The organism is Rhizobium jaguaris (assembly GCF_003627755.1).
GTDB lineage: Bacteria > Pseudomonadota > Alphaproteobacteria > Rhizobiales > Rhizobiaceae > Rhizobium > Rhizobium jaguaris.
Genome location: NZ_CP032694.1, coordinates 2,833,746 through 2,889,912 on the forward strand (window position 1 = coordinate 2,833,746; position 56,167 = coordinate 2,889,912).

The window sequence follows — 56,167 nt, forward strand, 5'->3', positions numbered from 1 at the left end:
CCGGCGACAATCGGGAACACGTCCTGGAAAACCGCCGCCGTGTCGCCGGCTGGTTCGGCCTGCCGGTGGAACGGCTCGCGACAGTGCATCAGGTCCATTCGCCCGACGTGATAGCCGTCGATGCGGACTATGACGGCACCCGCCCGCAAGCCGACGCCATGGTGACGGCGACGCCCGGGATAGCGCTTGGCGTGCTTGCCGCTGACTGTGGCCCGATCCTTTTCGCCGATCCTGACAACCGGGTGATAGGTGCCGCCCATGCCGGCTGGAAGGGCGCGCTGACCGGCGTCCTGGAAAACACAATCGATGCCATGATCACGCTCGGTGCGGGGCGGGAGAGGATTATCGCCTGCCTCGGCCCCTCGATCAGCCAGGCGAGCTATGAGGTCGGCCCTGAATTCGTCGACCGCTTCGTCGCCCAAGACCCTGACTACGCCAAGTACTTCATCCCGGCCAAGCGGACCGGCCACGCGATGTTCGACCTGCCTGGCCTGACCATAGACCGCTTGCGCAAGGCCGGCGTAACCGCCGAAAACCTTGATCTCTGCACCTATCCCGATCCCGACCGCTTCTTCTCCTATCGCCGCACCACGCACGCGAAGGAGCCGGATTACGGCCGGCAGATTTCCGCCATTGCCATCGAGGAGACGTTCTAAAATGGCCCTGCATTTCGAACGCAGCGAATTCAACGCCCGCCTGGCCCGCCTTCTCGCGAAAATGCAGGAGGAGAAGCTCGACGCCATGCTGCTCTTCGCCCAAGAGAGCATGTTCTGGCTGACCGGCTACGACACCTTCGGCTACTGCTTCTTCCAGACGCTGGTGGTCAAGGCTGACGGCACGATGGTGCTGCTCACCCGCTCGGCCGATCTTCGTCAGGCGCAGCTCACATCGGTCATCTCCGACATCCGCATCTGGGTCGACCGCCTCAACGCCGATCCGACGCTCGATCTCAAAGAATTGCTGGTGGAGCTCGATCTCCTCGGCGCCCGCATCGGCGTCGAATACGATACCCACGGCATGACTGGCCGCGTCGCGCGCTTGCTCGACAATCAGATAGCCACCTTCGGCCAGATCATCGACGCCTCCTACGTCGTCAGCCGTCTGCGCCTCGTCAAAAGCCCGGCCGAAATCGCCTATGTCGAGCGCGCCGCTGTTCTCGCCGACGATGCACTGGACGCCGCGCTTGCTTTGATCAAGCCCGGTGCCGACGAAGCCGATATCCTTGCCGCCATGCAGGGCGCGATCTTTTCCGGCGGTGGCGATTATCCCGCCAATGAATTCATCATCGGCTCCGGCGCGGAGGCCCTGCTCTGCCGATATAAAGCCGGCCGCCGCAAGCTGGATGCAAACGACCAGCTGACCCTCGAATGGGCCGGCGCCTATGTCCATTACCATGCCGCCATGATGCGCACGATCGTCATCGGCGATCCGACGCACCGCCAGCGCGAACTCTACAACGCTTGCCTCGAAACCATCGAGGCGATCGAAACCGTGCTGAAGCCCGGCCACACCTTCGGCGACGTCTTCGATATGCATGCCAAGATCATGGACGAGCGTGGCCTTGCGCGCCACCGGCTGAACGCCTGCGGCTATTCGCTCGGTGCCCGCTTCTCTCCCTCCTGGATGGAGCATCAGATGTTCCATGTCGGCAACGCGCAGGAGATCGAAGAGAACATGTCGCTCTTCGTGCACATGATCATCATGGACTCCGATACCGGCACCGCGATGACGCTCGGCCAGACCTACCTGACGACGTCTCAAGCACCGAAAGCTTTGTCGCGCCATCGGCTCGAATTTCTTAACCGTTAGCAGCGTAAAATAGCGATCCTGAACGGGAAGACCGTCGAAGGAAAGGATCGCGCAAATGGGACTGGTCAGGACAACGTTGATTTCCGTTGGCTGCTGCTTTGCGCTCGCCGCCTGCAACACGACAGACGCCCTGACACCCCCCGAAAGCATCGGCGATGCCGGCTCCAGCCCCGTCACGCAGCGCGATGTCGAGCGCATGGCCGCCGCGCCGCAACGCCAACAGAATTATGAAACCGCGCAGGACAGCTACAGCTACCAGCGGCAAAGTTATCAACAGCAGGGTTACCAGCCGCAGAGCTATGGCGGCGGCGGCTCGCTCGACGATCAGGCGGCCGCGCTGAGAAGCAGCGGTCGCAACCCCTACGCCTCCCGCCCGCTCGACGGTTCCAGGACTGCCTCCATTCCGTCGCAGGGTGCGCAAACCTCGGACGCTGACGAACAGCGCGAGGCCGACCGTCGCCTGGCAGACGATCCGCAGGCGCAACAGCAACAAGCGACCCAGGACCAGCAGAGCGATCAGCAGCAGCCGGAACAGCAGCAAGCCTCCCTTCCCCCTCCCGCTGCGGCGGATAGAAATAGCGTCCGATTCCTGCCGATCATCGGCGCGCCGGTTCAAGCCGTTACACCGCTGTCGCGTCAGCTCGGCGCCGAGGCCCGCGCGCTCGGCCTGACGATCAAGAGCTCCAGCGATTCCAGCGCCGGCTATATCCTGAAGGGTTATCTCTCCGCCTTCGAGGACGGACCGCAGATTTCCGTCACCTATGTGTGGGACGTTCTCGACAATAGCGGTGCCCGCCTGCACCGAATCCAGGGATCGGAAAGCGCGCCGCTGAAGCGCGGCGATCCATGGGCAGCCATCCCGCCCTCCGTCATGCAAAAAATCGCCACTGAAACCATGTCGGAATTCAATTCCTGGCGCGACTCTCGCCGTGGATAGCCACAAGCTTTTCAGAAATATGAAAGCTATCGCACTCTAGCCCCTTGCATTCGAGAGCAAGGCGGTTAAAAGCGCGGCTATCAGGTTGGTAACAGGCGGGCCACAATGAAGGTTTTCGCAGGCAATTCGAACCGGCATCTTGCCGAAGCGATCTGCAATTATCTCAACGTTCCCTTAGGCAAGGCCAGTGTCCGGCGTTTCGCGGACCAGGAAATCTTCGTTGAAATCCAAGAAAACGTGCGCGGCGAGGATGTGTTTGTCGTCCAGCCGACGTCGTTTCCGACCAATGATCATCTGATGGAATTGCTGATCATGATCGATGCGATGCGGCGCTCTTCGGCGCGGCGCATCACGGCAGTCCTTCCCTATTTCGGCTATGCCCGCCAGGATCGCCGCGCCTCCGGGCGCACGCCGATCTCGGCAAAGCTCGTGGCCAACCTCATCACCGAGTCAGGCGCCGACCGCGTGCTGACGCTTGATCTTCATGCCGGTCAGATTCAGGGCTTCTTTGATATCCCCACCGACAATCTCTACGCACTGCCGATCCTGACGCGCGATATCAAGGCGAATTACGATATCGACAACGTGATGGTCGTCTCCCCGGACGTCGGCGGTGTCGTGCGTGCCCGTGCGCTCGCCAAACGCCTCGACTGTCTGCTGGCGATCGTGGACAAACGCCGTGATCGTCCGGGCGAGTCCGAAGTGATGAACATCATCGGCGAAGTGGCCGGCAAAGATTGCATCCTGATCGACGATATCGTCGATTCCGGCGGCACGCTCTGCAATGCGGCCGATGCCCTGCTCGCGCGAGGCGCGGCAAGCGTCACCGCGTACATCACCCACGGCGTTCTCTCCGGCGGCGCCGTTACCCGCGTCGCCAATTCCCAGCTCAAGGAACTGGTGATCACCGATTCCATCCAGCCGACCACGGCTGTGCAATCGGCGCACAATATCCGTGTCATCAGCACTGCCAGCCTGATCGGCGAAGCCATCAACCGCACCAGTCAGGAAGAATCGGTATCGAGCCTGTTCGACTGAGGGCTAGAGCCCCGTGCGTTCATTTGAACGCACAAAGGTCGCTCTAGTTTTGTGAATCTAGAGCATCTTATCCGCTTTCAGGTGGTTCCAGCTGAAAGCAGGATGCTCTAGCCGGCTCCTCTCACGCAGGTTTCGCGTCGACCGGATGGCTTTGTCTCCAGGCAAGCAGTCCTATTCCGATGAGCCCGCTGACAAAGACGGCCGCACCAGCGCCCATAATCGATGGGCCGATGCCAAACCAAGCAAACAGGCTGGGCGACATCAGATAGGCCAGGAAAAGACCAAGGAAGATCGCACACATCAGCAACCGGTAGATCTGCGCCAGACGATGGGGTTCGCTGCGCGTCTGCATCAGATGCAGCATCGCAAGGTTCTCGAAGGGACCGTTGATTGCGGCGAGGCACGCGATGGTCATCAACCATAGGCGATCGTGCACCAGCGGCAGCAGGAAGACACCAGCGCCGAAAATCAGTTTTGCCGCGATGATCCAAACGACTGGTCTGCGCGGCTTCATGTTGCTGAGGATGAGGTTAGCCGTCACGTTGCCGACGCCATAGGCCGTCATCATCAGGCTGTAATCCGTCAATGGATCGGCACTGGTTTCGCGCAAGTGCAGGATCATCCCGAGCAAAATGCCCATCGCCCAAGCGATATTTCCCATCAGGTTCGTGAACAGACCATAGAGTATGGCGGCATGGCCGCGCGCCATTCGCCATCCACCCAGCACACCGTCGACCACCGCTGCCATCCCGGAGAATTCACGCCGGCGCCGCGCGGACGGGAACCTACCGATAGCTAACCAGACGGCCAGGGCGGAAAGCAGGAATGTCGCCGCCGTCACGGTGAAAAATTGCGATTTCGGCAGAAAACCGTTCACCAGCGCAATCATGCTCGGTCCGAGGATGCGAGCCATGCGCCTCGTCGCGTCGAACAATCCGTTGGTTGCGTGACGAAGATCGGGATCGACGGCAATTGTGGGGAGCGTAGCCTGCAAAGACGGATCGAAGGCAGCCGTGAGCAAAGCGATGCATCCGGCAAGCATCATCAATAGCGGCAGGCTCATAAGATGCATGAGGCCGGCGACGGACAGGATCAGCAGGAGAAGAGCGCGCAGGACGTCGACTGAGATCATCGTTGTGCTGTGTCGCCAGCGATCCGTCAGAATTCCACCGAACAGGCTGCCGAAGAGAAGTGCGCCCGACTGCAATGCGGAAACGTAACCCGCGCTGCTGCCGATGAAATCCGCCGCAATCCAGACGACGGCGACCATGTAGAACTCAGATCCGGTCGCCGCCAGCACCTGCCCGGCCCACAGGAGCGAAATCGACCGCTGGGCCAGCGGCTTTAAGACAAACATGTTGGCATTCTGAAATTCGGTCGACTTATTTGATGGCTTGTCCGTTGATCGTCACGGAGTTGTCGTCAGCGATGCTGACGTCCCAACGCGAGCGCCCGTCCGGATCGGTCTTGGCGAATCCCTTGGCCATCATCAGGCCGAAGGACAATTGATTGAGATCCTGTTCCGTCTTTGCAGCGTCTTGAACGGCCGCGATAGTCTTGTCGAGATCGCGGGCAAGCACCGTCATCTTCATGGATACACGGTCCGTTTCGTTCAACCAGCCACGCATGCTGCCGGAGGCTTCGATGTCGTAAAGGCCCGAAATCGCGCTGATTTTCGGAAAATTGATCGTCATCGTTCCGTCCGGGAACATCGCTTGCTGCACCTTGTCATCCATGGCTGCCGTGCCCGCGGGATTGTTGAAGTCGGCCTGCTGCAGAACATCCATCAGGGCGGTAAAATTCAGATTCGGGACCTGCATCTGCAATTCGGCGGCATCGGGAATGAAGGCGACATAATCTTGAGGTACCAGGCCGGAAGCGAGAGTCAGCTTTTCAGCGCTCATGCCAAAATCCGCATTCATCGCATTGGCCGGCCCGGCGACCTTGAACGAGTAGCCCATCTGCTGCAGCCCGCCGTTGCCGAGCGGGGTCGTTACGGAAATATCCCTGGCGGAAACAGACTCGTCGAGTGAACCGGCAAGCGGCATCGCGTTTCGCAGCAATGCCTTGAGCGCCGCGGTCTCGCTGTCGGAGAGGGTCTTCGTATCTTTATGGTCGGAGATAAAGCGCAGAATTTCATTCAGCGCCTTCAACGGCAGCTTAGTCGCGTTGGCCTTGAAATCGATCGTCCCGATCTTGAGCTCGCCAAGCGGCTCAGTATCGGAGGAAATCTTGTCATAGAAAGATTGCAGGCCACCGCCCATCTGCATGTCGAGCCTGTCCGGGTCGCCGTTGCTGGACGAGGAAAGCGTATAGCCGACACCATCGATCGTGATGTCGTTCTTTTGCACACCATTATCGGTGGTCTTGGTCGCGACAATGATGCCGCTGCCCTTCACGTCCATCGAGCGAACATAGTGAAGTGCGGGGTCGAAGACGCCCGCGAAACTGGAGGATGCCAGCGCATAGCGGAACTCGGCATCCGGACCACTGCCGGGCTTCGAACGCGCCGTTACGTCGATCGCATTGTTGCCCTCGATATTCCAGAGGCCGTTATCCTGCGGCGTCGCAAGAGCCATTAGTGGCTTGAGCCCGGTAATGTCGAAACCGGTGACGTTCAGCTTGTCGAAGAGTTTCTGCAGGTCATAGGTGACCTCGTAGTGACCGTTCGCCGGCGTCACTGCAACAAACCCGCTCTTGACGAGATCGTCGGGCAGGAAATGCGTCAGATTGCCGAGCAGGTCCTTGGCCCCCTGTTCGTTGACGTCGGCCGCCTGCGAGGCGCCAGCCAGACCGACGGCGAAAACCGCCGCAGCGGTAACTGCCTTGAAACGCATAATTCACTCCCCCAATGATGCTAGGAAAAACAATTTGAAAGCGGGAAAACCCTAAACGAGATTCTCAATTGAATGATGACGCCGCAATGCGCACCGGCTGCAAGCCCGGACGAAGCATCAAAGCCCCTTCATCACTTGCCCGTTCACCGTGACGGTCCGATTTTCATCCATCGTGACATCCCAGCGCAGACGACCATCGGGATCGGTCTTGGCAAAGCCCTTGGCGGCCATCAGGCTGAAAGAAACGCTGTTCAGTCGCTGGTCGGTCTTTGCCGCTTCCTGAATGGCCGCGATCGTCTTGTCGAAATCGCGGGCAAGGATCGTCGCCTGCAGTGAGTAGCTTACATGGTGCTTCGTGGAGCCCTTCAACGCGCCGGAAACCTCAATATCATAGACACCGGAAGCCGCGCTGATCCGAGGAAATTCGAGGGTCCCATAGCCGCTCGGAAACATGATGCGCTTCAATGCTTCGCCGGAGACTGGCCCAGCGCGCGACGTCACCGACTCCAGAGCCGTGTCGATGAGACCATCGAAATTGACGTTGGGAATTCCGAGTTGCACATCGAGCGTCTCCGGCAGGAAGGCCGCGTAGGCTTGCGGAATGAGGTCCGCGTCCGGTGTAAAATGCTCCGCCCGCAGGCCAAAATTGATGTTGGATGCCTTGGTCAGACCATCCATCTTGAAATTGTAGTCCAGCGTCCTGACGCCGACCTTGCCGTTTTCAGTCGCCACGAGCGCGTTGTTCAGCGTCACTGACTCATTCAGCGAACCAAACACGGGCAAGGCACGGTGCACCAGTTCCTCGAACTTCTCGCTGCCGCTCTCCGACAACTGTTTTGCCTTGACGTGCTGAACGAAGAAACGGACGAGTTCACGCAGCTCCTTCACCGGCAAGCTCGTCGCGGTCACTTTGACATCGACACTGTCGGCGCTCAGATTGACGGGTGGGAGACCGGGCGCTGCCGCCGTGACTTGTTCGTTAAGACTCTGCAGCGTGCCCTGCGATTGCAGGTCCACTTTACCGGCCTCAGTGCTGTCCGTCACCGCATGGGTGAAGGACGCGCTATCGATCGTGGCATCTATCTTGTGCCCGCTATTTTTGCCGTTGCCGATGCTGGAGAACTTGATGCCATTGTTCTTCATTTCCATCGACCGCATCATCTCGATCGTCGGATCGAAAATGCCGTCAAGGGAACTGGATGCAACCGAATAGGTGGCGTCAGACGCTGGGGAATGAACCGAAACGTCGAGGCTATTATCGCCCTTGAGACGCCATCTGCCTTGGTCGACCGGCTGCGCGAACAACGACAGCGGCTTCAGGCCGGTAACGGAAAGCGCGCCGGAATTGATCTTGTCGAAGAATTTCGCGAGATCGTAGGTGATCTCGTATTGATCGCCGGCGGGCTTGACGGCGACGAAACCGCTGCGGGCGAGATCGCGCGAAAGCGAATGCGTCAGGATATTGCGCAGTTCCCTGGCGCCCTGCTCATTGACTTCGGCCGCCTGCAAAACGCCAGTGAGACCGATGAAAAAAACTGCGGCGGCGGCGATAGCCTTGGGGCGCATACCCGATCTCTCCTTTGACGCTGACCGATTGGAGTCGACTGTTGAAGAGGCCGAGGGTATATGTCAAGCCATTGATAGAAATAGCATCGTCGGCTCTTCACCATGAGTTGCAATGTCATCACAGATGCGCTTTCCGGAGATGCTTGCACCGACGGCCTCTTTGTATTATACGCCACGCGTCCGCGTAGACACCCTTGGAGGCAACGCGGATGAGGCAGGGCTAGCCCTCCTCCAGTTCAATCGATCCCGGCATGCCGAATGATCGGATGAACTCTCCAAATAACCTCGAAAGGAATAGCCATGAGCCACGAAAACTACGAGCTCAAGGCCGAGGCGCGCGAACGGGTTGGTAAGGGGTCCGCCCGTGAACTTCGCCGCAACGGTTTGATTCCCGCTGTCATCTATGGTGACAAGCAGGCCCCCATTTCGATCGCTCTCAACACCAATGAGGTGACGAAGCGCATCCATGCCGGTGGTTTCCTCACCACGATCGCGACGATCGACGTCGAAGGCAAGAAGATCAAGGTTCTGCCGAAGGACTACCAGCTCGATCCGGTCCGCGACTTCACGGTCCACGTCGATTTCCTGCGCGTTTCCGGCAACACCCAGGTGACCGTTGAAATCCCGGTTCACTTCGTCAACCACGAAAAGTCCCCGGGCCTCAAGGCTGGCGGCGTGCTGAACATCGTTCGCCACGAAGTCGAAGTCCACTGCCCGGCCGATGCGATCCCGGAATTCTTCACTGTTGACCTCTCCGGTCACAAGGGCGGCGCCAGCATCCACATTTCGGAAATAACCCTGCCGAAGGGCGTGTCCCCGGTCATCGCCGACCGCGACTTCACGATCGCAACGATCGTTGCTCCGGCTGCCGGTCTTGCCGAAGAAGAAGAAGGCGGCGAAGAAGAAGCCAACGCTTAATCGGCATCTTCATCGCTACGCATTCAAACCCGCCTCCCCTCGGGGATGGCGGGTTTTTCATGCGCAGATTCTAATAAAAGTAGTAAAAGATCTAACTATTCCTGAAATCGATACACGATTTAAATCCATTAACCCCATGGTTTCAGCAACATTTAACACATTCATGAAAGTTTACGCCAAAGAGTTGTAGAGAACGGCCAACCCCAAGATCAGCCGGTCTGCGACTGGGGAGTAAAGCGGAACTATGAGCCATTCCGTCGAAAACAGGTTTTTCGCGATCGTCTGCGGCGCGCTGCTGATTTTCGTCGCGCCGCTCTTCGTATTGTTCCTTTTCCTTTCGTCCGAGCGTGCCGAAAAGGAAATCAAAGATCATATCTCGGTCTTGCTCGTCGCCAACGCTCAGGCTCTGGCCAAGCCGTTATGGGACCTCGACGAGGACAGCGTCACGCAGATCAGTGCAACGACTGTGGCAGAGGGCGCAATCGTCAAGGTCAATGTCCGCGACCTTTCAGGCCAGCTCGATGTTACGCAATCGACCATCCCGAGGTCCTACAAAGGTCTGCTGGAGTCCGTTGCCCGCCCGATCATCTACAACGGCGTGGACGGCGCGAAAAATCTCGGCACCATCACCGTCTATTACCCTGCGCTTGGCCTCTTCGACGGCCTGAAGAATGAGGAAATCGTCTTCATCTCGATTTTCATCTTCGCCGTGCTGACCGTCTTCGGGGCCGCCCTCATCGGCAACCGCATCTTCATCATCCAACCGCTGATGCGGCTGACCCACGCCGTCGAAGCAACCCGGCGGCTCGGCTCGCGCCATCACGTGGATTGGCAGTCGAACGACGAGATGGGCCGCCTCGCCAGCAGCTTCAACGACATGCAGAGCAAGCTGGAGCGAGAGGAAACTGAACTGAAGCTTGCCCACCGCCGCGCCACCGACACCTATAATCTGACGCCGGCCATGTTGTTCTCGCTCGACAAGGACGATTGCATCGCCGCCGTCAGCGATTATTGGCTGGCCGCCACGGGCTATGCTCGCTCCGACGTGGTTGGACGCAAATTCGCAAGCCTCGTCCTGCCGGAATCACGCGAGATTTACACCGAACGTAAGCGCAGCCGTCCAGACAGCGCCGCCCGTCTCGACGTCACAGTAAAATTCCTTTGTAGGGACGACCGGGTCATGGACGTGCTGATCCTCGAGACGACGGCGATCCAGGATGGTCAGTCGCTCTCGGTCATGACCGATGTCACCGACCTCAAGCAATCCGAGGACCGCAACCTGCGCCAGGCGATCACCGATCACCTTACCGGGCTGCTGAACCGTCAGGGATTCGAGACGGCGCTCGACGCCAAGATCAACGAGGCGGACCTGCGCAAGCGCGAGCTCGCCTGCCTGTTCGTCGACCTCGACCGCTTCAAGTGGATCAACGACAATATGGGCCATGCTGCCGGTGACGCGGCATTGCGCGAGCTGGTTTCGCGCATGCAGGCGCGATTGGTCCCGGGCGACATCGCCGCCCGCCTCGGCGGCGACGAATTCGCCATCCTTCTGCTTGCCGAAGACGCTGAGAAAAGGGCATTCGACATGGCGGCGCGTATCGCCGAGCTTTTCGAGACGCCTTTCGGCGGCGACGCCCGCCTTAGCGCCAGCATAGGCATCGCCATCTACCCCCGCCATGCCGCCAACGCCGCAGAGCTGCTCCTGAAATCCGACATAGCGATGTACGCAAAGAAGCGCGATGGCAAGAACGGCGCACAGATTTTCGATAATAGCATGCTGGACGATTCCCGCCGCCGTGCCGAGCTCGAGAGCTATATCGAAGGTGGCTTGAGCGACGACTGGTTCGAAGCGCACCTGCAGCCAATCGTCAATATCGATGATCGCTCCATCGCCGGCTTCGAAGCGCTCATGCGGCTGCACCATCCGCAGAAAGGCATCCTGCCGCCGGCAAGGATCATCGACGTTGCCGAGGAGACCGGCTCGATCGTGCGCATCGGCAACCGCGTCATGGAAAAGGCGATCTCCCACTTTGCCCGTCTCTCACGCCTCGACGGCATGCAGGACACCTATCTCGCCATCAATTTTTCGCCGCTGCAATTCGAGTCCGGATTGCCGGTGCGCATTGCCGCCCTGCTTTCCCGTCACGATATCCGCCCGGAGCGGATCGTAGTCGAAATCACTGAGGCCGTGCTGATGGACGACAATCCGGAAACGCGTACGGTCATCAACGAGATCTGCCGCTACGGCTGCCGCATCGCGCTCGACGACTTCGGCACCGGCTACTCGTCGCTGAGTTATATCAACCGCTTCCCGGTCGACATCATCAAGATCGACCAATCCTTCATCCGCGCGATCAACGACACCGCCTCCGATGTCAGCGCCAAGAGCCGCATGCTGGTCGAAAGCATCACGACGCTGTCGCACAAGATGAACTGCACCGTTATCGCGGAAGGCATCGAGACCGAGGAAGAATGCGCAACCTTGCGCACCATGGGTCTCGATTACGGCCAAGGCTACCTATTCCATCGGCCGCAGCATCCGAACGATCTCCTGAAGGCGCTCGCCGGACCGCGAGCTGATTACCTCAGCGCCGTGGCGCAGGCATCATAGCGAGATGGGGAAACACATGCGAAAACTGCTGCTCCCGGTATTTTTCAGCCTGTCTTCTCTTAGCCTCTTCTCCATAGCCCAAGCCGAAACCGTCAATTTTACAACCGAAGAATATCCGCCCTTCAACTATCGTGATGGCAAGACTCCCGTCGGCGCGACCGTCGAGCAGGTGGAGAAGATAATGGCCGATATCGGCGTCGACTATTCGATAGACGTGATGCCCTGGGTGCGAGCCTATAACCAGGCGCTGACGACGCCGATGACCTGTGTCTTTGCCACCGCCCATAGTGACGCGCGCGACAAGCTGTTCAAATGGGTCCAACCGCTGCTGGTCGATCGCAACATCCTGATCAAGCATACCGGGTCCAGTGTCACCGCCACGACACTCGATGAAGCCCGGAACTATGTGGTTGGCACATGGCGGAACGATTACACCGAAACCACGTTGCGGCAGGCCAACTTTACGCGAATCGATATCGGCAGCGACTTCGGGGCTACGCTAAAAAAGCTGCTGAGTGACCGCATTGATCTCATGCCGATCTCCGAAATCTATTTCGACAAGCTGAGGAGGGATCGCAACGCGGTGCAAGAGGTCGCCGTTCTCTCCGAACAACCGATGGGTATTGCCTGCCAGAAGGATTTCCCGGACGATCTCCTGAAGAGGATGCAAAGCGCGCTCGATCGCCTGATCGCCGACGGCACGCAGAAGCGGATATTCCTGAAGTACGGCCTACACCTTGCTAACTGATGAGATTGCCGCCTTGACTTTGCCGCCAATTCGCTGTGGTGAAGGGCATCGGCATTTTCCAAGGGGTGAAGCGCAATGCTTCTTATCGCGGGTCTCGGCAATCCCGGCGCCAAATATCAGGACAACCGCCACAATATCGGCTTCATGGCCGTGGACGCGATCCATCGTCGTCGCAGCTTTTCGCCCTGGTCGAAAAAATTCAGGGCCGAGATTGCGGAAGGCGAGCTCGGCGGCCAGAGAGTTCTGCTGATCAAGCCGCAGACCTTCATGAACCTTTCCGGCGAATCCGTCGGCGAGGCCATGCGGTTCTACAAGCTCGAGCCTTCCGATCTCGTCGTGATCTATGACGAACTGGATCTGCCGGCAGGCAAGGCGCGGCTGAAGACCGGCGGCGGCCATAACGGCCATAACGGCATCAAGTCGATCGACGCCCATTGCGGCCGGGAATATCGCCGGCTACGTCTCGGCATCGGTCATCCCGGCGTCAAGGAGCTCGTGCATAATCACGTGCTTGGCGACTTCGCCAAAGCTGACCAAAACTGGCTGGAGCCGCTGTTCGATGCACTCGCCGACAATGCCGACATGCTGGCGCGCGGCGAGGATTCGCAGCTCATGAACAAGATCTCGCTTGCCCTCGGCGGCAAGGCAGAAGAAGAGACCCAAAAGCCGGAAAAGAAAGCGGTAGCCAAATCGCACATCCATCAGGCTCGCAATCATAGCCAGCCGCGGATGCCCGAGAGTGGCCCTATGGCCGAAATGCTGAAGAGAATGTTCGGCAAGAAGGACGATTGAATGGCGCAAGCAGCAACAGACAGGGCCGCAGATTTTGTGATCCGCCCGGCCGCAGCCGGCGACTTGCCTACGCTGCTCGCGCTCTATCGCCACCTCAACCATGACGATCCCGATATGGATTCCAGGCTTGCAGAGGACCGCTTTGCGGCTATCTTGGCCCATCCCGGCATGACGATCTTCGTCGCCCTCGAAGGCGACCTCGCCATTTCCTCGGTCACCCTGGTCGTCATTCCCAACCTGACGCGGCGTGGCGCTTCTTATGCGCTGATCGAAAATGTCGTCACCCATGCCGATCGCCGCCAGCGCGGCCATGCGCGGGCGCTGATCGAGACCGCGGTCGCGACGGCTTGGGAGCAGAATTGCTATAAGGTAATGCTGCTGACAGGCTCCAAGGAGCCAGCGACGCTGCGCTTCTACGCCAATTGCGGTTTTTCACAGGACAAGACCGGTTTCCAAATCCGGCGCCCTGCCGCGGGCTGATATCCCTGCCCGAGCCTATTCTTCGGGTTCGGTGGTAAACATCAGCGGAAAGCCGGCGCTCTTTGCCAGATCGATGGCTTCCTGCGCTTTGGTCTCGGCAATATCCCTGGCGCAGACCATGACCACGCAGGTACCGAGCTTGTGTGCGGTCATCATGACACGGTAGCCGGTCTCCTCGCTCATACGAAAGACGGCCTTCAATACCATGATGACGAATTCACGCGGCGTGTAGTCGTCGTTGACGAGAATGATCTTGTAAAGCTTCGGCCGATCGAGCTTCGTCTTGGTCTTCGGTTTTAGGACAACATCATTGTCACTCATCGGAGTCACCGTTGATGACAGAGAAAAAAATTTGTGGCTGATCGCCAATTTATACTGCACCGCAACCGGTCATTCAAGGAAAACAACGTTTTCGAGCCAGCTGTCAGATCAATCGACCGTGACCGGTGGATAGCTCTGGCAAGTACCACAGCCCTTTCCGCACGTCGACAAAAGTCATGACGGCTATCATCGCCGGGATTGTCAGTGCATTCTCCTCTGCAGAAAAACGGCGCATCCTCCGCGCAAGGCTTGACCCGCAACGACCCTTCCCCCATACGCACAACAAAGTTTTTCAAGATATGGACAAGGTGCCATGGGTTTCAAATGCGGTATCGTCGGGTTGCCGAATGTCGGCAAGTCCACTCTGTTCAACGCGCTGACCAAGACGGCGGCGGCGCAGGCGGCGAATTATCCCTTCTGCACGATCGAGCCGAACACGGGTGAAGTCGCGGTTCCCGATCCGCGCATGCGCAAGCTTGCCGACGTCGCCAAATCGAAGGAACTGATCCCGACGCGCATTTCCTTCGTTGACATTGCCGGCCTGGTTCGCGGCGCCTCGAAGGGCGAAGGTCTGGGCAACCAGTTCCTTGCCAATATCCGCGAAGTCGACGCCATCGTTCATGTGCTGCGCTGTTTCGAGGACAGCGACATCACCCACGTCGAAGGCCGCATCAATCCGGTGGCCGACGCCGAGACGATCGAAACCGAGCTCATGCTCGCCGACCTCGAGAGCCTGGAGCGCCGCACCGAGCAGACGCGCAAACGCGCCACGGGCAAGGACAAGGAGTCCATGGCGATGCTGCCGATAATGGAAGCCTCGCTCCAGTTGCTGAACGAAGGCAAGCCGGTGCGCACCCTGCTGTCGAAGCTCGATGCCGAGGAAACCCGCATCCTCAAGGGCCTGAACCTTCTGACCTCGCATCCCGTCCTCTACGTCTGCAACGTCGCAGAGGCTGATGCCGCGACCGGCAACGACCACACAGCGGCCGTCGCTGCCATGGCCAAGGAGCAGAATTCCGAGGTGGTGACCATTTCCGCCGCCATCGAAGCGGAAGTGGCGCAGCTACCCGAAGAAGAAGCCACGGAATTCCTCTCCGCTCTCGGCCTCGACGAAGCCGGCCTCGACCGGCTGATCCGCGCCGGCTACAAGCTGCTGCATCTCATCACCTATTTCACCGTCGGCCCGAAGGAAACACGCGCCTGGACGATCGAACAGGGCACCAAGGCCCCGCAGGCAGCCGGCGTCATCCATTCCGACTTTGAACGCGGCTTCATCCGCGCCAACACCATCGCCTATGACGACTACATCGGCTACAACGGCGAAACAGGCGCCAAGGAAGCCGGCAAGGCGCGCGACGAAGGCAAGGAATACGTCGTCCAGGACGGCGACGTCATCCATTTCCGCTTCAACACCTGAGACATGATGGAATTGCCGGCCTCACCTGAGTGCCGGCAATCTTCCCTGGACGGACGCCGGCAGCAACCGAACGACAGTACGGCGCAGATGCGGCCAGCCGATGCCGATCACCAGCACGATCAGGCCGACGATCATCAGCACGATGAAGCTGACCTTGTCGAGGCCGGCATTGTTCTGCCGCAGAATGGCGCCGATCGCGACGCCGAGCGACACCAGTCCCGCGGTCACGAAAGCGCGTCTATCGATGATCAAGCCGATCAGCATCATGACCACCACAACAGCGACGATGGTCAGCGCCTGTGTGTAACCGCCGTGCTCAATGCCGGTAAGGAAAAAGGTATCGCTGTTGCCAGCCTCAAGCTGAAAGACCAGCAGGATCGCCGTGTAGAGCAGTGCCGGCGCCGTGGCGAGATGCAGCCAGAAGGCCACATCCGAGCGACGTGTCCTGCGGTTGGGATCGCTAAGATCGAAACGCATCGCCACGGCAAATGCCCCGAGAGCCCCTGCACACATGATGCCGAGCGACAGCAGCGGATAATCCAGCACGACATTCGATACGCCGGTGGCAACACCAATCAAGTAGAAGACGCCGGCGAGCAGCAAAGTGAACAGCGAGAAGAGCAGCATCGCCAGCGACAGCGGCACGCGGTAACGCCAATAATAGAGCGCAAGCAGCGGCGGGAACGGCAAGGCAGTGATGATCCAATGGGTCGTCAGGCTCGTGCCGGCTGTATCTTCGGTGCCGAGATGCATCATCGTCGCCCAAAAGATCCAATAGACCAGCGAGATCGTCAGGACGACAGCGGGAAGCGCCAGACGCTGACGGCGGACCAGGATTTCGGCCAGGACGATGATGGCCGGCAGCGGCCCGTAATAGCCGGTGAGCCCCCACAAGCCGACGAGCAGGACGACGATACCGATGGTGATCAGCACGTCATGAAAGCCGCGGATGAAACGCGGGGCTTCGCTATCCTCCAGCGGGTTTGCCGGATCGTCCTCGCGAGGCTGCGAAAGATCATTTCTGACGGCCCTCGCGTTGATGCCGATATTTCGCTCGGCCAGATAAGGCAAAAGCCGGATGGCCTGATCCGAGGAAATGATCCCCTCGCCGGCAGCGCCTTCCAACACAGTCTTGAGATCGCTCATGTCTATTCCTGCATGGTCTCGATGTTGGCAAGCCTCATCACATCGCCGGTCTACAAGCAAGGGCTGCCAAGCCTGGGCAGGCGGTGCCGCACCTCTTTGCCGCAGCGGCCATGAAAAGGCTTGCGCCGTTGCCGCTCGGCATGCGATTGCGCACGGACCGAATGAAGAGGCCGGTGACGGATATGGCAAAACTGACATATGAGGATTTTCAGCCGGGAAAAGTGTTTCCGCTCGGACCGAAACACGTGACGGCGGAAGAGATCATCGAGTTTGCACGCGAGTTTGATCCGCAGCCGATGCATCTCGACGAATCTGCCGGCCGCGCAAGTATTCTGGGTGGGCTCGCCGCCTCCGGCTGGCACACCTCGGCGATGTTCATGCGCATGATGACCGACAGCTATCTGCTCAACACGGAAGCCGAAGGCGCGCCGGGTATTGATTTCATGGACTGGAAAAAGCCGGTCCTGGCGGGAGATACGCTTTCCGGTCGGTCGATCGTGCTCGAATCCCGCGCCATGCGCTCCCGCCCCGGCATCGGCATCGTCAAGTTTCGCCACGAAGTGGAAAATCAGCGCGGCCAGCTCGTTTGTCTCGGCGAGAATTCGACCATGATCCGTATGCGCTTGCCCGTGGAGGCTTCCGCATGAAGATGATGGAACTTTACCCGATCGGCGAACGGGCCGAGATCGGCAGTCATACGTTCACAGCGGAAAACATCGTCCGCTTCGCCTCACGCTTCGATCCGCAGATTTTCCACATGGACGCGGAAGCGGCCAAGCATACGTTGTTCGGCGGACTTTGTGCGTCAGGTTGGCATACCTGCTCCGTCTGGATGCGTACCTTCGTCGACTATTGGAGCGGCGAAACCACCCGCCTTCGCGACGAAGGCAGAAAACCGCCGAATCTCGGCCCCTCGCCCGGTTTCCAGAAACTGCAGTGGCTGCGTCCGGTCTTTGCCGGTGACACCGTTACCTATGGTGTCACCTTGCTCGCTAGCCGCCCGCTTAATTCACGCCCGGGCTGGACGCTCAACACCATCCTCTGTGACGGAAGCAACCAGCACGGCACGCCGGTGTTGCGGTTCGAGAGCACCGTGCTGGAGTTTGAGTAAACACCTTCGCGAAGCAAGAAGGTTGCGAAACGTGGGAGCAAGCGTCGAGCCGGTCTCGCCCGCCCTGCGCGCAGGAATCTTTTCAATGCCCGGAAAATTCCACCAGGGTGTGAACCGGCACATTGAGCGCTTCCAGCTTCTTGCGGCCGCCCAAATCCGGAAGGTCGATGACAAAGCAGGCGGCAACGACCTCGGCGCCGATCTGGCGCAACAACTGGGTCGCGCCGACAGCGGTGCCACCGGTGGCGATGAGGTCGTCGACCAGGATCACCTTCTCGCCGGGGTTTACCGCGTCCCGGTGCATCTCCATCTCATCGACACCGTATTCGAGGCTGTAGGCGATGCGCACGATGTCGTGCGGCAGCTTGCCCTTCTTGCGGATCGGCACGAAACCGGACGACAACTGATGCGCCACGGCGCCGCCCAGAATAAAACCACGTGCTTCCATGCCGGCAACCTTGTCGATCTTGGTGCCGGCATAGGGTTGCACCAGCGCGTCGACCGCACGACGGAACGCTTTGGCATTGCCGAGCATCGTGGTGATGTCACGGAAGACGATGCCAGGCTTGGGATAGTCCGGAATGGAGCGGATGCTGGCGGCAAGCTCCGAAGCGATAGTGTGCATGTAAATATGTACTCTCAAGGCTATGATAAGGCCGACGCACCCTATCAAGACCCGTGCCCGATACCAACAAAAAAGGCGACCACAAAGGGCCGCCTCTTCATTGATTCACGCGGCGGAACGCTTAGTGAGCGCCAGCCTTGGCGTAGACCGACCGCTTGGTCAGATAGATCAACACCGAGAAAATCAGCAGAAATACCATGACCATGAAGCCAAGGTGCTTGCGGTCCTCAAGATGCGGCTCCGACGCCCACATCAGGAACGAGGCGACGTCCCTCGCATATTGATCGACCGTCTGCGGCGAACCGTCGTCATAGGTGACCTGGCCGTCCGAGAGCGGCTTTGGCATGGCGAAGGTCGCGGCCGAGGTGAAATACGGATTGTAGTGTGAGTTCTGCGGCACTTGGAAGCCAGCCGGAGGCTCTTCATAGCCCGTCAGCAGCGAGTAGATATAATCGGGGCCGCCTTCCTGATACTGCGTGAAGATGTCGAAGATAAACTGCGGGAAACCACGTTCGATTTCGCGCGCCTTGGCAAGCAGCGACATGTCTGGCGGTACGGCGCCATTGTTCGATGCCGCCGCCGCCTCGTCGTTCGGGAACGGCGATGGGAAATGGTCTGACGGAATCGCTTTGCGGGTGAACATCTCGCCCTGGGCGTTCGGGCCATCCTGCACTTCGTAATTCGCTGCGAAAGTCTTGATCTGCGCGTCGGTATAGCCGAGATCTGCCAACGTGCGGAAGGGAACAAGCTTCATCGAATGACAAGCGGAGCAGACTTCCGTGTAGACCTTGAGGCCGCGCTGGAGTTGCGCCTTGTCGTAAGAGCCGAAGGGACCGGAGAAGGTCCAGTGCTGCTCCCTCGGCTCCTTGAGCGGATAGTGTGGGGTCGCTGTCTCAGCGGCGGGCTTGGTCTCCTGAGCAACGGCGGCGACCGTGGCGAAGCCGCCGATAAGCGCGATCGACAGAAGGCCGGCAACAAGCTTTTTCATTGTTTTCTTCCTCTATCGCCGGTTACGCTTCAACCGGAGCGGCTGTCTTGCCGCCCTGCTTTTCAAGAACCGCCTCCGTAATCGAATTCGGAATGCGTCTTGGTGTTTCGACCAGGCCGAGGACCGGCATGGCGACTAGGAAGAACAGGAAGTAGAACAGCGTCGCAAACTGCGAGATCACGACGAAGTTGCCTTCCGCCGGCTGTGAGCCGAGCCAGCCGAGCAGGATGGCATCGGCAACGAACAGCCAGAAGAACAGCTTGTACCACGGACGATAGACCGCCGAGCGAATCTTGGAGGTGTCGAGCCAGGGCAGGAAGAACAGCACGATGATGGCGCCGAACATCGTCAAAACCCCGCCCAATTTGGAGTCGATGGGGCCGATGTTGAAGGTGATCGAACGCAGCATCGCGTAGAACGGCAGGAAGTACCATTCCGGAACGATGTGGGCCGGCGTCTTCAGCGGGTTGGCCGGAATGTAATTGTCGGCATGGCCGAGGAAGTTCGGCAGATAGAAGACGAAATAGGCGAAGACCAGCAGGAAGATGGAAACGCCGAACGCATCCTTCAGCGTTGCATAGGGTGTAAAGGCCACGGTATCGGTCTTCGACTTGACTTCAACGCCGGTCGGGTTTGTCTGGCCGGTCACGTGCAGCGCCCAGATGTGCAGGACTACGACGCCCGCGATCATGAACGGCAGCAGGTAGTGCAGCGAGAAGAAGCGGTTCAGCGTCGGATTGTCGACGGCGAAGCCGCCGAGCAGGAAGGTCTGGATCCAATCGCCGACCCATGGAAAGGCGGAGAAGAAGCCGGTGATGACGGTGGCGCCCCAGAAGGACATCTGCCCCCAGGGCAGAACGTAACCCATGAAGGCCGTCGCCATCATCAGAAGATAGATGATCACGCCCAGAATCCAGAGAATTTCGCGCGGCGCCTTGTAGGAGCCATAATAAAGACCGCGGGCGATGTGGAGATAGACGGCCACAAAGAAGAAGGACGCGCCGTTAGCGTGCAGATAGCGCAACAGCCAGCCGTGGTTGACGTCGCGAACGATCTTTTCGACAGAGTTGAAGGCGATCGTCGTTTCCGCCGCATAGTGCATGGCAAGAACGACGCCAGTCAGGATCTGCAGAACGAGCATGACGGCCAGCATGGCGCCGAACGTGTAGGCATAGTTCAGATTGCGCGGAACCGGATAGGCGATGAAACTGTCATAGACCATACGCGGCAGCGGCAGCCGCGCGTCGATCCATTTTTCGAGCCCAGTGGATGGCTCGTAAGACGAATGACCACTCATGCTTCAGTTCCCCCTCAACCGACCTTGATCTTTTTTTCTGCGGTAAACGCATATACCGGAATAGCGAGGTTCTGCGGCGCCGGCCCATGGCGGATGCGACCGGCGGTATCATAGACCGAACCATGGCAGGGACAGAACCAACCGCCATATTCCCCCGCCTGACCGAGCGGTATGCAACCGAGATGCGTGCAGACACCGATCATGACAAGCCAGTTTTCTTTCCCGTCACCGGCCGAACGCGCCACATCGGTGGCCTGCGCATCCGCCGGCAAATTGGCATTGCGGGCGACCGGGTCCTTCAGATCGGAGATCTGTGCACCCTTACCATCATCGATTTCCTTCTGCGTACGGTTGCGGATGAAGACTGGCCTGCCACGCCACTTCACCGTCATCGACATGCCGGGTTCCAGGCTGGAGACATCGACTTCGATGGAAGCAAGAGCGAGCGTCGAGGCATCCGGCCGCATCTGATCGATGAACGGCCAGGCAAAGGCGACTGCGCCCACGGCGCCAGCCATGCCCGTCGTCAGATAAAGAAAATCTCGGCGAGTCGGCTCGCCCGCGGTTTCACTCGTCGTAATATGCTCGCTCAAAGCTGGACCATCCTCATCCGCAAAACCCGCAGCTTGACGCTGCGGTACCCCCTCAATGCCGGCGAATCAACGCGAACATAATTCCGCCATAGATTCCTCCGTAACCCGCCGCGTTCTAAGCTTGATCGCAAATTATGTCCAGTCTTGGCAAGGGGTGTGGGCACAATGTCGCGGGAAAACCGCGCTATTTGGCCGCGAGTGCCAAGCTTAAAATCTCCACGCTCGATCAAACTGGCGTAAGCACATGAAAAATCGCAGGATTCGCATAATATATTTTCCATTGCGGAGCAAAATAAACAACAATTTCAATGTTGCATTGCAACATAACCAGCTACACGCTGGCCGATGGTCTATACTAAGCTCTACTTCCTACTCCTTAAATCCGAGTGGATTTTAGGAACAGCTTATGGCCTCTTATGACGCCGCCGCGGCTCGCAGCGGCCAGCATAAAACATCGCTGAGGACACAATTATGAGACATACGATCTATTGCGTTCTATGCGTCCTTGCCACGTTGACGCTCGCCATCCTTGCGGCGCGTTATGCAACCAATCTCTGGCTACTCGGCTTCTTCGAAAGCCTGCAGACCCACATCAGCCTTTTCGGCATTGCGCTCGCCCTACTCGCGCTTCTTTTCAAGCGGCATTGGTATGCCGTCTTCCTGCTGGCTGTCGGTGTCGGGCTTGCGGTCCATTCCGTTATGCTGCTGCGCGAATATGCCGCCGTTCCCCCCGTAAACCCGCCGGCAGCCGCCGATGCCAGCAAGAGCTTCAAGTTGCTCTCGTTCAACATCGACGACGACAACACTCCCCAAAACGGCGTGCGTATCGCCGATCTTATCGTCGGCTCGAAGGCCGATGTCGTGGAGATTTTCGAGGCGAACTCCATTCTATCGCAGCTGCCGCGAATAACCGATATCTATCCCTATCGTATCGGCTGCGGCGTCATGACCACCGATTGCGATTCCCTGCTGCTGTCGAAACGGCCGCTGCTTACGCAGGACATGCACAGCCTCGGCAGCCTTTGGGACAACCGCTTCATCCACGCGACCATCGACATGGATGGTCAGACGGTCAATTTTGTCTCAGCTCACCTCAGCAAACCCTATTTCGACGAGTTTCACACAGTCGAGTTGAACATCCTCGCCCCGATCCTGAAAGATATTCAGGGGCCACTGATCCTTGCCGGCGATTTCAACGCTTCGGTCATTGCGCCGGACATGCAAGACTTCCTCGACGACACCAGTCTGCGCCACGTCTTCCCGGAACCCGCCACCTGGCCGATCAAGGGCGGCGCCTACGGCATCGCCATCGACCATGTTTTCGCGCGCGCTCCGCTGCGGCTGGAGTCGGTCCAACAGATACCGGATGCCATGGGATCGAACCATTTTGGCCTGGTGACGGAATTCAGCGTTTCAAAATAGCTATTTGATTTTGCTCGCGCTTATCGGAGCGCCGCCGGGTATTTTCGGTGGCGGCGCTACTCGGCCGCGATGAAGCCGCCGGACTGGCGCGCCCATAGCTCGGAATAGAGGCCGCCGCGGACAACCAGCTCGTCATGGGTGCCGTCTTCGATGATCCTGCCCTTGTCGATGACGATCAGGCGGTCGAGTTTGGCGATTGTCGACAGGCGATGTGCTATCGCAAGCACCGTCTTGCCTTCCATCAGCGTTTCCAGATTGGACTGCAGCGCCGCCTCAACCTCGGAATCCAGCGCCGAGGTCGCCTCGTCCAGCACCAGGATTGGCGCATCCTTCAGCATAACGCGAGCAATGGCGATGCGCTGGCGCTGGCCACCGGACAATTTGACGCCGCGCTCGCCGACATGGGCGGCATAACCCCCGCGGCCCTTCTGATCCTCCAGCGTCATGATGAACTCATCCGCCTCCGCCCGCCGCGTCGCCTGTGCCATCTGCTCCTCGCTCGCCTTCGGGCGACCGAAAAGAATGTTGTCGCGGATGGAACGATTGAGCAGCGCTGTGTCCTGCGTCACCATGCCGATCTCACCGCGCAGCGACTCCTGCCGGACCAGGGCGATATCCTGTCCATCGATCAGGATGCGGCCGCCTTCGAGATCGTAGAAACGCAGCAGCAAATTGACCAGCGTCGTCTTGCCGGCACCGGAACGACCGACGATGCCGATCTTCTCTCCGGCATGAACGGTCAACGAAAAATCATCTATGACACCGCTGCCGCGACCGTAGTGGAAGGCCACATTCTCGAAGCGGATTTCCGGGCGGACAATCTGCAGATCCCTGGCGCCCGGCTGATCCACCAGGCCGATTGGCTCGGAGATCATCTCGGCGGAATTCTGGATCGTGCCGAGATTACGCATGATTGCATTGAACTGCGCCATCATGCGACCGAACAACATATTGAGCCGCAGTACCATGCTGAGCGTGAAGGCAACGCCGCCGGTCGAAATCTCACCGGCGAGCCAGAGATGGATGGCAAGTGCCGCGATCGTCGTGATCATCACGCCCGACAAGAGCGCCAACGACGAACGCACGCCGGTCAGAAGCCGCGTGAACGGCATGACGGCAGCCTGGAAGCGGTCGAAGCCGTTGCGGATGTAGTCGTCGTTCTGCTCTTCCCGGCCGAAGAGTTTCAGCGTCTGGATATTGGCATAAGCATCCACCATGCGGCCGTTCAACATCGACGACGCCTCGGCGGCGTTGCGCGCATGGCGTCGGATGCGCGGCACGAAATAGCGAGCAATCACAGAGAAGACGCCGATCCAGACTGCGATCACCAGCGCGAGGCGCCAATCGAGCCCGCCGACCAGCGCTATGGTCGAGGCGGCATAGATGATGATAAACCAGACCACCTGCAGCAGCGACACGACAAGATCGCCCGTCGACTGGCCCGCCGACCAGACCTTGGTAACGATCCGGCCTGAGAAGTCATTCTGGAAGAAGCTCACCGACTGGCGTGCGACATGCATGTAGGCTTGCCAGCGGACGAGATTGAGAAAGCCGGGTACAACCACCTGCTCCTCGACCAGCGCCCCAAGGCTGACCACGATAAAACGGACGACCAGCACGACGAAAACCATGCCAAGCAGTGCGCCACCGTGGCCGGAAAGCAATCCTGCCCAACCCGCCCCCGGCTGCACTTTGTCCAGTATGTCGACGAGATGCCCCACGAACCAGAACAGCGCCGCCTCCAGCACCGCAACGGCGCCGCCAAGTGCCGCCATCGCCAGAAACGGCCCCTTCGCCTGACCGACATAATACCAGATGAAAGCCCAAAGCGACCGCGGCGGGCGAAGATCGCCAGTGCGGTAGTAGGGATCAATCCAGGTTTCGAACAGGCGATAGACGGAGCGGATCAGCATCCCCGCGATATAGGAATTTTTGCCTGGGGTGCAAAGGCAAGCGCGTGGCTAGGGAATCTCACATTTTTGTCATATTCCACAATTGGAGGCTGCAGTACAAATCACCATGGGCGGGAATCAGAACCATGTTTAGTGCATCTTGATACGCCTACCATTGTGATTTATACATTACGGACGTTCTATGCTTCGCATACTCCAGACGGTTACTTATCAGCGCTGGGAACGCCGGCTTCGGGATGAGCGTGCTCGCGCGGCGATTGCTGCACGGCTTTCCCGTTTAGCATTTGGTCTTATGGGAGACATTAGACCGGTAGGCGACGGCGTGAGCGAAATGCGCATCCACTACGGACCGGGCTACCGAGTCTATTTTGTTCAACGCGGCGGAGAGATCATTATCCTCCTGTGCGGCGGTGATAAAAGCAGCCAAGCTAGGGATATCGAACAAGCGAAAATGCTCGCCAAAAATTCGGACGAATTTGATGCCTGAGAAACTAATCCCGTACGATCCCGCAGAGGCGCTAACTTCCAACGACGCCGTCGATGAATTCATGAGGGACGCCTTTGAAAGCGGTGATGCAGGATATATCGCCCATGCGCTCGGCATCGTCGCCCGTGCGAAAGGCATGACCGGAATAGCTAAAGAGACCGGCATGGCGCGGGAAGCTCTCTACCGCTCCTTCGCATCGGACGGCAACCCGACGCTGAAGTCGGTCCTCGCTCTAATGCAATCGCTTGGTTTTGAACTAACGGTCAAACGACACAACATTTGACATAGTCGGAACCGCCGCACGGATGGCCCGTAATCTCTTTCAGGTTGATCTCAGCAACAAACAGCCAAAACAAAAAGGGCGAGCCCGAAGCCCACCCCTTTTCTCATTCCGCCGCCGCCTCGGCCTCTTCATGGTCCGCCAGGAACCCGCCGGATTGCCGGTTCCAGAGGTCGGCATAGATGCCGCCATGCTGGACCAGATCGCGATGGGTGCCCGTCTCGATGATCCGGCCCTTGTCGAGCACGATGAGGCGGTCCATTTCGGTCAATGTCGACAGCCGGTGGGCGATGGCGATCACCGTCTTGCCCTGCATCAGTGCGAAGAGGTTTTCCTGGATCGCCGCTTCCACTTCGGAATCGAGCGCCGAGGTTGCCTCGTCCAGCACCAGGATCGGCGCGTCCTTCAGGAAGACGCGGGCAATCGCGATGCGCTGCCTCTGGCCACCTGAGAGCTTGACGCCGCGTTCGCCGACCTGAGCATCAAGCCCCTTGCGACCTTGCATGTCGGAGAGCCCCTCGATGAACTCCCAGGCATTGGCGCGCTTGGCTGCCTGGATCACCTCTGCATCCGTCGCTTCCGGATGACCATAGGCGATGTTGTCGCGGATCGAACGGTGCAGCAGGGACGTGTCCTGCGTCACCACACCGATCAGCGAGCGCAGGCTGTCCTGCGTCACCTTGGCGATATCCTGGCTGTCGATGGTGATGCGTCCGCTTTCGAGATCGTAGAAACGAAGCAGCAGGTTCATCAACGTCGTCTTGCCGGCGCCGGAGCGTCCGACCAGGCCGACCTTCTCGCCGGCACGGATATCGAAGGTCAGGTTGTCGATCACACCCTTTGTCTTCCCATAATGGAAGCGGACATGATCGAAGTGGATCGCGCCCTGCTTGGCCGTGATCGCCGGTGCCGCCGGTACGTCGACGATATCATGCGGCTTCGTCAGCATTTCGATGCCGTCATAGATCGTGCCGATGTTCTCGAACAGCGCCGAGACTTCCCACATGATCCATTGCGACATGCCGTTGACACGCATGGCAAGCCCGATGGCGATGGCGATGGCGCCGACCGAGATCGAACCGCTCAGCCAAAAGTAGATCGACAGCGCCGAGATGACAAACAACGCCACGCAGTTGTTGACGTAGACTGCGATGTAGAACAGGGTCACCTTGCGCATCTGCCCGTAGACAGTCTGCAGGAATTCGCTCATGCCGGCCTTGGCGTAGCCCTCTTCGCGGCCCGCATGCGAAAACAGCTTCACCGTCGCAATGTTCGTATAGCTGTCGACCACCCGACCCGTCATCGTCGAACGTGCATCCGCCTGAGCGGCTGCGATCTTGCGCAGTCGCGGCACGAAATAGCTGACGATGCCGATATAGATCGCCAGCCACGCCAGGATCGGCAGCATCAGCCGCCAGTCCGCCGCAGCGATGACCAGGATCATCGACAGGAAATAAGTAACGACATAGACGAAGACGTCGAGGATCTTCATCACCGCTTCGCGCACGGCAAGCGAGGTCTGCATCACCTTGGTGGCGACGCGGCCGGCGAACTCGTTGGCGAAGAAGGTCATGCTGTGGCGCAGCAGGAAGCGATGCATCTGCCAGCGGGCAATCATCGGATAGTTGCCGAGCAGCACCTGATGCATGATGATGGAATCGAGCACGGCTGCCAGCGGCAAGCCGACCAGCACCATCGCACCCATCCAGAAGAGCCTCTGCCACTGCGTCTGCAGGAACGTCGCCTTGTCCGCATGCGACAACCAATCGACAATAGCGCCCAGGAACTGAAACAGCGCCACTTCGCCGATGGCAATCAGCATGGTGAGAATGGCCATGGCGATCAGCCAGGGCGCGGCCGGCTTGGTGTAATGCCAGCAGAAGGCAAAGAGACCCCGCGGCGGAACGCCCGGCACTTCGCTCGGAAAGGGGTTTAGTCGCTGTTCGAACCAGCCAAACATGAAAAGCTCCAAAGACTCGACCCTTCGGCACCGCTTCTGCGCCTCAAGGGATCGCAGACTGATATGGTGGCCGGGCGATGAAAGAACGAGGCCATATCGGCCGCGCAATGAATCGAAAAGGGGAAACTCGCGAAAATCCGCGTTAAAGCGCCTGGATCATCGCCGTGGGGTCACGGCCGGGAGGCGCATCATCACAAACAAAATATTCATCTGAGCCTCCTCTGTCACAAGTTGTAGAGCGGTTCTCTTTTACCGTGCATTGATCGCTTTGAAAAGTCAAATGTGCCCAAAAACCCGCCGGAATCTTTCAATTCTGCTGATGAAGACATCACAGAAACAGAGGGATTCGACAAAAGGCGAAGACAACTCCCGGCAATTCCGCTAGTTGCAGACCATGACTTCGCTGCACATCGCTCTCTATCAGCCCGACATCCCCGGCAACACCGGCACGATCCTCCGGCTCGCCGCCTGCCTCGGCCTTGGCGTCGATATCATCGAGCCGGCCGGCTTCGACATATCGGATCGCAACCTCAAGCGCGCCGGCATGGATTATCTTGCCGCAGTCACACTGACGCGACATGTCAACTGGGAACGTTTCGAGGCCTGGCGGGCGGAAAGCGGGCGCCGGCTGGTGCTCGCCTCCACCAAGGCCGCCGAACGCTACACGGACTTCGCCTTCCGGAAGGATGACATACTGCTCTTCGGCCGCGAAAGCGCCGGTGTGCCCGATCATGTGCATGAAAAGGCCGATGGCCGGATCCTGATCCCGATGGTCGGCGGCCAGCGCTCCATCAATGTCGCCATGTCGGCTGCGATGATATCGGGTGAGGCGCTGCGGCAGACAAACTGGTCGTAAATGTCGCGGCAAAACTGAAGGCTGCGGCGGCCAATTGCCGTTGGCATGCCCGGTAAAGTGTGAGAAGCTTTGGCTTGGAAATGCCTTACCTAACGGCAACCCTGGCGAGGTGACCCATGTTCCAGACGGCATTCACCCTCACCCTCACTCAATTCGCGCGCACTCTCACACTACCCGAGCGGCTGCAGCGCTCTCCGGTGCGCAATCTCACCCTGGAAGCTCTCCGCCAGCGCAACACTGCGCTCGATGCGCTGTTTTATGACGTCAAAGTCATTACCCCGGAAGAGGCCTTCTATATAAGCGGATCACTTGCGGCCGAAGGCTCGATCATGATTGTGCCACCGAGCGGCGGCGCCAAGCTGACCCTTTGCGAAACGCTGGAAGAGTTTGTGGTCCGCGGCGGCCAGGAGGCGCGGGCGCTGGCGGCCGCCGGCATCGGCGGATCGGCTCTCGGCGCGGCAGCCTTCGCCCGCAATGTCGCCAACGCGATCGGCGCGCCGGTCGCCGTCGTCGTCTCTGGATATGGTCTGGCTGACATCATCACCGAGGCGTTTGGCGGCCATTTCTTCTTCGGCCATCTGAAAGGCCTGCGGCCCATCTTCGAGATCCTGGACGATCTTGCCGGACGACCTCAATTCGGTGTCGCCGACGAGAACGGCGGTGAGATAGCCGCCCGCAGCAGTCTCAACACCAGGACGGTGCGAGCCCTTCTTGCCGACCCCCGCCTCTCCTTCCGCCTGCTTGCCGGCCACTCCAAGGGCAATCTGGTGATTTCGGCTGCCCTTCACGATCTCTGCGAGGAGGACGAAGCCCGGGCCGCACAACTGGCGGAGACGGTGAAGATCATAACCGTCGGCACTCGCATCGCCATGCCGCCGACCTTCTCGGATGTGGTCGATGTCATCGGCGAATGGGACTGGTTCGGGGAGATGAACTCCCGGCCATTCATTCCAGCCGATCAGCGGATCCCACATGCCTGGCATCACACCAACACGGATTTGAACGGCCATCTGCCGGTAACTTCCGTGCTGAAGCAGATTTTGGCCACGGCCGCGACTTCGGAAAAGCCCGAAACGGCGCCTGCATTGCATGTCGTGGCCAAGCCGGAGGCATCGGCTGCGGCAACGACCGAAACCGTAGTCCCATCCCCCACGGAGCCGCCAATGCGACGGCCCGCGACGATCAAGAAGGTGAAGGAAGCCTTCTCGAACGGAACCTTGCCCGATGTCCCGCCGATGCAAGCGGACTTTTCCGGTGAGACGCAGCCGCCGAAACCGCACTAAAATCAGGCACTGCGCAAATATTGTCCAGATATGTCGCTCACAGTGTTGGACCGCGGCCCGTCGCAAGCGTATAATCCTTAGCCGGCAATGAAAATCGCCGCAATTCACGTGGCGCGTCCAGACACTTAAATCCAAGCATTTTCAGTGATTTCCGTTCGATCTCCGATAATCGCTGGAAACATGGAAGCATGAGAAAGACATAAAAAGACGAAATGGAATCCACAGTCGTAATGATCAATCTGTTCGGGGCCGTAGCCTTGCTACTGTTCGGCCTTGCGCAGGTGAAGGATGGAGTATCGCGCGCCTTCGGCGCCAAGCTCAGAACTGGCCTTGCCAGCGGCACACGTGGCAGGCTTCGCTCTTTCATCGCAGGCTTCGTGGCAACGGTCGCGTTGCAGAGCTCGACCGCAACCGCGCTGATGATCGCCTCCTTCGTCGAGCGCGATCTCGTCTTGCCGAGCATGGCGCAGATCGTGCTGCTCGGCGCCAATGTCGGCACCGCTGTGACAGCCTGGATCGTCGCGACGGGCATCGAATGGCTGTCACCGCTGATCATTCTCATTGGTATCGTGCTCTATCGCCGCTCATCCACCACCCAAAAGGGCGCGGGCACGGCATTGATCGGCATCGGCCTGATGCTGCTGTCGCTGCAATTGCTGAGCCTCGCCACCGCGCCGATGCGGCAATCGCCAGCTCTTGCCGCCTTCATTGGCCTACTCGACGACGCTCTGCCCGTTGCCTTAATCTTTTCGGCTGTGCTCGCCTTCGCCTCGTCGTCCAGTCTCGCCATGGTCGTGCTGATCCTGTCGCTCGCATCGACTGGCATCCTCTCTCCGGCCCTGACTGTCGCGCTCGTTCTCGGCGCCAATCTCGGCGGCGCGATCCCGCCCGTCATGGCCACCCTATCCGGCCCTGCCACTGCGCGCCGGGTGACGCTTGGCAATCTGATCGTGCGCACCATCGGCTGCCTCCTTGTCCTGCCCTTCGCAGGCTATATCGGCGCATGGATGCAGGCTCTGCCTTTTTTGCCGGCCAAGCTGCCGGTCGACGTCCACCTGCTCTTCAACATCGTCCTTGCCATCTGCGCCTGGCCTTTCTCTCCCTTCCTCTCACGCATGATGCAGCGGGTGATCCCGGACGATCCGCTGGCCGACGACGGGCCGAAGTTTCTCGATCAGCAAGCCCTAAACACGCCGGTCGTTGCTTTGGCGAGCGCGACGCGCGAGGTCCTGGGCGTTGGCGATCTCATCGAGCGTATGCTGATCCGCACGGAAAACGCGCTCAACAACAGCGATCTGGCTCCTCTGAAGGAAATCGCGATCCTGGAAAAGCGCGTCGACCGGATCCAGCAGGAGGTGAAGATCTACCTATCGAAGCTCGGGCGTGAAGGGCTGGATGATGAAAACGCCCGTCGCTCGATCGTCATCATCGATTACGCCATCAACCTCGAACATATCGGCGACATCATCGAAAAAGGCCTGGCGGAACAGGTGGCAAAGAAGATCGGCAAGGGCTTGACCTTCTCTGAGGATGGCTACCAGGAGTTGCTGAGCCTCTTCGACCTGACGGTCGATAATCTGCGCATCGCCCAGACCATTTTCGTCACCCGCGATTTCAACCTCGCCCGCCAGTTGATGGAGGTCAAGGTCGATGTCCGCCGGCTAGAGAAACAATCCGCCGAGCGTCACCTCGAGCGCCTGCGCGACGGCCGCGTCGACAGCCTGCAGACCAGTTCGCTCCATCTCGACATGCTGCGCGACCTGAAGCGCATCAACGCCCACATCGTCTCCGTGGCGCATCCGATCCTGGATGAAAGCGGACTACTGATCGAGAGCCGGCTGCGGAAAACACAATAGCCGGTTCGGGCCCGCCGCAGTAAAGGCCCTCAAGGCCATTTTTTTGGCGCAGCCGGCGTAAAGCTCGCAGATGGAAGTAAAGAGCCGTCTCTTATGCTCTGATTTCGTTCAACTATACAGAAATTCCCTCATCATTGCATTATCGCCATTTTAGAAGCCTATGCTGTAGGTCATTCACAAATGACACATGGAGGAAACGTCATGCGTCTGAATGCCTATCTCATCTTCGACGGCGATTGCCGCCAAGCCATGGAATTCTACCATCAGTGTCTTGGCGGTGAACTCACCGTCATGGATTACAGCCATCCGGATGTGGCAAGCCACACGCCTGCGCACTGGCGCGAGAAGGTCATGCACGCGCGGCTGACGGCCGGTGACGCTGTCTTGATGGCCTCGGACGGCAGACCGGGCGAAACCGGCAAGAAATACGGCTTCTCGGTTTCCCTTCAAGTCGATAAGGCCGGAGAAGCGGACAAGCTGTTTGCAGCACTGCAAGAGGGCGGCACGGTGACCATGCCGATCGGCGAGACGTTCTGGGCCGAGCGTTTCGGCATGTTGGTCGATAAATTTGGCGTGCCGTGGATGATCAATTGCGAGCGTTCGACCGCTTGAAGTCCGTCGTTTCAATCGGCAGACGGCAGGCGCCGCATGGTGAATTCGATACGATCGCCTTCGACCTGCCGCCAGCTTTCGACTTCGGTCCAATAGGCGGCTTTCGGAAATTCGTCGAACCACTCGCGCGCCTTGGCCCGCGCTTCCGGGCGACTGAGACAAAAGGTCTCCCGGACAAAATCACCTTTGCTGCCGGTAGGCTTTTCCTGCCGGTAACGTGATATTCTGCGTCTCAACCCGTCGAGGGGCGGCGGTCCGGGTATTTTCGTCATGAAACCTCGCCTTCGAGAGGGAAGATAATACCGCATTTGGCAATTTGCGAGTCGATTCTCCGGCGAGCCCAGCGCGCTGGTGACGATGCGATGATGCTGATATTCAGACCGGGAATCGACAATAAGCGAATCGCGGGCCTCGTACGGCCCGCACCGCCGGAGAGCATGCATGGAACGACCGGAACTTCCCAAGGGACTGCCTGAGGACATCGAAGAGAAGAAAGAGGCCGCACAGGGCTGGTTTGAAAGCCTGCGCGACGCAATCTGCGCCCAGTTCGAGCAGTTGGAGGACGAGCTCACCGGCCCCCTTTCGGACCAGGAGCCGGGGCGTTTTGTCGCCAAGGATTGGCTGAGGGAGAACGGTCAAGGCGGTGGCGGACGCATGTCGATCATGGAAGGCCGCGTCTTCGAAAAGGTCGGCGTCCACACCTCCACCGTTTACGGCGAATTCTCGCCTGACTTCCGCAGTCAGATTCCGGGGGCCGAAGACGATCCGCGCTTCTGGGCCTCCGGCCTGTCGCTGATCGCCCATCCCGTCAATCCGAATGTGCCTACCGTGCATATGAACACGCGCATGGTGGTAACGACCAGCCATTGGTTTGGCGGCGGCGCCGACCTGACGCCGATGCTCAACCGACGGCGTACCCAGGAGGACTCCGACAGCGTCCTCTTCCATCGCGCGATGCAGATTGTTTGCGACCGTCACGCGGTTGCGGACTACCAGCGCTATAAGACATGGTGCGACGATTACTTCTATTTGAAGCATCGCAATGAACCGCGTGGCATCGGCGGCATTTTCTTCGACTGGCTGCATTCTGGGGAAGAAGCAGGCGGTTGGGATGCCGATTTCGCCTTCACGCGCGATGTCGGACGCGCATTTTCCATGGTCTATCCCCGGATCGTGCGCTCGAATTTCAATGACGTATGGTCCGAGGGCGATCGCGACGAACAATTAATTCGTCGTGGGCGCTATGTGGAGTTCAATTTACTTTACGATAGGGGTACAATATTCGGGCTAAAGACAGGCGGTAATGTGGAGTCTATCTTATCGTCCTTGCCACCCGTCGTGCGTTGGCCTTAGAGTGCCAAGCGTAAATAATCAGAAAAAGCCTGAAGGAATAGTTAGGAGGAGTACCTAGGTTAGGTAATGCTCGTTTCAATCGGAGGAGGTTGTAATGGCAGTACAGAATCAAGTGGCAGAAGCCGCGAACGAACAAAAGCTTTCGCGCACAGTCGATACGCCGGAGTTCATAATCCGGCTGGCTGAGGATATGAGGATCAGAAGCGGGTCCGATCTGCCACTCTCCTGCTTCGTAGAGCAGGTCAGAATGCAGTTGGCCGGCAAGTCTCCAGGCGATGTCGCTCGCATGGTGTCTGACCGTCCGGCAAGACAAACGCCCATTCCGAAGTATCAATCTTCGGATTGCTTCAAATCTTGGGCTATGCCGGATTAATATCCGGAGAGCATGGTCCGGCAGGGTGGAGGCCCTGCCGGACGTCCGAAACCTTTCCCCATCTTTTGCGTTTTGACCTTCATGCCGTTCGGCATGAAAGATTTCGTGGCGTCGAAATATCAGGAGGCAGATATGCGACTGTTCGAATGTGGTACGCTCGTTCCCGGCTGCGACTGGCACACACGCGCCAATGACGATGCCGAGGTTGTTCGCCGTGCCGTCGAGCACATGCGTAACACCCATGGCGAGACCATCATCCGCGAAAATATGATCGAAAATATCAAGGCCCGCATTCGCGACGAAGCGAACGCCGCCTGATTGCTGACGACAACCATCAGGACTCGATCAACTCCTTGAGCCGGGCGAGAAGAGCCGCTCGGGTCAGAGCGAAGTTGCTGTCGAGCCATTGTTGTTCAAGTTTGCCGAGGATGTCGCCGACCCGAGGCCCTGCACTGAGCCCCGCGGCCAAAGCGTCTGCGCCGTTGACCGGAAAGACAGGCTTCTTCCAGCGCGTCGTCCGCTCGAGCAACTTGCTCAGCCGTGCCGTGCGCGCCATCTCCTCGAAATCGCCTTCCGCCTTGCCCCGTGCGACAGCAAGCGCAAGCTTCAACCGAGCGCCTATGCCAAGTGCACCATAGCGGTAAAGCAAGCGATCAAAGGCCGCTTCCGACGCATCGTCCTTGACACCAGGCGCATTCGCCCAGTCCTGCAAGTAGCCCGCTTCCACTTTCGACAGCCGTAGCCGTTCTGCAAGTTTGGCCAACCTTGCAGCATCTGGCGGCACGATGGCTGCCAGCCGCAGCAGCGGATCGGGCGTCCAGCTCAGTGCCTGTTCCGTGGCCACGAGCGCCGGAATGGCATCGATACCCCACTTCTCGGTCTCCGGCAGCACCTCGGTCAAAATTCCGACCTGCCGCATCCAGAGCAGAGCGCGGCCGGGATCGTTGGCTGCGAGCAGCTTCTTCATCTCCGACCAGACGCGCTCCGCCGAAAGCGTCGCGATTTTCGACCGCGCAGCCGCGCAGGCGCGCAATCCGTCCGCATCTGGTCTGCCGCTGCCGTAATAGGCGAAAAAGCGGAAGAAGCGCAGGATCCGCAGATAATCCTCGGCAATCCGCGTTGCCGCATCGCCGATGAAGCGGATATTGCGGCGTTCCAGATCGGCAAGCCCGCCGACCAAGTCGACGATTTCGCCATTGGTGGACGCATAGAGCGCGTTGATCGTGAGATCGCGCCGTTCGGCATCGGCCTGCCAATCATCGCTGAAGGCCACACGAGCACGGCGGCCATCCGTTTCAACATCGCGCCGCAAGGTCGTAATTTCGAAAGGTTTTCCATCGACGACCAGCGTCACCGTCCCATGCGCGATGCCCGTCGGCACCGCCTTGACACCAGCGGCAGCAGCCCTTTCGACGACCGTTTCGGGCAGCAACGTCGTGGCGATATCGATATCGGCAACAGGAAGTCCCAAGAGGCTGTTGCGCACCGCACCGCCTACGACACGCCCCTCGCCGCCATCAGCGTTCAACAAAGCCAGCACCTGCTGCAGCGCCCCGTCCTGGAACCAGGTCTCACCGGCCACGGAGGTCATGAATAGAGCCTTTCGTAAAGTGTGCGCACAATGCCGGCAGTAATGCCCCAGATCATACGCGGACCGTAGGGCATGCGATAGAAATGACGCTCGACCCCCTGCCAGACCATGCTGTCGGTCGCATGATGGCCGGGGTCCATCAGGAAGGAAAGCGGCACCTCGAACGCATCTTCCACCTCGGTCGGATTGAGTGCCAGTTCGAAGCCGGGCTTGACCACCGCAAGGATTGGCGTGATGCGGAAACCGGTCGCAGCCAGATAAAATGGCAGCCGTGCCACCGGCTCGATGAAAACATCCGCCAATCCGATCTCTTCTCCGGCCTCACGGACCGCCGCCATTTCCGGCGAAGCATCTTCCGGATCGATGGCGCCGCCAGGAAAAGAGATCTGGCCGGAATGCTTGCGCAATGTCGAGGTGCGCAGCGTGAAAATGACATTGGCGTCGTCGCCGTCGTCCACCACGGGCACCAGCACCGCAGCGTCGCGCAGCTTCAGACCCTCGACGTGCAAGATGTTATCCGGATTGAGCGCGTGGTCGCCATGGTCGCGCCAGGCAAGCTCGACCGGGCCGCCGCTCTGATTGAGCGCACGGCGCCGGAATTCGGTGGCGGAATAAAGGGGATATTCGCTCATCGCGTCAGGGCATCCAATTCGGCAAGCGGCATGACCGGGAAGATGGTGCCCCCGGAGCGCACACAGAACATCTCGCGCCCGGCGATCACCGCAGTCTCGCCGAGTTCGACGAGATCATACATTACGGCCCGCGTCACCAGCGCTTCCAGCCGGCCGCGAACATGCAGATAGGGTTTCAGTTCGTCATTTTCGCCGCGAATGATGAACCGGATCGGATGCTCCCTGCCTGCCTCGACCACATCGCCGACATTGGTGCGGAACGTCAGCACCCGTTTACCTTCGCGCTCGGTCACGCTCATCTCGACGGCGATAAAGGGTGCGTCGACAACGCGGATGCCGACCTTTTCGACAGGCGTGACGAGATAGGTCTTTTGATCCGCATCCTTGCGCAGCACCGTTGAAAATAGCCTGACCAGCGGCGCGCGGCCGATCGGCGTTCCCATATAGAACCATGTGCCGTCGGAGCGAATCTCCATGTCGATATCGCCACAAAACGGCGGATTCCAGCCGTCGACGGGCGGCAGGTTCTTCTTGCGTCCACCGGCATCGCCGGCTGCACGTGAAATCAGCGCAGCCAAACTTGCCGCGTCGCTCGCCCCCCTGATTTCTTCGGTTGCCATTCTTCCGTCCCGGTTTGTGGTTAGTTACGAATACGACCGTTTCTCACGAGATAGTCATTCGAAACGCGCTTGTCAGCCTTCTTGATGGCGATAAGTTGTATTGATTATGAGGCAAATGTGTAAGGTCTGCGAATCGCGCGTACCGTTTTTCAGCCGTTGGAGACGCAAATGGGCATGATCAAATCGACCGAAACGAGCCTCGACGACCAGGCCATCATCGCATCCGCCGAGCAGGCGTTGAGCGATATCGCCTCCATTCGTACCGAGGTCTCGAAGGTCATCTTCGGCCAGGAGAGCGTTGTGGAGAACACGCTTCTTGCCGTATTGGCCGGCGGCCATGCCCTACTTGTCGGCGTGCCTGGCCTTGCCAAGACCAAGCTGGTGACCACGCTCGGCGCCGTTCTCGGCCTTGCCGCCAATCGCGTCCAGTTCACGCCGGACCTGATGCCGTCAGATATTCTTGGCTCCGAAGTCATGGACCAGGATGAAAAAAGCGGCCGCCGTTCCTTCCGTTTCGTCAAGGGTCCGGTCTTTGCGCAATTGCTGATGGCGGACGAAATCAACCGAGCTTCACCGCGCACCCAGTCGGCGCTGCTCCAGTCGATGCAGGAATATCATGTCACCATTGCTGGCCAGCGTTACGATTTGCCGGCGCCGTTCCACGTTCTGGCAACCCAGAACCCACTGGAGCAGGAAGGTACCTATCCGCTGCCGGAAGCCCAGCTCGACCGTTTCCTGCTGCAGGTCGACGTCGGTTATCCGGAGCTTGCCGACGAACGCAAGATCCTCCTCGAAACCACAGGCCTTGGCGAAGCGACGCCGCATGCGGTGATCGATGCCGAGCGATTGATGGAAATTCAGAAGCTGATCCGCCAGATGCCGGTCAGCGATGGCGTTGTCGATGCCATCCTGTCGCTGGTGCGTTCCGCTCGCCCCGGCCAGGGCAATGAGGCGACCGACAAGCATGTCGCCTGGGGTCCCGGCCCGCGGGCCGGCCAGGCGATGATGCTTTGCGCCCGCGCCCGTGCCCTTTATGAAGGCCGGCTCGCTCCTTCGCTTGACGACGTACACGCGCTGGCCGAGCCGGTGCTGGAACATCGCATGGCGTTGACTTTTGCGGCGCGCGCCGAAGGCATGTCGGTGCGGGACGTGATCGCAGGGCTGATCAAACGGTCGAGATCGTAACAAGGGTGTCGAGGAGAGTATAGCGCGTGGCATCCATCGGACAGATCGTCAGCCCGACCCCAGGCAATGATGCCCTCTCCCGAGCCCGCAGCCGCGCTGCCCTCGTGCCGGATTGCCTTGTCGAAGCCAAGCGCATTGCCAACACCGTGATTGCCGGTTGGCATGGCCGGCGCAAGCGCGGCATCGGCGAGAATTTCTGGCAGTTCCGACCGTATAGCGAAGGCGAAAGCCTGTCGCGCATCGACTGGCGCCGCTCGGCCCGCGACGACCATACCTATATCCGCGACCACGAATGGGAAGCGGCTCATACGATCTGGCTCTGGGCCGACATGTCGCCGTCGATGATGTACAAATCGACTTACGGCCATGTCTCGAAGGAAGGTCGCGCGCTGGTGCTGATGCTGGCGCTTGCCGAAATCCTCGCCCGTTCCGGCGAACGTATCGGCTGCCCCGGCATCATGGAGCCGGTCTCTGCCCGCAATGCCGCCGAACGCCTGGCTGCGGCATTGACGCACACGCCGCTCGAAGGCGGCCTGCCTCAGACGGCCATGATCCGTGGGTGGAGCGACATCGTGCTGATCGGCGATTTTCTGGACGATGCCGACAGTGTCATGAGCAGGATCGGTCCGCTTGCCCGCCGGGGATTGCGCGGCCATGTGGTCGAGGTCGCCGACCCGGCCGAGGAAATCTTTCCCTATAGCGGCCGCACCGAATTCACCGATCCTGAAAACGGCTCGAAGCTGGTGGCGGGCCGTGCCGAAAACCTGCGCGAAGATTATCGGCGAGCCTACCTCGCCCGCCGTGAAAATCTTGGCCAGTCGCTGCGCCATCTCGGCTGGACCTTCGTGAGCCACCGCACCGATCGGCTGGCATCGGAAGCGCTGGTCGCCGTACATATGTATCTTTCCGGCATGCCGGCCAAAGCGACGCTTGGAGGGCAGCCATGAGCGCACTCCCCTTCGCTTTCGCCTCCCCGGCGATTCTCGGCGCATTGATCCTGCTTCCGGCGATCTGGTGGCTGCTGCGCCTGACGCCGCCACATCCGAGAGCGGAAGTCTTTCCGCCGCTGCGTATTCTGGCAAAGATTCTGAAGCGCGAGGAAACGCCGGCTCGCAGTCCGTGGTGGTTGACACTGCTGCGCATGGTGCTTGCCACTCTCGTCATTCTCGCCATCGCCAATCCGACATTCAACCCGCGCACCAATACGCTGTCGAGCGGTGGCCCTTTGGTGCTCATCATCGACAATAGCTGGGCGAGCGCTACCGACTGGGATCGCCGTGTGCAAACGGCCGATGCGCTGATCGACGACGCCGACGCCAAAGGCGTCCCCGTTTCCATCGCTTTTACCGCGGACCAGCGCAACGACAGCACGCCGGGTGCCGCCACCGCCGCCCGCGACAAGCTACATGCGGCCAATGCAAGGCCGCTGGTGCCGGATCGCCAGCGCGCCGTCCAGGCGATTAAGGCCGCTTTGAACGGCACCAAGCCCGGTACGATCGCCTTCCTCTCCGACGGCGTCGAAAGCAGGAACAACGACGATATTCTCAAACAGCTCTCCGCCCTGGAGCCGAGCGAGTTGCGGCTGATCGAAGGCGACGGCAGCGAGGTGTTGGCAGTCACCGGCGCCACCAACGCCGCTGACAACATGACTGTCACCGCCACTCGGCTGAACGGCAACAGCCCGCTCCGGCTTGGGCTCAGCGCGCTGGACAATCAAGGGCGGCCGATCGCTTCTGGTTCGTTGAATTTCGGTGGCGGCCAGACGGTCGCGACCGGTACGATCGCGGCCCCCTTTGAGATGCGCAATGATTTTGCCCGCATCAGCATCGACCGTTACGCGAGCGCTGGTACCGTGCATCTGCTCGATGACGGCTTCAAGCGCCGCCGCGTGGCGTTGTTGTCCGGGCAGGCTGCCGACGAATTCCAGCCGATCCTGTCACCACTCTATTACATCCAGCGCGCCTTGCAGCCCTATGCCGATCTGGTCCAGCCGAACAGCGCGGATCTGGCAAAGTCGATCCCCGAGCTGCTCAACGGCAATCCCTCCGTCATCATCATGGCTGATGTCGGCCGTCTGCCGCAGGAAAGCTACGCTCCACTGCAGCGATGGATCCAGAATGGCGGCACGCTGGTGCGCTTCGCCGGTCCACGCCTTGCCGCCGCTCCCGCCGACGACCCGTTGGTGCCGGTGACGCTGCGCCAGGGCGAGCGCAACTTCGGCGGCGCACTCTCCTGGGCCGAACCGCAGCCGCTTTCGGACTTCCCCTCCTTCGGCCCCTTTGCCGGCATGCCGAAGCCCACCAACGTCCTCATCAAGCGGCAAGTGCTGGCCGAACCGACACCCGATCTCGCCGAACGCACATGGGCAAGCCTTGCCGACGGAACGCCCTTGGTGACCGAAAAGCAGATGCAGGCAGGCCGCATCGTGCTGTTCCATGTCAGCGCCGAACCCGAATGGTCCGACCTGCCGATCTCGGGCGACTTTGTGGAGATGCTGCGCCGTATCGTGCAGCTTTCACGTTCCGGCGGGGTCACCTCGACCGAAAGTGCGCCGAGGACCAGCGAAGCCATGCCCCCATTCCGACTTCTGAACGCCAAAGGCGTGCTGACCAGCGAAATCGGCAATGCCCGTCCGCTCGATCCGAACAAAAAAGGCGCAATCGCTGCCAACTTCGATAACCCGCCCGGCCTTTACGGCTCCGAAGAAGGCTTTACCGCGGTCAACGTCCTGCCCGACGGCGCGGAGCTTAAGCCACTGGATGCCTCCGGCGCGAGCCTGTCGGTTGCGCGTGAGGGTCTTATCGGCGGCGAGGCCTGGTCGGCCAAGCCGATCCTCTTCACCATTGCCTTCCTGGTGCTGCTGGCAGACAGCCTGATCGTGCTTTTCATGAATGGCGCCTTCCCACGCCTCAGAAAATCGACGAAGACAATCGCCGGCGGTGCCGCAGTGCTGCTGCTTGCAGTCTCGGTTGCTATCTTCCTGCATCCGACGAACAGCTGGGCCGACGATTCCAAGCCCGGCGACGACACCATTTATTCGCGGCTCGACAAGACCCATCTTGCCTATGTTGTCACCGGCGAATCCGACGTCGACCATACTTCCGAGCGCGGCCTTGCCGGCCTCTCCGATTTTCTCACCTATCGCACCACACTGGAGCCCGGGCCACCGGTCGGTCTGGATCTCGCCAAGGACGAGCTCGCCTTCTATCCCATCATCTATTGGCCGATTTCCGCCACCGCGCCGATGCCGTCCAACGATGCCATCAACCGCATTGATGCCTATATGCGCAACGGCGGCACAGTGCTCTTCGACACGCGCGACGCCATCGACACGATGGGCGATAACACCACGCCGAGCCCGAACGGTCAGCGGCTGCAAACGATCCTCGCCAATCTCGACATTCCCGCGCTGGAGCCCGTGCCGAAAGGCCATGTGCTGACGAAGTCGTTCTATCTGCTGTCGAGCTTTCCGGGCCGCTACGCCGACAGCCCGCTCTGGATCGAGGCGCGGCAGGATACTCGCGGCGACAGTAATGCTGTCTCTTCTTCGGACGGTGTGACCCCGATCATGATCACTGGCAACGATTTCGCCGGCGCCTGGGCGACCGACGACAATGGCTCGCCGCTGCTGCCGACCGTACCACCGGACGAGACACAGCGCGAATATGCCTACCGCACCGGCGTCAACATCATGATGTACATGCTGACCGGTAATTATAAATCTGACCAGGTGCATGTCGGGGACATCCTAGAACGGTTGGGGCAATAAGATGAATATCGGTTTCGCCCCCTTCCTGCCCTGGCCCGTTCTCGTCGCCCTCGCGGTCCTGACGCTTGCCATCACCGCGCTTGCGATCTTCCGGCGCATGCGTGGCGGCTGGATCCGTGCGCTGGCGGCATTCGCTTTGCTGGCGGCACTCGCCAATCCCGTGTTGATGCAAGAGGACCGAGACCAGCTCTCCACCATCGTCCCTGTCATTGTCGACCGCAGCCCAAGCCAAGAGACGCCGGAGCGTATCAAGATGACCGACGATGCACTGGCAGCGCTGAAGGACAGGCTGGCGCAATTCCCGCGCATCGAGCCTCGCATCGTCGAAGTGCGCGAACCTGCCGAATCCGAATCGCCCTCGACAAGGCTCTTCGCTGCGCTTTCCTCGGCGATTGCCGATGTGCCGTCCGGCCGCGTCGGCGGCGCAGTCTTCCTCACTGACGGTCAGATTCACGATATTCCCAGCGTCAATCAGGCGCTCGGCTTCGACGCGCCGATCCACGGTCTGATCACCGGCAAGCCGGACGAGTTCGATAGGCGTATCGAGGTGGTGCGCGCGCCCCGCTTCGGCATCGTCAACGACGAACAGCAGCTCGTGCTGCGTGTCGTCGACGACGGCAAGAGCCCCGGCGGTACCGCGGCAGTGACCGTCCGGATGAACGGCGATGAGATCGCCACGCTGCGGGCGACACCTGGCCAGGATACGCCCTTCAGCTTCAAGGTGCCGCGCGCCGGCAACAACGTGCTCGAGTTTGCCGTTGCCGAAGTGCCGGGCGAAGTGACGCCTGTCAATAACCGCACGGTTCAGCTGATTGAAGGCATCCGTCAGAACATGCGCGTGCTGCTCGTTTCCGGCGAACCGCATGCCGGCGAGCGCGCCTGGCGCAATCTCCTGAAATCAGACCCTTCCGTCGACCTTGTCCATTTCACCATTCTGCGTCCGCCGGATAAGCAGGACGGTACGCCGATCAACGAGTTGTCGCTGATTGCCTTCCCGACGCGCGAGCTCTTTGTCGACAAGATCAATTCTTTCGACCTGATCATCTTCGACCGCTATCAGGACCGTCCCAACGTTCTGCCGGCGATCTATTATGATTACATGGCTCAATATGTTGAAAACGGCGGAGCGTTGCTGGTGGCCGCCGGTCCCGAACATGCGGCTGGCAACTCGATCGCGCTTACGCCGCTTTCCTCGGTGCTGCCGGCCGAGCCGACCGGCCAGATGATCGAGAAGCCCTTCTATCCGCGCCTGTCGGAACAGGGCCGCAAGCATCCGGTCACACGCGGTCTTGACGGATCCGACTCCGAGCCACCGCATTGGGGCCGCTGGTTCCGCAGCGTAGATGTCGAGAAGCCGCAAGGCCAGACCGTGATGGTCGGCGCCGATAATCACCCGCTGCTGGTGCTCAATCGCGTCGGTCAGGGCCGGGTCGCCATGCTGCTGTCTGACGAAGGCTGGCTCTGGGCGCGCGGTTTCGAAGGCGGCGGGCCGCATGTCTCGCTCTATCGCCGCATTGCGCACTGGCTGCTAAAGGAGCCGGCTCTGGAGGAAGAGGCGCTGACGGCGCGCGCCTCCGGTCGTTCGCTGGAAGTCACTCGCCAGACGATCGGCGACGATCCCGGCCCTGCCACTATCAAAGCGCCTTCCGGCAAAACACAGACCGTGCAGTTGAAACAGGCGCAGCCAGGTCTTTATCAGGCTGAGAAGCACATGGACGAGATCGGCCTCTACCAGATCACCAACGGCAATCTCTCGACGCTGGTACATGTCGGCGCCGTCGACGCGCCGGAATTCAAGGCGATGATCTCGACCACCGAAACGCTGAAACCCCTGGCGGAAAAGACCAAGGGGCTTGTCACCCGTGTCGCCGGTGCCGACGGCAATGTCACGGTCCCGCCCGTTCTACCGGTGCGCGGCGCTGTGCGCATCGCCGACGATCAACGTTTAACCATCCGCATGACCGATGAGACCGTCTTGAAGGGCATCAACACACTGCCACTTTTTGCGGGCATTGCCGGTCTTTCCGCCCTCCTTTTCGCCTTCTCCGCCATGTGGTGGCGTGAAGGACGGTGATTTCATGCCTCTATTTGATGTGACGGACGCCCCCTCCGAAGGTGACCTCGCGGCGATCGGCGAAGGCCTGACTGCCTTTAACGTCGTCGATATCGGCCCCTCAGGACGCCGCCCGCTGGCCGTTCTCATTCGCGATGACAGCGGCAAGACGATCGGCGGCATCTCCGGCTATACCGGCTGGGGCTGGCTGTTTACCCAGTGGCTGTTCGTGCCGGAAACGCTGCGCGGCCAGGGCATGGCAGGAAAGCTGCTGGAAACCGCCGAGGCGGAAGCGATCGTCCGCGGCTGCCATGGCGCCTGGATCGATACCTTCAATCCGCAGGCGCTGCGCGCTTATCAGCGGCGAGGCTACGCCATCTTCGGCGAGCTGCCGGACTTTCCGATCGGCCGCAGCCGCTATTTTCTGCAGAAAAAACTATCGCCCCGCTGAAGCAGCGGGGCGATAGTCGGCTGATTACAAAGCTTTAGACAGCGATCTTGCCGCCGCCGGTCTTGGTGATGGCCACTACTGCCGGCCGGACAGGCATGTCCGGCTTGAAGTCCGGCCAGCGCGTCGACAGGTCCTCATAATAGGACGGACGGCCATGACCGGACCAATCGTCGCCGCCATCGCCAGGGTGCTGCACGGCGACGAACGCTGTCTGGCTATCGGGAAGGAACAGCGGGCCGCAAAGTTCGGCACCGACAGGCACGCGGTAGAACAGTTTCGATGTCGCCCGCGCATCGCCTTCCGTATCGACGGCCCAAAGGCCATCGGTGCGGCCGGTTGCCTTGTTGTTGTTGCCGTCTGTCGCCACCCAGAGGCGGCCGGCAGCGTCGATCGAACAATTGTCCGGCATACCGAACCAGCCGTTTTTCGTCGTATCCGTCGAGAAGGAGGCGCCGACGTCGGCAACGGAAGGATCGCCGCATTTCAGCAGAACCTCCCACTTACCCGACGTTGCCGAAAACGCTCCGTCATCCTCGCTTATCTCAATGATGTGACCGAAGGCGTTGTCGGCGCGCGGATTGGCGGTGTCGATCTGTTCCGCCTTGCGCTTCGTGTTGTTGGTCAGCATGACATAGACCTTGCCGTTGACGGCATTGGGCTCGATGTCTTCCGGCCGGTCCATCTTGGTCGCGCCGAGCAGATCTGCGGCGCGACGCGTCTCGATCAGGACGTCGGCCTGGCTGGCAAAGCCGTTTTCCGCAGTCAGAGGGCCTTGGCCGAAGGTCAGCGGCAGCCACTGCAGCGTCCCGTCCTCGGAGAACTTCGCCGCATATAGCGTGCCATTGTCGAGCAGGTCGAGATTGGCGCCGCGGTCGGCCGCATTGTACGTGCCAGCTGTCACGAATTTGTAGACATAATCGAAGCGTTCGTCGTCGCCGAGATAGAGGACCACCCGGCCATCCTTGGAGACGATGTTGGCCGCCCCCTCATGCTTGACGCGACCGAGTGCCGTACGCTTCTTCGGGACCGACTGCGGATCGAAGACGTCGACTTCAACGATCCAGCCGTAGCGGTTCGGCTCATTCGGCTCCTTTGAAAGATCGAAACGATCGTAGAAATTGGCCCACTCGTAGCCGCTTTCCGGCACGCCGTAACGCTTGTAGTTGGCGGCTTCCTTATGACCCTCCGGCAGCTTGCCGGAGAAATAGCCGTGAAAGTTTTCCTCGGCCATGATGTAGGTGCCCCAAGGCATGACCCCGCCGGCGCAATTGTTCAGCGTTCCGATGACCTTGGCGCCGGTCGCATCGGCCGACGTCTTCAGCCGGTCGTCGCCAGCGGCCGGACCGGTCAATTGCATCTCGGTGATCGCGGTAATGCGACGGTTATATTGGCCGTCCGGCACGACCTGCCATTTGCCGTCGACCTTGCGGATCTCGACGATGGTGCCGCCGTGCGCGGCCATTTCGATGTCGACCTGCGCCCGGCTCAGCGGTGCCTGCTTGATCTTGCCGTCGGCGATCGTCACCAGGCCCGGAAACATTAGATGCGGGTTGGTATATTCGTGATTGACCACCAGCAGCCCATTCTCGGAGGAGCCGTTCAGTGGGATGTAGCCGACGTAATCATTGTTGTAGCCGAACTGGCGACGCTGCGCCTCGGCCGTCTGGTTCTTGGGATCGAAGGCTGGCGAATCCACAAAGAGCGCGTCGCCCCAACGCAGCAGCACGTTGGCGTCATAGCCTTCCGCCACATGATGATCGGCATCGACACCGGCTTCGACCTCCTTGAAAGCAAAAGCCGAGCCGCCGGCCGCACGTGCCTTTTCCGCACTCACCAAAGCGAGCGGCCCCACCGTCGCAGCGATCGCGGAAACGGCGAGCGATCCCTGCAGGAAACCGCGGCGCGAAAAGCGACGTCCGATGATTTCCCCCATCGTCGGATTGTCGGTGCGATTGTGGCCCTCCCCGCCGGCCTCTTCCAGCTGACTGGTCGGGAATATGTCTTTCTGCGTGAAATTTCCGGTCATTGCATTACCCCCAGGTTTAGCAAGAGTCCTAAATTAGGACCGAGAAAACTCTAGGTTGGCTACATGACAGACACATGAAAAATGCCCGCGCTGATAGCGTGCAGGCGGCACGCTATCAGCGGCTGTGGAAATCTTGATGGCTAGACCGCGATTGCCGTCAGCGGCAAATCTTCGTCGTCATCCCTGTCGCCGACGACAACCGGGATGGCTGCGTCACGCCAGGCGATCGTACCCGTCAGCCGCGCATGGATATCGGCGGCGATCGGCACGACGAGAACCCTGTTCGGATCGACCGGCCCCGGAAACGCCAGTGCATTGTAAGCGACCTTCTCAAAGCCGAGCGGACCGTAATACGGCGGATCGCCCACCAGGATCACGGCTTCCGACCCTTTGCGCTTGGCTGCTTCGACGGCAATCCGCACGAGCTCGCGGCCGATGCCCTGGTTCTTGTGCGACGGCCGGACGGCGAGCGGTCCCAGCAGATGCCCCTTGACCGAACCGGCCAGGACCGGCGTCATCCGAACGGAGGCGATCGTCTCGCCGTCGTCGGCGCAGATGAAGGAGAGCGAGCGGTCATGCGGCCCCTGCTCACGAATCCGCGCTGCGGCACGAGTGAACCGGCCGGGACCGAATGCTTCTTCGTTGATGAGTTCGATGACAGCGTCATGCGACGCGTCCTCAGTGAGGTAGACGAGATCGTGCTTGTGCATTAGACCAAAGAAACCAGATAGACAGACGGAATGGTTCTCGAAAACGCTTGTCGAGCGTTCGGGATCATCGGCGTCGTCGCAGGCTTCTGGTTGCTTTCATGACAAGTGGTCCTCAAAGTATGGCAAGCCCGATAGCAGGAAATATTCCGCCCGTCCAATGTAAAATGCGAGCGGTTGTTTCTTGAGGCATGATCGTGTCGGCATCATGTCGTTTGATCAACCATGATTTCATCCGAAAACCGCTTCGCACTTTTCGTTACGCGGTCCTTCGGTTCGGGATCATGTCTGTGACGCACTGTTCATCGTTTGCTGCCTCGAAATTCGGCGAACATACCGTATTTTCCAATTCAAGTTTCTCGATAGGATTTCCGAAAGGATAGGCAATGGGCATGTTGGTTGACGGCGTTTGGCATGACGTCTGGTACGACACCAAAGAAGCTAAGGGCCATTTCAAACGCGTCGCTTCGCAGTTTCGCAACTGGGTCACCGTGGACGGCACCCCTGGCCCGAGCGGTACGGGCGGCTTCAAGGCTGAGGCAGACCGATACCATCTCTACGTTTCGCTAGCATGCCCTTGGGCGCACCGTACATTGATCTTCCGCAAGCTGAAGAAGCTCGAAAACCTCATCTCCGTTTCCATCGTCGATCCGCTAATGCTGGAAAATGGCTGGGAGTTCAAAGGCCAGGATGGGGGTACCGTCGACCATCTCTTCGGTGCAAAAGCGCTCTGGGAAATATACGTCAAAGCCGATCCGCATTATTCCGGCCGCGTCACCGTTCCCGTCCTCTGGGACAAACAGACCGGAACGATCGTCAATAACGAATCCTCCGAAATCATCCGCATGTTCAACAGCGCGTTTGACGGGCTGACGGGCTCGAAGGACGATTTTTATCCGATGGACCTGCGCGGCGACATCGATGCGCTGAACGAGATCGTCTACGATACGGTCAACAACGGCGTCTACAAATCCGGCTTCGCCACCACACAGGACGCCTATGAGCAGAATGTCCGCCGACTGTTCGAAACCCTGGATATGCTCGACAAGCGCCTGGAAGGAAGCCGCTACCTCTTTGGCGACCGACTGACCGAGGCCGATTGGCGGCTATTCACCACGCTCGCCCGCTTCGATGCGGTCTATGTCGGCCATTTCAAATGCAATATCCGCCGCATTGAGGATTACCGCAACCTGCCCGGATATCTGCGCGACCTCTACCAGATCCCCGGCGTCGCCGAGACGACCAACCTCATGCACATCAAGAATCACTATTATCGCAGCCACCGGACGATCAACCCCACCGGCATCGTCCCCATCGGCCCCGAGCTCGATTTCGATCGACCGCATGCACGAGAGCGGCTGGCAAAGGCGGCTTGAGGCGGCAAGGCTACCAATAATTCGAGGGCGGCGCGTCGCCCTCCAGCTCCTTCAGCCGCCGATAGGTTGCCTTGGTCGTTCCGGGCGGCAGGGCGTCGGTCGAAAAGAAACCGCTTTCGACGATCTCGAGATCCGGCTTGCGTGGCGCAGTCTGCTCGACTTCCACACGGTAGAAGACGACGTGATCCCGCTTGCTGATCCGGTTGTTGAAATAGACGTGGAAGAGCTGCGGCCGGCCCGATATCACCAGATTGCCCTCCTCTCGCAATTCCTTCGTCAGCGCCTGCTCCACCGTCTCGTGGCGCTCGACACCGCCGCCCGGCATATGCCAGCCGGCGACGTAGGAATGCCGTACCAGGAAAAGCCGCCCCTCCTTATCGAAACACGCCGCCCTCACGCCCATGGTCATGCTGCGGGTCAGCACGAAATAGCTATGCAGCATTCTGCCGAACAGCTTGGCTCGCCAACCGCGGGCCTCGTCGGGAGCAGCGCCGTCGTTCATGCCCCGGCTCCCGTGCTGGGATCGGCTATCGAAAAACCGATGTATTTGTTTTGACAATAGACTGAGCTATGTCTCATCTCATGTTCAAGCTCGCGCATATTTCCGACATTCACCTGGGCCCCCTGCCACGGCTTTCGATCAGAGAATTGGCCTCCAAACGCATTACCGGATTTGTGAACTGGCACCGGAACCGGCGCAAGCATCTTTTTGGTGGGACGCTCGACCTTCTGCTCGAGGACATCAAATCAAAGCAGGCCGATCATCTTGCCGTGACCGGCGATCTCGTCAATCTCGCCAGTGGCATCGAAATCCGCACCGCCGCCGAATGGCTGAAGACGCTTGGCGATCCAGCCTTCACCTCCGTCGTGCCCGGCAATCACGATGCCTATGTGCCCGGCTCCTACGAGAAGGCCATGCGCGCCTGGTATCCCTATGTCCAGGGCGACCATGCGCCGGCTGATTGGCAGGAGGACCGGCGCATTTTCCCCTATTTGCGCATTCGCGACAATGTCGCGCTGATCGGCTGCTCGACGGCGGTGGCGACGCCGCCCTTTGCGGCCAGTGGCTTTTACTCGGCCAGGCAGGCACGCGAGACCGTGAATATGCTGCGCGCCGCCGGAGAGGCCGGCCTCTTTCGCGTGGTCATGATCCACCACCCGCCAATCCGGGGTGCCACTAGCTTCTATAAGCGCATGATCGGCATCCGCCGATTCGCTGCAGTCATCTCGACCGGCGGCGCCGAACTGGTCCTGCACGGCCACACTCATCTCAACACGCTGCATTGGCTGAGGGGGCCGACCGGTCAGGTGCCCGTCGTCGGTATCGCGTCGGCCTCGCAAGGTCCTGGCGGGCTGAAGCCGGCTGCCGCCTACAATCTCTTCACCATTGCGGGCCATCCCGGCGCCTGGGAACTCAAGGCCGAGCGCTTTAGCCTCAATGCACGAGGCGACGACATACAGCCTCAAGGCGTCGATATCCTGCCGTCATAATCTGTGGCATTTTGTGAATGCTCTTCTGTCGTTTCGGTAGCGTTTTCGAATATCCGGAGCTACAATTCTTCGACGTGATTTCTGGAGGATATCATGGCTTTTGGTGCAGCGATGAAGAGTTCTGCCGTGGCGGCGCTTGCCGTCGGATTTCTGTTCGGCGTCAGCTTGCAGGCCCTCGCTGCCGGCTCCGAGAGCGACGAGACGGCCCCGCCACCGAAGACCAAAACCACAACCAAATGCACGGACGGCAAGGTCTGGGACAAGGATAAAAAAGAATGCGTGAAACCGCAGAAAAGCGGTTTCAACGACGATCAGCTTTTCCAGGCGGCGCGCGAATTCGCCTATGCGGGCCAATATGACAACGCCATCACCGTCCTGAAGCTCGCCAAGAACCAGGACGATCCCCGCATTCTCAACTATCTCGGTTATTCCAACCGCAAGGCCGGACGCATGCAGCTCGGCATGACCTATTATCGCGAGGCCCTGCAGCGCGACGAGAACTACATCCTCGCACGCTCCTATATGGGCCAGGCGCTGCTCGAGCAGGGCGATGTCCGGGCGGCGCGTGTGCAGCTTGTCGAAATCCGCGACCGCGGCGGCGAAAACACCTGGGCCTATCGCTCGCTGCTGCAATCGCTGAATGGTCAAATCAGGTATTGAAGGAGGCGCGGACACACCATTCCTCAAGATCATGTGAGAAGTGGAGAGGAAGCACACAACCGCTTTTTGAAGACTTGCGAAACGGCACGAAAATGGTTCATACCAACACAGGACAATCCTTCGGCCCAGTTAGCTTTTTCCCGAAGAAAAGCCATCTTTTGCTGGAAGACACCTGCAGCTCGACAACCTCCAACGTCTCCTTGGAAAGACAATGCCCACGCCGGTAGCAGCCATCGACATCAGACGCGATCTGGTCGGCCTTCTTCCGAAGCTCCGGCGCTTCGCTGTAACGCTGACCGGCGATCTGGCTGAAGCGGACGAACTCGTGCAGAGCGTTTGCCAACGCGGCATTGCGAAATTCCATCTCTGGAACAATGATGGCCGGCTGGAAAGCTGGCTCTACACCATGGCCCGCCATCAATGGGTCGATGAGTCCCGCCGTCACCGACTGCGGCCCGCCACCAAGGGCAGCGCACTGGAGCAAGGCGAGCTGGCTGCATCGGGCACGCATACGAATCCGGTCGAAGCAAACGAAGCGCACCAAATGGTCACATCTTTGCCCGAAGGACTTGCCAGTGTCTTCCTGCTCGTCGATGTCGAAGGGCACAGCTACAAGCAGACGGCCGATATTCTTGGCATTCCCCTGTCGATGGTGACGTCGCGGCTTTCCAGCGCTCGCCTTCGCCTGGCAACTCAAGGTCACAGCCGCTCGCCGCGAAGGTTTTAAGCATTGCAGGATATGAAGAAAATGCCGCTTGAAGCTCGTTTGTCCGCCTTTATGGACGGCGAGACAAGCCGCGAGGAGAAAGAAGAGCTAGAGCGGCTCATTGCCTCCGACCCGGAAGCCCGCCGGATTTTCAATGAGCTGAAGCACGGCTCCGATGTTGGCCGCAAGGCTTTCGACGAGGTGCTGAAGGAGCCGGTGCCATTGGCGCTTGTGCGCTCCATCAAAAGCGCACAAGCGCCGAAGGCGCGCGAACCTGCCCCTCGCCTTTCGCCGCCATCCCTGAAGCTTGCTCCGACCGGCCGTCAGGCGCTCGCTGCCGCCCTTGTCCTGTTCGTGGTCGGCGGTGGCATAGGCTATCTCTTCGGCATCCAGCCGTCAGGCACACCGGCTGCCGCTCCAGTTGCACCAACCGCCGCACCAGCGCCGAGCCGCACATGGCTGGACGATATCGCCGCCTATCACCGCATCTATTCGCATCAACCGCACCATGTCGTCGAAGTGCAGGCAACCGAGATTGACGAAATAACCAAATGGCTGACAGGCACCGTCGGTGTGAAATTCAATCTGCCGGATCTCGCCGCCGACGGATTGGTCTTCCAAGGCGCACGCGTGTTCATCGCCGACGGCAAGCCGACGGGCCAGTTGATCTACAAGGACCTCGACGGCGATGTCATCGCCATCTGTTTCATGAAGGATGAAGGCGTAGCTGCCGACGGCAATTTTGACGAGACCATCAAGGACGACGTAAGCGTCGTATCATGGCGCCGCAACGGCACCGCCTATGCCGTCGTCGGCCCCTCTTCCGATGCGATGCTGGATGAGATCGCCAATCGGGTATCGACAGAAATTTAAGTTGGCCGCTAGGCCTTTATGCGTTCATTTTGAATGCACAAAGGCCGCGCTAGTCCTTTGAATCCAGAACATCTTATCCGCTTGCAGGTGATTTCGCCTGAAAGCGGGATGCGTTAGTCAAAGTCCTGCTTGCGACTTCGGTTCAGCCGGAGATACTATTCGTCAACATCGTACCCAGAGGCATCATCCGACGGGGCGCATTCCCTGGAGATCGACCATGTCCGACATTCTGCTGACCATACCGGAGATTGACGAGCGCATCGCGGCAATAAGAGAAAATCTTCGCGAGTTGATCGAGCAAGCCGCCGCCTACTCTGGAGCGGCGGACGAAGAGCTGGCGTCGGAGCGTATTGCCGAACAGGAAGAAGAACTCGAACGCCTGCTAAAGCGGCGCGAGGAGCTTTCCAACCAGAAATCATGACCGCGGGAGAACGGCGGGGAGCTGATGCCCCTACCGCCTCTTGTTGCAAGATCAGTGAGACCGCGCCGGCGAAATCGTTGCGTTGGCCTGCTCAGCTGAAAAGATGATGAAGGCGAACAACAGAACGCCAAGGAAAATCACGATCGACGCGGCCGCTACGATCGGTTCCATCGCCATATTGCCGAGAAGCATGAGATACAATGCCGGCACCAAGACCGCGACGCCGGCTGTGTAGATGTAATACTGAATCATCGCCAGCCGCCTCTCCGCCTTTTGCGGGTTCAGCGCATGGTAACCGCCGAAGAGCGCCATGGTCACCCAGCCGAGGAGATTGGCATGCGCATGGGCGCCGATGACACTGTGATCCTCGGTGATTGCCATTTTCAGGCCTATTCCAATTCCGATGATCAGAAAGATGATTGCTGTCTTGAAATACAGATTGGCAAGGCGCGGCATGTTTCCCTCCCAGACTTTTGCCGAAGATTCTTAAAATATCACGCCGGTCTGCCGCTCTGGAATATAGCTTAATGGCCAATATCGGGTGGATTGGCCTCCAAGGTCTTGCACCCGATCCGAAATAGACCGCACGTGCCTCTGGTTGAGGTCATCTTGCACAACCGCCAGGACCTCTAATTTAGACAATCATTTTTGCATGACATTGCAGCCATCATGCGTTATACAACCGCCAAGCGACTTTAGAGGAGAGCGTTTGATGAGAACTCACGGCACAGGAAACCACCGCTGAAAAGCAGTGCCGTGACGGGCTGCCTGTTCAGCCCATCCATCAAATTGCCATCTCTCGCCCCTGGAGGGCACTCATGTTTCGTCGCTTTGAAAAGCTCGTCGATCCATTCCAACATTATGACGATCTGAACCCACCGCCGGATACATGGCGGTATCTTAAAAGCAACCTGCACCCGTTCCGCCGCGTCATGGCAATGAGCCTTGCTTTGACGGTCGTCGGCGCTGCCATCGAAATCTGGCTCATCAGCTATACCAGCCAGCTCGTCGACATTCTGGCAGCCGCCCGGCCGGATCGGCTTTGGGCATCCCACGGTACCGAATTGCTGACAGCAGCTGTCCTTGTACTGATAGGGCGGCCGCTCGCCGGCTATCTCAGGGAAAGCCTCGACGATATTGCGTTTCGGCCGAATGCCGAGACACTGGTCCGCTGGCGGGCGCACCGCCATGTCCTGCGGCAATCGGTGGGCTGGTTCCGCCAGGACTTTTCCGGGCGCATCGCGAGCCAGGTGCGCGACATGGGCAACTCCGCGACCGGGGCCGCCTACGCAGTGCTGCACACTCTGTCCTTCGTTACGATCTATGTCGCCGGTTCGCTGTGGCTCATGGCGTCGATCGACCTGCGTCTCATGTGGCCGCTGCTCGTCTGGGTCTGCTGCTATCTGGGTCTGATGGCGTTTGTCATCCCACGGCTTCGCAGGGCATCCGAAGAATTTCAGGGCGCCTATGCTTCGCTGACGGGCATGCTGGTCGACACCTATGCCAATATCGACATCATCAAGCTCTTTGCCAATGCGGCCGAAGAAGACCTCGAAGGCCGGGAGCGCTTCGCCGCTGCCCGCAGAACATTCGTGCGCGTGCAGAAGCTCGAAGTCATGGTCAATTCCAGCATGCTGTTCCTAGGCAGTTTTCTGATCGTCGGGCTCGTCGGCTATGCGGTGATCCTGTGGCAGGCCGGCGGCGCGCCGCTTGGTCTGATTGCCGCCTCGCTCGCCTTGAGCTTCCGCATCACCGGCATGGCCGAATGGATGCTCGACGCCGTATCGTCGTTATTCGCTCATCTGGGCGCAATGCGGCAATCGCTGCTGACCGTGGCACAGCCGCTTGCCATTACGGATGAACCTGGAGCCCGCCAACTCTTGGTCAGTGGCGGCGCCATCGCCTTCAAGTCAGTGACGCATCATTATGGCAAGGGCAATGGCGGTTTGGCGGGCATTTCCCTGCACATCGCGCGGGGCGAAAAGGTAGGCCTCGTGGGACGTTCCGGCACCGGCAAGTCGACGCTCGTCAATCTGCTGCTGCGATTCTTCGATCCGGAAGCAGGCTCCATTGAAATCGATGGACAGGACATCCGCCGGATCGCCCAGGAGAGCCTGCGCCGACAGATCGGCATGGTGACCCAGGATGCAGCCCTGCTCCACCGCTCGGTTCGCGACAACATCTCCCACGGCGATCCTCGATTTTCCGAGGGCGCGATTGCGGCTGCGGCGGATAAGGCAGCGGCAAGCGGATTTATCGCCGCTCTCCGGGATCACGAAGGCCGCATCGGCTACGACGCTCATGTCGGCGAACGCGGAGTTCAGCTATCGGGCGGACAAAGGCAACGCATTGCACTTGCGCGCGCCATCCTGAAAAATGCACCGATCCTCGTACTCGACGAGGCCACATCCGCGCTGGATTCGGAAGTGGAAGCCGCCATCCAGGATACGCTCTATGGTGTCATGGAGGGCAAAACGGTCATCGCGATCGCCCATCGACTGTCGACCATTGCACACATGGACCGCGTCGTCGTTCTTGATGAAGGGCGGATCGTCGAGGACGGCACGCATGGCGATCTGCTCGCCCAAAACGGCATCTATGCCGCATTGTGGGCGCGTCAATCAGGCGGCTTTATCGGCAACGATGACCCTGTCTTGAACGATGGATAACGAACAAAAAATCCCCTCGATGACGTCGAGGGGATTTTGTCTTCACCAGGTCATAACGGCTGAAATTCAGCCCTTTTTCGCCTGGATATCGAGCACGCGATTCGCCGCCGAGACGATTGCCTCGAGAGACGCGGCAACGATATTGGTGTTGATCCCGGCACCGAAGAGCTTGCCGCCGGGATAGGAGGTTTCGACATAGGAGATTGCCGAGGCATTGGAGCCGTGCTGCAGCGAATGTTCGGAATAGTCCTCAACCGACATCGGAATGCCGAGATAGATCGAGAGAGCATTGATGAAGCCGTCGATCGGGCCGTTGCCGCGGCCTTCGATACGCTTCACCTCGCCATTATCGGTGATCTCCGCGGCAACCACTCGCTGACCCTTATGCTCGGGATCAGCGAAAGTGTGGTGGTCGACGAAACGGATGCGGGCACCAGATTGGGTCACGTAACGCTCGATGAAGTGCTCGTAGATCCGCCGCGAGGGCAGTTCCTTGCCTTCTTCGTCGGTGATGCGCTGGATCTCTTCGCGATATTCTACCTGGAGATTGCGCGGCAGGTTGAGCCCGTAATCCTGCTGCATGATATAGGCGATGCCGCCCTTGCCGGACTGCGAGTTGATGCGGATGATCGCCTCGTAGGTGCGGCCGACATCCTGCGGATCGATCGGCAGATACGGCACTTCCCAAACCGGATGATTGGCGACCTTGGCGGCCTTCATGCCCTTGTTGATCGCATCCTGATGCGAGCCGGAAAAAGCGGTGTAGACCAGTTCACCGACGTAAGGGTGGCGTTCGCCGATCGCCATCTGGTTGGAATATTCGAAGACTTCCTTCATGCGTTCGATGTTGGAGCAATCGAGCTCGGGATCGACGCCCTGCGTGAACATGTTCAGCGCCATGGTGACGACGTCGACATTGCCGGTGCGTTCGCCATTGCCGAACAACGTGCCTTCGACGCGGTCTGCGCCGGCCATCAAGGCCAGTTCGGCAGCAGCAATGCCGGTGCCGCGGTCATTATGCGGATGCAATGAGATGATCAGGTTTTCGCGGTTGTCGAGATTGCGGCACATCCATTCGATCTGGTCGGCATAGATGTTCGGCGTCGCCATTTCGACAGTCGACGGCAGGTTGATGATCAGCTTGTTGTCCGGCGTCGGCTTCACCACTTCGATAACGGCGTTGCAGATTTCCAGCGCCACATCCAGCTCGGTGCCGGTAAAACTCTCCGGCGAATATTCGAAGCGATAGCCGCCACCCGCCTTCGCCGCCATGTCGGTGATCATCTTGGCCGCATCGACGGCGATCTC

Annotated in this window: 54 protein-coding genes (2 of these 54 only partly in view); 34 read left to right on the top strand and 20 right to left on the bottom strand. The window is 59.6% G+C overall.

Annotated features, from left to right (window positions below; all coding sequences use genetic code 11):
* The 4 genes from pgeF to CCGE525_RS13855 all read left to right on the top strand — a co-directional run.
* On the top strand, positions 1-656 hold the 3' portion of the coding sequence (gene pgeF, locus CCGE525_RS13840) for a peptidoglycan editing factor PgeF (RefSeq protein ID WP_120704771.1). 217 nt of this gene lie to the left of the window's left edge; only the last 656 of its 873 coding nucleotides appear in the window; its start codon lies beyond the left edge, outside the window; it ends in the stop codon at positions 654-656.
* 1 nt (position 657) lies between these two features.
* The gene (locus CCGE525_RS13845) at positions 658-1,809 is read left to right on the top strand and encodes a M24 family metallopeptidase (RefSeq protein WP_120704772.1); all 1,152 of its coding nucleotides are present in this window, start codon (positions 658-660) and stop codon (positions 1,807-1,809) included.
* Between the two features lie 55 nt (positions 1,810-1,864).
* The gene (locus tag CCGE525_RS13850) at positions 1,865-2,746 is read left to right on the top strand and encodes a hypothetical protein (protein ID WP_120704773.1); all 882 of its coding nucleotides are present in this window, start codon (positions 1,865-1,867) and stop codon (positions 2,744-2,746) included.
* A gap of 105 nt (positions 2,747-2,851) precedes the next feature.
* Entirely contained in the window at positions 2,852-3,784 is a 933-nt protein-coding gene (locus tag CCGE525_RS13855) for a ribose-phosphate pyrophosphokinase (RefSeq protein ID WP_120704774.1), read from the top strand.
* Positions 3,785-3,905: 121 nt separating this feature from the next.
* Here CCGE525_RS13855 and CCGE525_RS13860 read toward each other — a convergent pair whose 3' ends face one another.
* The 3 genes from CCGE525_RS13860 to CCGE525_RS13870 form a co-directional block, all read right to left on the bottom strand.
* The gene (locus tag CCGE525_RS13860; RefSeq protein ID WP_120704775.1) at positions 3,906-5,141 is read right to left on the bottom strand and encodes an MFS transporter; all 1,236 of its coding nucleotides are present in this window, start codon (positions 5,139-5,141) and stop codon (positions 3,906-3,908) included.
* Positions 5,142-5,166: 25 nt separating this feature from the next.
* Positions 5,167-6,621 carry a hypothetical protein gene (locus CCGE525_RS13865; protein WP_120704776.1) on the bottom strand — a complete coding sequence of 485 codons (1,455 nt, stop codon included), beginning with the start codon at positions 6,619-6,621 and terminating at the stop codon, positions 5,167-5,169.
* A 117-nt stretch (positions 6,622-6,738) separates the two neighbouring features.
* Positions 6,739-8,187: a hypothetical protein gene (locus CCGE525_RS13870; protein ID WP_120704777.1), complete on the bottom strand. Its 1,449-nt coding sequence runs from the start codon at positions 8,185-8,187 to the stop codon at positions 6,739-6,741.
* 300 nt (positions 8,188-8,487) lie between these two features.
* Between CCGE525_RS13870 and CCGE525_RS13875 the strand changes: the two genes are divergently transcribed.
* The 5 genes from CCGE525_RS13875 (at position 8,488) to CCGE525_RS13895 (ending at position 13,736) form a co-directional block, all read left to right on the top strand.
* On the top strand, positions 8,488-9,105 hold the full coding sequence (locus tag CCGE525_RS13875; protein ID WP_120704778.1) for a 50S ribosomal protein L25/general stress protein Ctc: 618 nt from the start codon (positions 8,488-8,490) through the stop codon (positions 9,103-9,105).
* Between the two features lie 244 nt (positions 9,106-9,349).
* Positions 9,350-11,716 carry an EAL domain-containing protein gene (locus tag CCGE525_RS13880; RefSeq protein WP_120704779.1) on the top strand — a complete coding sequence of 789 codons (2,367 nt, stop codon included), beginning with the start codon at positions 9,350-9,352 and terminating at the stop codon, positions 11,714-11,716.
* A gap of 16 nt (positions 11,717-11,732) precedes the next feature.
* Positions 11,733-12,464: a substrate-binding periplasmic protein gene (locus CCGE525_RS13885; RefSeq protein ID WP_120704780.1), complete on the top strand. Its 732-nt coding sequence runs from the start codon at positions 11,733-11,735 to the stop codon at positions 12,462-12,464.
* A gap of 75 nt (positions 12,465-12,539) precedes the next feature.
* A complete protein-coding gene (gene pth / locus CCGE525_RS13890; RefSeq protein ID WP_120704781.1) occupies positions 12,540-13,256 on the top strand; it encodes an aminoacyl-tRNA hydrolase in 717 nt (238 codons plus the stop codon).
* A complete protein-coding gene (locus CCGE525_RS13895) occupies positions 13,257-13,736 on the top strand; it encodes a GNAT family N-acetyltransferase (RefSeq protein WP_120704782.1) in 480 nt (159 codons plus the stop codon).
* Between the two features lie 15 nt (positions 13,737-13,751).
* Here CCGE525_RS13895 and clpS read toward each other — a convergent pair whose 3' ends face one another.
* Positions 13,752-14,057: an ATP-dependent Clp protease adapter ClpS gene (clpS, locus tag CCGE525_RS13900; RefSeq protein WP_120706403.1), complete on the bottom strand. Its 306-nt coding sequence runs from the start codon at positions 14,055-14,057 to the stop codon at positions 13,752-13,754.
* Positions 14,058-14,370: 313 nt separating this feature from the next.
* Between clpS and ychF the strand changes: the two genes are divergently transcribed.
* Positions 14,371-15,474 carry a redox-regulated ATPase YchF gene (gene ychF / locus CCGE525_RS13905; protein WP_120704783.1) on the top strand — a complete coding sequence of 368 codons (1,104 nt, stop codon included), beginning with the start codon at positions 14,371-14,373 and terminating at the stop codon, positions 15,472-15,474.
* A gap of 21 nt (positions 15,475-15,495) precedes the next feature.
* Here ychF and CCGE525_RS13910 read toward each other — a convergent pair whose 3' ends face one another.
* Positions 15,496-16,620, bottom strand: coding sequence for a hypothetical protein (locus tag CCGE525_RS13910; RefSeq protein ID WP_120704784.1), 1,125 nt, complete (start codon positions 16,618-16,620; stop codon positions 15,496-15,498).
* 182 nt (positions 16,621-16,802) lie between these two features.
* On the opposite strand from CCGE525_RS13910, the gene CCGE525_RS13915 reads away from it, so the two are divergent.
* Together CCGE525_RS13915 and CCGE525_RS13920 are read left to right on the top strand one after the other, a co-directional pair.
* Entirely contained in the window at positions 16,803-17,267 is a 465-nt protein-coding gene (locus tag CCGE525_RS13915) for a MaoC family dehydratase (protein WP_120706404.1), read from the top strand.
* Positions 17,264-17,731 (top strand): MaoC family dehydratase, encoded by a 468-nt coding sequence (locus CCGE525_RS13920; protein WP_120704785.1) that lies wholly within the window; start codon positions 17,264-17,266, stop codon positions 17,729-17,731. The genes CCGE525_RS13915 and CCGE525_RS13920 overlap by 4 nt, the downstream gene beginning before the upstream one ends.
* A gap of 82 nt (positions 17,732-17,813) precedes the next feature.
* On the opposite strand, the gene CCGE525_RS13925 is transcribed toward CCGE525_RS13920, so the two are convergent.
* The 4 genes from CCGE525_RS13925 to petA form a co-directional block, all read right to left on the bottom strand.
* On the bottom strand, positions 17,814-18,356 hold the full coding sequence (locus CCGE525_RS13925; protein ID WP_120704786.1) for an adenine phosphoribosyltransferase: 543 nt from the start codon (positions 18,354-18,356) through the stop codon (positions 17,814-17,816).
* 121 nt (positions 18,357-18,477) lie between these two features.
* Entirely contained in the window at positions 18,478-19,344 is an 867-nt protein-coding gene (locus tag CCGE525_RS13930) for a cytochrome c1 (RefSeq protein ID WP_120704787.1), read from the bottom strand.
* A 22-nt stretch (positions 19,345-19,366) separates the two neighbouring features.
* Entirely contained in the window at positions 19,367-20,641 is a 1,275-nt protein-coding gene (locus CCGE525_RS13935; RefSeq protein ID WP_120704788.1) for a cytochrome b, read from the bottom strand.
* Between the two features lie 14 nt (positions 20,642-20,655).
* Positions 20,656-21,234, bottom strand: a complete 579-nt coding sequence (gene petA / locus CCGE525_RS13940; protein WP_120704789.1) for a ubiquinol-cytochrome c reductase iron-sulfur subunit — start codon at positions 21,232-21,234, stop codon at positions 20,656-20,658.
* A 471-nt stretch (positions 21,235-21,705) separates the two neighbouring features.
* Here petA and CCGE525_RS13945 point away from each other — a divergent pair, with 471 nt between their 5' ends.
* Positions 21,706-22,656 carry an endonuclease/exonuclease/phosphatase family protein gene (locus tag CCGE525_RS13945; RefSeq protein WP_120704790.1) on the top strand — a complete coding sequence of 317 codons (951 nt, stop codon included), beginning with the start codon at positions 21,706-21,708 and terminating at the stop codon, positions 22,654-22,656.
* Positions 22,657-22,712: 56 nt separating this feature from the next.
* Here the strand turns inward: CCGE525_RS13945 and CCGE525_RS13950 are convergent, their stop codons facing one another.
* The gene (locus CCGE525_RS13950; protein ID WP_120704791.1) at positions 22,713-24,569 is read right to left on the bottom strand and encodes an ABC transporter ATP-binding protein; all 1,857 of its coding nucleotides are present in this window, start codon (positions 24,567-24,569) and stop codon (positions 22,713-22,715) included.
* A 181-nt stretch (positions 24,570-24,750) separates the two neighbouring features.
* Here CCGE525_RS13950 and CCGE525_RS13955 point away from each other — a divergent pair, with 181 nt between their 5' ends.
* Together CCGE525_RS13955 and CCGE525_RS13960 are read left to right on the top strand one after the other, a co-directional pair.
* A complete protein-coding gene (locus CCGE525_RS13955; RefSeq protein ID WP_120704792.1) occupies positions 24,751-25,056 on the top strand; it encodes a type II toxin-antitoxin system RelE/ParE family toxin in 306 nt (101 codons plus the stop codon).
* The gene (locus tag CCGE525_RS13960) at positions 25,049-25,339 is read left to right on the top strand and encodes an addiction module antidote protein (protein WP_120704793.1); all 291 of its coding nucleotides are present in this window, start codon (positions 25,049-25,051) and stop codon (positions 25,337-25,339) included. Before CCGE525_RS13955 ends, CCGE525_RS13960 begins: the two co-directional genes overlap by 8 nt.
* A 103-nt stretch (positions 25,340-25,442) precedes the next feature.
* On the opposite strand, the gene CCGE525_RS13965 is transcribed toward CCGE525_RS13960, so the two are convergent.
* Positions 25,443-27,296: an ABC transporter ATP-binding protein gene (locus tag CCGE525_RS13965; protein WP_120704794.1), complete on the bottom strand. Its 1,854-nt coding sequence runs from the start codon at positions 27,294-27,296 to the stop codon at positions 25,443-25,445.
* 394 nt (positions 27,297-27,690) lie between these two features.
* On the opposite strand from CCGE525_RS13965, the gene CCGE525_RS13970 reads away from it, so the two are divergent.
* From CCGE525_RS13970 to CCGE525_RS13985, 4 genes are all read left to right on the top strand, one after another.
* On the top strand, positions 27,691-28,152 hold the full coding sequence (locus tag CCGE525_RS13970; RefSeq protein ID WP_120704795.1) for a tRNA (cytidine(34)-2'-O)-methyltransferase: 462 nt from the start codon (positions 27,691-27,693) through the stop codon (positions 28,150-28,152).
* 116 nt (positions 28,153-28,268) lie between these two features.
* Positions 28,269-29,435, top strand: coding sequence for a hypothetical protein (locus CCGE525_RS13975; RefSeq protein WP_120704796.1), 1,167 nt, complete (start codon positions 28,269-28,271; stop codon positions 29,433-29,435).
* Between the two features lie 212 nt (positions 29,436-29,647).
* Complete coding sequence (locus CCGE525_RS13980) at positions 29,648-31,291, top strand: Na/Pi cotransporter family protein (protein ID WP_120704797.1); 1,644 nt, start codon at positions 29,648-29,650, stop codon at positions 31,289-31,291.
* Between the two features lie 201 nt (positions 31,292-31,492).
* Complete coding sequence (locus CCGE525_RS13985) at positions 31,493-31,903, top strand: VOC family protein (protein ID WP_120704798.1); 411 nt, start codon at positions 31,493-31,495, stop codon at positions 31,901-31,903.
* An 11-nt stretch (positions 31,904-31,914) separates the two neighbouring features.
* Here CCGE525_RS13985 and CCGE525_RS13990 read toward each other — a convergent pair whose 3' ends face one another.
* On the bottom strand, positions 31,915-32,175 hold the full coding sequence (locus CCGE525_RS13990; protein WP_120706405.1) for a hypothetical protein: 261 nt from the start codon (positions 32,173-32,175) through the stop codon (positions 31,915-31,917).
* 169 nt (positions 32,176-32,344) lie between these two features.
* Between CCGE525_RS13990 and hemF the strand changes: the two genes are divergently transcribed.
* The 3 genes from hemF (at position 32,345) to CCGE525_RS14005 (ending at position 33,947) form a co-directional block, all read left to right on the top strand.
* Positions 32,345-33,256: an oxygen-dependent coproporphyrinogen oxidase gene (hemF, locus tag CCGE525_RS13995; RefSeq protein WP_120704799.1), complete on the top strand. Its 912-nt coding sequence runs from the start codon at positions 32,345-32,347 to the stop codon at positions 33,254-33,256.
* 94 nt (positions 33,257-33,350) lie between these two features.
* A complete protein-coding gene (locus CCGE525_RS14000) occupies positions 33,351-33,629 on the top strand; it encodes a hypothetical protein (protein WP_120704800.1) in 279 nt (92 codons plus the stop codon).
* A 132-nt stretch (positions 33,630-33,761) separates the two neighbouring features.
* On the top strand, positions 33,762-33,947 hold the full coding sequence (locus CCGE525_RS14005; RefSeq protein ID WP_120706406.1) for a DUF1059 domain-containing protein: 186 nt from the start codon (positions 33,762-33,764) through the stop codon (positions 33,945-33,947).
* Between the two features lie 16 nt (positions 33,948-33,963).
* Here the strand turns inward: CCGE525_RS14005 and CCGE525_RS14010 are convergent, their stop codons facing one another.
* Genes CCGE525_RS14010 through CCGE525_RS14020 form a run of 3 tightly spaced genes read right to left on the bottom strand, consistent with a single transcriptional unit; the run spans position 33,964 to position 36,472 of the window.
* Positions 33,964-35,220, bottom strand: a complete 1,257-nt coding sequence (locus CCGE525_RS14010) for a CCA tRNA nucleotidyltransferase (protein WP_120704801.1) — start codon at positions 35,218-35,220, stop codon at positions 33,964-33,966.
* Complete coding sequence (locus CCGE525_RS14015; protein WP_120704802.1) at positions 35,217-35,852, bottom strand: NUDIX hydrolase; 636 nt, start codon at positions 35,850-35,852, stop codon at positions 35,217-35,219. The genes CCGE525_RS14010 and CCGE525_RS14015 overlap by 4 nt, the downstream gene beginning before the upstream one ends.
* The gene (locus tag CCGE525_RS14020) at positions 35,849-36,472 is read right to left on the bottom strand and encodes a DUF1285 domain-containing protein (RefSeq protein WP_120704803.1); all 624 of its coding nucleotides are present in this window, start codon (positions 36,470-36,472) and stop codon (positions 35,849-35,851) included. The genes CCGE525_RS14015 and CCGE525_RS14020 overlap by 4 nt, the downstream gene beginning before the upstream one ends.
* A gap of 168 nt (positions 36,473-36,640) precedes the next feature.
* Here CCGE525_RS14020 and CCGE525_RS14025 point away from each other — a divergent pair, with 168 nt between their 5' ends.
* From CCGE525_RS14025 to CCGE525_RS14045, 5 genes are read left to right on the top strand one after another with little or no spacing between them, the layout of a single operon-like run.
* Positions 36,641-37,657, top strand: a complete 1,017-nt coding sequence (locus CCGE525_RS14025; protein ID WP_120704804.1) for an AAA family ATPase — start codon at positions 36,641-36,643, stop codon at positions 37,655-37,657.
* Positions 37,658-37,683: 26 nt separating this feature from the next.
* Positions 37,684-38,604, top strand: a complete 921-nt coding sequence (locus tag CCGE525_RS14030) for a DUF58 domain-containing protein (protein WP_120704805.1) — start codon at positions 37,684-37,686, stop codon at positions 38,602-38,604.
* Positions 38,601-41,426 (top strand): DUF4159 domain-containing protein, encoded by a 2,826-nt coding sequence (locus CCGE525_RS14035; protein ID WP_120704806.1) that lies wholly within the window; start codon positions 38,601-38,603, stop codon positions 41,424-41,426. The genes CCGE525_RS14030 and CCGE525_RS14035 overlap by 4 nt, the downstream gene beginning before the upstream one ends.
* 1 nt (position 41,427) lies before the next feature.
* Positions 41,428-43,500 (top strand): hypothetical protein, encoded by a 2,073-nt coding sequence (locus CCGE525_RS14040; RefSeq protein ID WP_120704807.1) that lies wholly within the window; start codon positions 41,428-41,430, stop codon positions 43,498-43,500.
* A gap of 4 nt (positions 43,501-43,504) precedes the next feature.
* The gene (locus CCGE525_RS14045; RefSeq protein ID WP_120704808.1) at positions 43,505-43,930 is read left to right on the top strand and encodes a GNAT family N-acetyltransferase; all 426 of its coding nucleotides are present in this window, start codon (positions 43,505-43,507) and stop codon (positions 43,928-43,930) included.
* 34 nt (positions 43,931-43,964) lie between these two features.
* On the opposite strand, the gene CCGE525_RS14050 is transcribed toward CCGE525_RS14045, so the two are convergent.
* Both CCGE525_RS14050 and CCGE525_RS14055 read right to left on the bottom strand, forming a co-directional pair.
* Positions 43,965-45,956 (bottom strand): PhoX family protein, encoded by a 1,992-nt coding sequence (locus CCGE525_RS14050; RefSeq protein WP_120704809.1) that lies wholly within the window; start codon positions 45,954-45,956, stop codon positions 43,965-43,967.
* Between the two features lie 140 nt (positions 45,957-46,096).
* Positions 46,097-46,666 carry a GNAT family N-acetyltransferase gene (locus CCGE525_RS14055; RefSeq protein WP_120704810.1) on the bottom strand — a complete coding sequence of 190 codons (570 nt, stop codon included), beginning with the start codon at positions 46,664-46,666 and terminating at the stop codon, positions 46,097-46,099.
* A 383-nt stretch (positions 46,667-47,049) separates the two neighbouring features.
* Between CCGE525_RS14055 and CCGE525_RS14060 the strand changes: the two genes are divergently transcribed.
* Entirely contained in the window at positions 47,050-48,039 is a 990-nt protein-coding gene (locus CCGE525_RS14060; protein ID WP_120704811.1) for a glutathione S-transferase family protein, read from the top strand.
* A gap of 10 nt (positions 48,040-48,049) precedes the next feature.
* Here CCGE525_RS14060 and CCGE525_RS14065 read toward each other — a convergent pair whose 3' ends face one another.
* A complete protein-coding gene (locus CCGE525_RS14065; protein ID WP_120704812.1) occupies positions 48,050-48,541 on the bottom strand; it encodes an NUDIX domain-containing protein in 492 nt (163 codons plus the stop codon).
* A gap of 68 nt (positions 48,542-48,609) precedes the next feature.
* Here CCGE525_RS14065 and CCGE525_RS14070 point away from each other — a divergent pair, with 68 nt between their 5' ends.
* From CCGE525_RS14070 to CCGE525_RS14090, 5 genes are all read left to right on the top strand, one after another.
* Positions 48,610-49,530: a metallophosphoesterase family protein gene (locus CCGE525_RS14070; RefSeq protein ID WP_245472017.1), complete on the top strand. Its 921-nt coding sequence runs from the start codon at positions 48,610-48,612 to the stop codon at positions 49,528-49,530.
* Positions 49,531-49,641: 111 nt separating this feature from the next.
* Positions 49,642-50,190, top strand: coding sequence for a hypothetical protein (locus CCGE525_RS14075; RefSeq protein ID WP_245472159.1), 549 nt, complete (start codon positions 49,642-49,644; stop codon positions 50,188-50,190).
* 211 nt (positions 50,191-50,401) lie between these two features.
* Positions 50,402-50,917: an RNA polymerase sigma factor gene (locus tag CCGE525_RS14080; protein WP_120704814.1), complete on the top strand. Its 516-nt coding sequence runs from the start codon at positions 50,402-50,404 to the stop codon at positions 50,915-50,917.
* 21 nt (positions 50,918-50,938) lie between these two features.
* Entirely contained in the window at positions 50,939-51,769 is an 831-nt protein-coding gene (locus tag CCGE525_RS14085) for an anti-sigma factor family protein (protein ID WP_120704815.1), read from the top strand.
* A gap of 217 nt (positions 51,770-51,986) precedes the next feature.
* A complete protein-coding gene (locus tag CCGE525_RS14090; RefSeq protein ID WP_120704816.1) occupies positions 51,987-52,190 on the top strand; it encodes a hypothetical protein in 204 nt (67 codons plus the stop codon).
* A gap of 51 nt (positions 52,191-52,241) precedes the next feature.
* Here CCGE525_RS14090 and CCGE525_RS14095 read toward each other — a convergent pair whose 3' ends face one another.
* A complete protein-coding gene (locus tag CCGE525_RS14095) occupies positions 52,242-52,646 on the bottom strand; it encodes a hypothetical protein (RefSeq protein ID WP_120704817.1) in 405 nt (134 codons plus the stop codon).
* Between the two features lie 362 nt (positions 52,647-53,008).
* Between CCGE525_RS14095 and CCGE525_RS14100 the strand changes: the two genes are divergently transcribed.
* The gene (locus tag CCGE525_RS14100; RefSeq protein ID WP_120704818.1) at positions 53,009-54,859 is read left to right on the top strand and encodes an ABC transporter ATP-binding protein; all 1,851 of its coding nucleotides are present in this window, start codon (positions 53,009-53,011) and stop codon (positions 54,857-54,859) included.
* 66 nt (positions 54,860-54,925) lie between these two features.
* On the opposite strand, the gene leuA is transcribed toward CCGE525_RS14100, so the two are convergent.
* On the bottom strand, positions 54,926-56,167 hold the 3' portion of the coding sequence (gene leuA, locus CCGE525_RS14105; protein ID WP_120704819.1) for a 2-isopropylmalate synthase. It continues 471 nt past the right edge of the window; the window shows 1,242 of its 1,713 coding nt (coding positions 472-1,713); the start codon falls outside the window, past its right edge; it ends in the stop codon at positions 54,926-54,928.

What these genes read in the sequence shown, in the direction of transcription:
- CCGE525_RS13845 (WP_120704772.1), top strand. Translation starts at nt 658, where the DNA reads ATGGCCCTGCATTTCGAACGCAGCGAATTCAACGCCCGCCTGGCCCGC.
- CCGE525_RS13850 (WP_120704773.1), top strand. Translation starts at nt 1,865, where the DNA reads ATGGGACTGGTCAGGACAACGTTGATTTCCGTTGGCTGCTGCTTTGCG.
- CCGE525_RS13855 (WP_120704774.1), top strand. Translation starts at nt 2,852, where the DNA reads ATGAAGGTTTTCGCAGGCAATTCGAACCGGCATCTTGCCGAAGCGATC.
- CCGE525_RS13860 (WP_120704775.1), bottom strand. Translation starts at nt 5,141, where the DNA reads ATGTTTGTCTTAAAGCCGCTGGCCCAGCGGTCGATTTCGCTCCTGTGG.
- CCGE525_RS13865 (WP_120704776.1), bottom strand. Translation starts at nt 6,621, where the DNA reads ATGCGTTTCAAGGCAGTTACCGCTGCGGCGGTTTTCGCCGTCGGTCTG.
- CCGE525_RS13870 (WP_120704777.1), bottom strand. Translation starts at nt 8,187, where the DNA reads ATGCGCCCCAAGGCTATCGCCGCCGCCGCAGTTTTTTTCATCGGTCTC.
- CCGE525_RS13875 (WP_120704778.1), top strand. Translation starts at nt 8,488, where the DNA reads ATGAGCCACGAAAACTACGAGCTCAAGGCCGAGGCGCGCGAACGGGTT.
- CCGE525_RS13880 (WP_120704779.1), top strand. Translation starts at nt 9,350, where the DNA reads ATGAGCCATTCCGTCGAAAACAGGTTTTTCGCGATCGTCTGCGGCGCG.
- CCGE525_RS13885 (WP_120704780.1), top strand. Translation starts at nt 11,733, where the DNA reads ATGCGAAAACTGCTGCTCCCGGTATTTTTCAGCCTGTCTTCTCTTAGC.
- pth (WP_120704781.1), top strand. Translation starts at nt 12,540, where the DNA reads ATGCTTCTTATCGCGGGTCTCGGCAATCCCGGCGCCAAATATCAGGAC.
- CCGE525_RS13895 (WP_120704782.1), top strand. Translation starts at nt 13,257, where the DNA reads ATGGCGCAAGCAGCAACAGACAGGGCCGCAGATTTTGTGATCCGCCCG.
- clpS (WP_120706403.1), bottom strand. Translation starts at nt 14,057, where the DNA reads ATGAGTGACAATGATGTTGTCCTAAAACCGAAGACCAAGACGAAGCTC.
- ychF (WP_120704783.1), top strand. Translation starts at nt 14,371, where the DNA reads ATGGGTTTCAAATGCGGTATCGTCGGGTTGCCGAATGTCGGCAAGTCC.
- CCGE525_RS13910 (WP_120704784.1), bottom strand. Translation starts at nt 16,620, where the DNA reads ATGAGCGATCTCAAGACTGTGTTGGAAGGCGCTGCCGGCGAGGGGATC.
- CCGE525_RS13915 (WP_120706404.1), top strand. Translation starts at nt 16,803, where the DNA reads ATGGCAAAACTGACATATGAGGATTTTCAGCCGGGAAAAGTGTTTCCG.
- CCGE525_RS13920 (WP_120704785.1), top strand. Translation starts at nt 17,264, where the DNA reads ATGAAGATGATGGAACTTTACCCGATCGGCGAACGGGCCGAGATCGGC.
- CCGE525_RS13925 (WP_120704786.1), bottom strand. Translation starts at nt 18,356, where the DNA reads ATGCACACTATCGCTTCGGAGCTTGCCGCCAGCATCCGCTCCATTCCG.
- CCGE525_RS13930 (WP_120704787.1), bottom strand. Translation starts at nt 19,344, where the DNA reads ATGAAAAAGCTTGTTGCCGGCCTTCTGTCGATCGCGCTTATCGGCGGC.
- CCGE525_RS13935 (WP_120704788.1), bottom strand. Translation starts at nt 20,641, where the DNA reads ATGAGTGGTCATTCGTCTTACGAGCCATCCACTGGGCTCGAAAAATGG.
- CCGE525_RS13945 (WP_120704790.1), top strand. Translation starts at nt 21,706, where the DNA reads ATGAGACATACGATCTATTGCGTTCTATGCGTCCTTGCCACGTTGACG.
- CCGE525_RS13950 (WP_120704791.1), bottom strand. Translation starts at nt 24,569, where the DNA reads ATGCTGATCCGCTCCGTCTATCGCCTGTTCGAAACCTGGATTGATCCC.
- CCGE525_RS13955 (WP_120704792.1), top strand. Translation starts at nt 24,751, where the DNA reads ATGCTTCGCATACTCCAGACGGTTACTTATCAGCGCTGGGAACGCCGG.
- CCGE525_RS13960 (WP_120704793.1), top strand. Translation starts at nt 25,049, where the DNA reads ATGCCTGAGAAACTAATCCCGTACGATCCCGCAGAGGCGCTAACTTCC.
- CCGE525_RS13965 (WP_120704794.1), bottom strand. Translation starts at nt 27,296, where the DNA reads ATGTTTGGCTGGTTCGAACAGCGACTAAACCCCTTTCCGAGCGAAGTG.
- CCGE525_RS13970 (WP_120704795.1), top strand. Translation starts at nt 27,691, where the DNA reads ATGACTTCGCTGCACATCGCTCTCTATCAGCCCGACATCCCCGGCAAC.
- CCGE525_RS13975 (WP_120704796.1), top strand. Translation starts at nt 28,269, where the DNA reads ATGTTCCAGACGGCATTCACCCTCACCCTCACTCAATTCGCGCGCACT.
- CCGE525_RS13980 (WP_120704797.1), top strand. Translation starts at nt 29,648, where the DNA reads ATGGAATCCACAGTCGTAATGATCAATCTGTTCGGGGCCGTAGCCTTG.
- CCGE525_RS13985 (WP_120704798.1), top strand. Translation starts at nt 31,493, where the DNA reads ATGCGTCTGAATGCCTATCTCATCTTCGACGGCGATTGCCGCCAAGCC.
- CCGE525_RS13990 (WP_120706405.1), bottom strand. Translation starts at nt 32,175, where the DNA reads ATGACGAAAATACCCGGACCGCCGCCCCTCGACGGGTTGAGACGCAGA.
- hemF (WP_120704799.1), top strand. Translation starts at nt 32,345, where the DNA reads ATGGAACGACCGGAACTTCCCAAGGGACTGCCTGAGGACATCGAAGAG.
- CCGE525_RS14000 (WP_120704800.1), top strand. Translation starts at nt 33,351, where the DNA reads ATGGCAGTACAGAATCAAGTGGCAGAAGCCGCGAACGAACAAAAGCTT.
- CCGE525_RS14005 (WP_120706406.1), top strand. Translation starts at nt 33,762, where the DNA reads ATGCGACTGTTCGAATGTGGTACGCTCGTTCCCGGCTGCGACTGGCAC.
- CCGE525_RS14010 (WP_120704801.1), bottom strand. Translation starts at nt 35,220, where the DNA reads ATGACCTCCGTGGCCGGTGAGACCTGGTTCCAGGACGGGGCGCTGCAG.
- CCGE525_RS14015 (WP_120704802.1), bottom strand. Translation starts at nt 35,852, where the DNA reads ATGAGCGAATATCCCCTTTATTCCGCCACCGAATTCCGGCGCCGTGCG.
- CCGE525_RS14020 (WP_120704803.1), bottom strand. Translation starts at nt 36,472, where the DNA reads ATGGCAACCGAAGAAATCAGGGGGGCGAGCGACGCGGCAAGTTTGGCT.
- CCGE525_RS14025 (WP_120704804.1), top strand. Translation starts at nt 36,641, where the DNA reads ATGGGCATGATCAAATCGACCGAAACGAGCCTCGACGACCAGGCCATC.
- CCGE525_RS14035 (WP_120704806.1), top strand. Translation starts at nt 38,601, where the DNA reads ATGAGCGCACTCCCCTTCGCTTTCGCCTCCCCGGCGATTCTCGGCGCA.
- CCGE525_RS14040 (WP_120704807.1), top strand. Translation starts at nt 41,428, where the DNA reads ATGAATATCGGTTTCGCCCCCTTCCTGCCCTGGCCCGTTCTCGTCGCC.
- CCGE525_RS14045 (WP_120704808.1), top strand. Translation starts at nt 43,505, where the DNA reads ATGCCTCTATTTGATGTGACGGACGCCCCCTCCGAAGGTGACCTCGCG.
- CCGE525_RS14050 (WP_120704809.1), bottom strand. Translation starts at nt 45,956, where the DNA reads ATGACCGGAAATTTCACGCAGAAAGACATATTCCCGACCAGTCAGCTG.
- CCGE525_RS14055 (WP_120704810.1), bottom strand. Translation starts at nt 46,666, where the DNA reads ATGCACAAGCACGATCTCGTCTACCTCACTGAGGACGCGTCGCATGAC.
- CCGE525_RS14060 (WP_120704811.1), top strand. Translation starts at nt 47,050, where the DNA reads ATGGGCATGTTGGTTGACGGCGTTTGGCATGACGTCTGGTACGACACC.
- CCGE525_RS14065 (WP_120704812.1), bottom strand. Translation starts at nt 48,541, where the DNA reads ATGAACGACGGCGCTGCTCCCGACGAGGCCCGCGGTTGGCGAGCCAAG.
- CCGE525_RS14070 (WP_245472017.1), top strand. Translation starts at nt 48,610, where the DNA reads ATGTCTCATCTCATGTTCAAGCTCGCGCATATTTCCGACATTCACCTG.
- CCGE525_RS14075 (WP_245472159.1), top strand. Translation starts at nt 49,642, where the DNA reads ATGAAGAGTTCTGCCGTGGCGGCGCTTGCCGTCGGATTTCTGTTCGGC.
- CCGE525_RS14080 (WP_120704814.1), top strand. Translation starts at nt 50,402, where the DNA reads ATGCCCACGCCGGTAGCAGCCATCGACATCAGACGCGATCTGGTCGGC.
- CCGE525_RS14085 (WP_120704815.1), top strand. Translation starts at nt 50,939, where the DNA reads ATGCCGCTTGAAGCTCGTTTGTCCGCCTTTATGGACGGCGAGACAAGC.
- CCGE525_RS14090 (WP_120704816.1), top strand. Translation starts at nt 51,987, where the DNA reads ATGTCCGACATTCTGCTGACCATACCGGAGATTGACGAGCGCATCGCG.
- CCGE525_RS14095 (WP_120704817.1), bottom strand. Translation starts at nt 52,646, where the DNA reads ATGCCGCGCCTTGCCAATCTGTATTTCAAGACAGCAATCATCTTTCTG.
- CCGE525_RS14100 (WP_120704818.1), top strand. Translation starts at nt 53,009, where the DNA reads ATGTTTCGTCGCTTTGAAAAGCTCGTCGATCCATTCCAACATTATGAC.